General features: G+C 70.6%; 55 protein-coding genes and 2 tRNA genes (2 of these 57 running past the window's edge). 33 read left to right on the top strand and 24 right to left on the bottom strand.

Features of this window, described 5'->3' with window-relative positions; translation table 11 throughout:
- The 5 genes from rsgA to KXC43_RS10150 all read left to right on the top strand — a co-directional run.
- Positions 1 to 850: the 3' portion of a ribosome small subunit-dependent GTPase A gene (gene rsgA / locus KXC43_RS10170; RefSeq protein WP_221376007.1), read on the top strand. Its footprint begins 230 nt before the window's first position; only the last 850 of its 1,080 coding nucleotides appear in the window; its start codon lies beyond the left edge, outside the window; the stop codon is at positions 848 to 850.
- A 9-nt stretch (positions 851 to 859) separates the two neighbouring features.
- Positions 860 to 1,654, top strand: a complete 795-nt coding sequence (gene hisN / locus KXC43_RS10165; RefSeq protein WP_221375736.1) for a histidinol-phosphatase — start codon at positions 860 to 862, stop codon at positions 1,652 to 1,654.
- A 138-nt stretch (positions 1,655 to 1,792) separates the two neighbouring features.
- A complete protein-coding gene (locus tag KXC43_RS10160; RefSeq protein ID WP_221376006.1) occupies positions 1,793 to 2,695 on the top strand; it encodes a hypothetical protein in 903 nt (300 codons plus the stop codon).
- A 219-nt stretch (positions 2,696 to 2,914) separates the two neighbouring features.
- Positions 2,915 to 3,709: an ATP-binding protein gene (locus KXC43_RS10155; RefSeq protein ID WP_255643814.1), complete on the top strand. Its 795-nt coding sequence runs from the start codon at positions 2,915 to 2,917 to the stop codon at positions 3,707 to 3,709.
- 9 nt (positions 3,710 to 3,718) lie between these two features.
- Positions 3,719 to 4,276 (top strand): DUF5709 domain-containing protein, encoded by a 558-nt coding sequence (locus KXC43_RS10150; protein ID WP_221375735.1) that lies wholly within the window; start codon positions 3,719 to 3,721, stop codon positions 4,274 to 4,276.
- 4 nt (positions 4,277 to 4,280) lie between these two features.
- Here KXC43_RS10150 and KXC43_RS10145 read toward each other — a convergent pair whose 3' ends face one another.
- Positions 4,281 to 4,931, bottom strand: a complete 651-nt coding sequence (locus KXC43_RS10145) for a response regulator (RefSeq protein WP_221375734.1) — start codon at positions 4,929 to 4,931, stop codon at positions 4,281 to 4,283.
- Positions 4,932 to 4,936: 5 nt separating this feature from the next.
- The gene (gene macS, locus KXC43_RS10140) at positions 4,937 to 6,070 is read right to left on the bottom strand and encodes a MacS family sensor histidine kinase (protein WP_221375733.1); all 1,134 of its coding nucleotides are present in this window, start codon (positions 6,068 to 6,070) and stop codon (positions 4,937 to 4,939) included.
- Positions 6,071 to 6,112: 42 nt separating this feature from the next.
- Between macS and KXC43_RS10135 the strand changes: the two genes are divergently transcribed.
- Together KXC43_RS10135 and KXC43_RS52650 are read left to right on the top strand one after the other, a co-directional pair.
- On the top strand, positions 6,113 to 6,553 hold the full coding sequence (locus KXC43_RS10135; RefSeq protein ID WP_221376005.1) for an ATP-binding protein: 441 nt from the start codon (positions 6,113 to 6,115) through the stop codon (positions 6,551 to 6,553).
- A 53-nt stretch (positions 6,554 to 6,606) separates the two neighbouring features.
- Positions 6,607 to 7,542 (top strand): carbohydrate-binding protein, encoded by a 936-nt coding sequence (locus KXC43_RS52650; RefSeq protein ID WP_221375732.1) that lies wholly within the window; start codon positions 6,607 to 6,609, stop codon positions 7,540 to 7,542.
- Between the two features lie 9 nt (positions 7,543 to 7,551).
- Here the strand turns inward: KXC43_RS52650 and KXC43_RS52335 are convergent, their stop codons facing one another.
- Together KXC43_RS52335 and KXC43_RS10120 are read right to left on the bottom strand one after the other, a co-directional pair.
- Positions 7,552 to 8,793, bottom strand: a complete 1,242-nt coding sequence (locus KXC43_RS52335; RefSeq protein ID WP_221375731.1) for a chitosanase — start codon at positions 8,791 to 8,793, stop codon at positions 7,552 to 7,554.
- Between the two features lie 55 nt (positions 8,794 to 8,848).
- A complete protein-coding gene (locus KXC43_RS10120; RefSeq protein WP_221375730.1) occupies positions 8,849 to 9,121 on the bottom strand; it encodes a hypothetical protein in 273 nt (90 codons plus the stop codon).
- A gap of 94 nt (positions 9,122 to 9,215) precedes the next feature.
- Between KXC43_RS10120 and malQ the strand changes: the two genes are divergently transcribed.
- From malQ to KXC43_RS10105, 3 genes are all read left to right on the top strand, one after another.
- Positions 9,216 to 11,171 (top strand): 4-alpha-glucanotransferase, encoded by a 1,956-nt coding sequence (gene malQ, locus KXC43_RS10115; protein ID WP_221375729.1) that lies wholly within the window; start codon positions 9,216 to 9,218, stop codon positions 11,169 to 11,171.
- Entirely contained in the window at positions 11,168 to 11,350 is a 183-nt protein-coding gene (locus KXC43_RS10110; RefSeq protein WP_221375728.1) for an antitoxin, read from the top strand. Before malQ ends, KXC43_RS10110 begins: the two co-directional genes overlap by 4 nt.
- A gap of 63 nt (positions 11,351 to 11,413) precedes the next feature.
- Positions 11,414 to 11,596, top strand: coding sequence for an antitoxin (locus tag KXC43_RS10105; RefSeq protein WP_221375727.1), 183 nt, complete (start codon positions 11,414 to 11,416; stop codon positions 11,594 to 11,596).
- 21 nt (positions 11,597 to 11,617) lie between these two features.
- On the opposite strand, the gene KXC43_RS10100 is transcribed toward KXC43_RS10105, so the two are convergent.
- From KXC43_RS10100 to KXC43_RS10090, 3 genes are read right to left on the bottom strand one after another with little or no spacing between them, the layout of a single operon-like run.
- Positions 11,618 to 11,995 (bottom strand): hypothetical protein, encoded by a 378-nt coding sequence (locus tag KXC43_RS10100; RefSeq protein ID WP_308129028.1) that lies wholly within the window; start codon positions 11,993 to 11,995, stop codon positions 11,618 to 11,620.
- Positions 11,996 to 12,037: 42 nt separating this feature from the next.
- Positions 12,038 to 13,243 carry a DUF1501 domain-containing protein gene (locus KXC43_RS10095; RefSeq protein WP_221375726.1) on the bottom strand — a complete coding sequence of 402 codons (1,206 nt, stop codon included), beginning with the start codon at positions 13,241 to 13,243 and terminating at the stop codon, positions 12,038 to 12,040.
- Positions 13,244 to 13,245: 2 nt separating this feature from the next.
- Positions 13,246 to 14,688, bottom strand: a complete 1,443-nt coding sequence (locus KXC43_RS10090) for a DUF1800 domain-containing protein (protein ID WP_308129027.1) — start codon at positions 14,686 to 14,688, stop codon at positions 13,246 to 13,248.
- A gap of 139 nt (positions 14,689 to 14,827) precedes the next feature.
- On the opposite strand from KXC43_RS10090, the gene KXC43_RS10085 reads away from it, so the two are divergent.
- Both KXC43_RS10085 and KXC43_RS50675 read left to right on the top strand, forming a co-directional pair.
- Positions 14,828 to 15,679 (top strand): spermidine synthase, encoded by an 852-nt coding sequence (locus KXC43_RS10085; RefSeq protein WP_221375724.1) that lies wholly within the window; start codon positions 14,828 to 14,830, stop codon positions 15,677 to 15,679.
- A gap of 162 nt (positions 15,680 to 15,841) precedes the next feature.
- Positions 15,842 to 17,485: a hypothetical protein gene (locus KXC43_RS50675; protein WP_255643813.1), complete on the top strand. Its 1,644-nt coding sequence runs from the start codon at positions 15,842 to 15,844 to the stop codon at positions 17,483 to 17,485.
- 201 nt (positions 17,486 to 17,686) lie between these two features.
- On the opposite strand, the gene KXC43_RS10075 is transcribed toward KXC43_RS50675, so the two are convergent.
- Together KXC43_RS10075 and KXC43_RS10070 are read right to left on the bottom strand one after the other, a co-directional pair.
- Positions 17,687 to 18,937 (bottom strand): TerC family protein, encoded by a 1,251-nt coding sequence (locus KXC43_RS10075; RefSeq protein WP_221375723.1) that lies wholly within the window; start codon positions 18,935 to 18,937, stop codon positions 17,687 to 17,689.
- Positions 18,938 to 18,963: 26 nt separating this feature from the next.
- On the bottom strand, positions 18,964 to 19,722 hold the full coding sequence (locus KXC43_RS10070; RefSeq protein WP_221375722.1) for a pentapeptide repeat-containing protein: 759 nt from the start codon (positions 19,720 to 19,722) through the stop codon (positions 18,964 to 18,966).
- Between the two features lie 177 nt (positions 19,723 to 19,899).
- On the opposite strand from KXC43_RS10070, the gene KXC43_RS10065 reads away from it, so the two are divergent.
- The 3 genes from KXC43_RS10065 to KXC43_RS10055 all read left to right on the top strand — a co-directional run bounded on the left by KXC43_RS10065 (position 19,900) and on the right by KXC43_RS10055 (position 23,215).
- Positions 19,900 to 20,316, top strand: coding sequence for a hypothetical protein (locus KXC43_RS10065; RefSeq protein WP_221375721.1), 417 nt, complete (start codon positions 19,900 to 19,902; stop codon positions 20,314 to 20,316).
- Positions 20,317 to 20,337: 21 nt separating this feature from the next.
- Positions 20,338 to 21,993: a signal peptidase I gene (locus KXC43_RS10060; RefSeq protein ID WP_308129026.1), complete on the top strand. Its 1,656-nt coding sequence runs from the start codon at positions 20,338 to 20,340 to the stop codon at positions 21,991 to 21,993.
- Between the two features lie 64 nt (positions 21,994 to 22,057).
- Entirely contained in the window at positions 22,058 to 23,215 is a 1,158-nt protein-coding gene (locus tag KXC43_RS10055) for a lamin tail domain-containing protein (RefSeq protein WP_221375720.1), read from the top strand.
- Positions 23,216 to 23,277: 62 nt separating this feature from the next.
- On the opposite strand, the gene KXC43_RS10050 is transcribed toward KXC43_RS10055, so the two are convergent.
- Complete coding sequence (locus KXC43_RS10050) at positions 23,278 to 23,856, bottom strand: TetR/AcrR family transcriptional regulator (protein ID WP_221375719.1); 579 nt, start codon at positions 23,854 to 23,856, stop codon at positions 23,278 to 23,280.
- Positions 23,857 to 23,989: 133 nt separating this feature from the next.
- On the opposite strand from KXC43_RS10050, the gene KXC43_RS10045 reads away from it, so the two are divergent.
- From KXC43_RS10045 to KXC43_RS10000, 10 genes are all read left to right on the top strand, one after another.
- Positions 23,990 to 24,691: an SDR family oxidoreductase gene (locus KXC43_RS10045; RefSeq protein WP_221375718.1), complete on the top strand. Its 702-nt coding sequence runs from the start codon at positions 23,990 to 23,992 to the stop codon at positions 24,689 to 24,691.
- A gap of 42 nt (positions 24,692 to 24,733) precedes the next feature.
- Positions 24,734 to 25,654 (top strand): STM4015 family protein, encoded by a 921-nt coding sequence (locus KXC43_RS10040; protein WP_221375717.1) that lies wholly within the window; start codon positions 24,734 to 24,736, stop codon positions 25,652 to 25,654.
- Positions 25,651 to 26,697 (top strand): STM4014 family protein, encoded by a 1,047-nt coding sequence (locus tag KXC43_RS10035; protein WP_221375716.1) that lies wholly within the window; start codon positions 25,651 to 25,653, stop codon positions 26,695 to 26,697. The genes KXC43_RS10040 and KXC43_RS10035 overlap by 4 nt, the downstream gene beginning before the upstream one ends.
- Positions 26,685 to 27,482 carry an STM4013/SEN3800 family hydrolase gene (locus KXC43_RS10030; RefSeq protein ID WP_221375715.1) on the top strand — a complete coding sequence of 266 codons (798 nt, stop codon included), beginning with the start codon at positions 26,685 to 26,687 and terminating at the stop codon, positions 27,480 to 27,482. The genes KXC43_RS10035 and KXC43_RS10030 overlap by 13 nt, the downstream gene beginning before the upstream one ends.
- Positions 27,479 to 28,783, top strand: coding sequence for an STM4012 family radical SAM protein (locus tag KXC43_RS10025; protein WP_221375714.1), 1,305 nt, complete (start codon positions 27,479 to 27,481; stop codon positions 28,781 to 28,783). Before KXC43_RS10030 ends, KXC43_RS10025 begins: the two co-directional genes overlap by 4 nt.
- Complete coding sequence (locus KXC43_RS10020) at positions 28,773 to 29,633, top strand: STM4011 family radical SAM protein (protein ID WP_221375713.1); 861 nt, start codon at positions 28,773 to 28,775, stop codon at positions 29,631 to 29,633. Before KXC43_RS10025 ends, KXC43_RS10020 begins: the two co-directional genes overlap by 11 nt.
- Positions 29,634 to 29,764: 131 nt before the next feature.
- Positions 29,765 to 30,082 (top strand): DUF8820 family protein, encoded by a 318-nt coding sequence (locus KXC43_RS10015; protein ID WP_221375712.1) that lies wholly within the window; start codon positions 29,765 to 29,767, stop codon positions 30,080 to 30,082.
- A gap of 7 nt (positions 30,083 to 30,089) precedes the next feature.
- Positions 30,090 to 31,238, top strand: a complete 1,149-nt coding sequence (locus tag KXC43_RS10010; protein WP_221375711.1) for a DUF6745 domain-containing protein — start codon at positions 30,090 to 30,092, stop codon at positions 31,236 to 31,238.
- A gap of 659 nt (positions 31,239 to 31,897) precedes the next feature.
- A tRNA-Met gene (locus tag KXC43_RS10005) sits at positions 31,898 to 31,971 on the top strand.
- A gap of 1,056 nt (positions 31,972 to 33,027) precedes the next feature.
- Positions 33,028 to 33,600 carry a hypothetical protein gene (locus KXC43_RS10000; protein ID WP_221375710.1) on the top strand — a complete coding sequence of 191 codons (573 nt, stop codon included), beginning with the start codon at positions 33,028 to 33,030 and terminating at the stop codon, positions 33,598 to 33,600.
- A 630-nt stretch (positions 33,601 to 34,230) separates the two neighbouring features.
- Here KXC43_RS10000 and KXC43_RS09995 read toward each other — a convergent pair.
- The 3 genes from KXC43_RS09995 to KXC43_RS09985 all read right to left on the bottom strand — a co-directional run bounded on the left by KXC43_RS09995 (position 34,231) and on the right by KXC43_RS09985 (position 38,486).
- Positions 34,231 to 34,304 (bottom strand) — tRNA-Met (locus KXC43_RS09995).
- 89 nt (positions 34,305 to 34,393) lie between these two features.
- Positions 34,394 to 37,381: a UPF0182 family membrane protein gene (locus KXC43_RS09990; RefSeq protein WP_221375709.1), complete on the bottom strand. Its 2,988-nt coding sequence runs from the start codon at positions 37,379 to 37,381 to the stop codon at positions 34,394 to 34,396.
- A 79-nt stretch (positions 37,382 to 37,460) separates the two neighbouring features.
- On the bottom strand, positions 37,461 to 38,486 hold the full coding sequence (locus KXC43_RS09985) for a YlbL family protein (RefSeq protein WP_221375708.1): 1,026 nt from the start codon (positions 38,484 to 38,486) through the stop codon (positions 37,461 to 37,463).
- 90 nt (positions 38,487 to 38,576) lie between these two features.
- On the opposite strand from KXC43_RS09985, the gene KXC43_RS09980 reads away from it, so the two are divergent.
- Positions 38,577 to 39,890: a zinc-dependent metalloprotease gene (locus KXC43_RS09980; RefSeq protein ID WP_221375707.1), complete on the top strand. Its 1,314-nt coding sequence runs from the start codon at positions 38,577 to 38,579 to the stop codon at positions 39,888 to 39,890.
- Between the two features lie 21 nt (positions 39,891 to 39,911).
- Here KXC43_RS09980 and KXC43_RS09975 read toward each other — a convergent pair whose 3' ends face one another.
- A complete protein-coding gene (locus tag KXC43_RS09975) occupies positions 39,912 to 40,508 on the bottom strand; it encodes a hypothetical protein (RefSeq protein WP_221375706.1) in 597 nt (198 codons plus the stop codon).
- A 9-nt stretch (positions 40,509 to 40,517) separates the two neighbouring features.
- Positions 40,518 to 41,051, bottom strand: a complete 534-nt coding sequence (locus KXC43_RS09970) for a M48 metallopeptidase family protein (protein ID WP_221375705.1) — start codon at positions 41,049 to 41,051, stop codon at positions 40,518 to 40,520.
- Positions 41,052 to 41,521: 470 nt separating this feature from the next.
- Between KXC43_RS09970 and KXC43_RS09965 the strand changes: the two genes are divergently transcribed.
- The 4 genes from KXC43_RS09965 (at position 41,522) to KXC43_RS09950 (ending at position 45,749) form a co-directional block, all read left to right on the top strand.
- Positions 41,522 to 41,683: a DUF5679 domain-containing protein gene (locus KXC43_RS09965; RefSeq protein ID WP_015625326.1), complete on the top strand. Its 162-nt coding sequence runs from the start codon at positions 41,522 to 41,524 to the stop codon at positions 41,681 to 41,683.
- A 274-nt stretch (positions 41,684 to 41,957) separates the two neighbouring features.
- Positions 41,958 to 42,998, top strand: coding sequence for a ThiF family adenylyltransferase (locus tag KXC43_RS09960; protein WP_221375704.1), 1,041 nt, complete (start codon positions 41,958 to 41,960; stop codon positions 42,996 to 42,998).
- 92 nt (positions 42,999 to 43,090) lie between these two features.
- A complete protein-coding gene (locus KXC43_RS09955; protein WP_221375703.1) occupies positions 43,091 to 44,437 on the top strand; it encodes an ABC1 kinase family protein in 1,347 nt (448 codons plus the stop codon).
- A gap of 34 nt (positions 44,438 to 44,471) precedes the next feature.
- A complete protein-coding gene (locus KXC43_RS09950; RefSeq protein WP_221375702.1) occupies positions 44,472 to 45,749 on the top strand; it encodes a M18 family aminopeptidase in 1,278 nt (425 codons plus the stop codon).
- A gap of 326 nt (positions 45,750 to 46,075) precedes the next feature.
- Here the strand turns inward: KXC43_RS09950 and KXC43_RS09945 are convergent, their stop codons facing one another.
- The 3 genes from KXC43_RS09945 to KXC43_RS09935 form a co-directional block, all read right to left on the bottom strand.
- On the bottom strand, positions 46,076 to 46,438 hold the full coding sequence (locus tag KXC43_RS09945) for a WhiB family transcriptional regulator (RefSeq protein WP_221375701.1): 363 nt from the start codon (positions 46,436 to 46,438) through the stop codon (positions 46,076 to 46,078).
- 142 nt (positions 46,439 to 46,580) lie between these two features.
- Positions 46,581 to 46,871, bottom strand: a complete 291-nt coding sequence (locus tag KXC43_RS09940; RefSeq protein ID WP_221375700.1) for a hypothetical protein — start codon at positions 46,869 to 46,871, stop codon at positions 46,581 to 46,583.
- Between the two features lie 120 nt (positions 46,872 to 46,991).
- Entirely contained in the window at positions 46,992 to 49,127 is a 2,136-nt protein-coding gene (locus tag KXC43_RS09935; RefSeq protein ID WP_221375699.1) for an ATP-dependent DNA helicase UvrD2, read from the bottom strand.
- An 82-nt stretch (positions 49,128 to 49,209) separates the two neighbouring features.
- On the opposite strand from KXC43_RS09935, the gene KXC43_RS09930 reads away from it, so the two are divergent.
- Complete coding sequence (locus KXC43_RS09930; protein ID WP_221375698.1) at positions 49,210 to 49,455, top strand: mycoredoxin; 246 nt, start codon at positions 49,210 to 49,212, stop codon at positions 49,453 to 49,455.
- Here KXC43_RS09930 and KXC43_RS09925 read toward each other — a convergent pair.
- From KXC43_RS09925 to KXC43_RS09900, 6 genes are all read right to left on the bottom strand, one after another.
- Positions 49,421 to 49,861 (bottom strand): hypothetical protein, encoded by a 441-nt coding sequence (locus KXC43_RS09925; protein ID WP_221375697.1) that lies wholly within the window; start codon positions 49,859 to 49,861, stop codon positions 49,421 to 49,423. The two genes, KXC43_RS09930 and KXC43_RS09925, sit on opposite strands and share 35 nt — an antisense overlap.
- Complete coding sequence (locus KXC43_RS09920) at positions 49,858 to 50,295, bottom strand: hypothetical protein (RefSeq protein ID WP_221375696.1); 438 nt, start codon at positions 50,293 to 50,295, stop codon at positions 49,858 to 49,860. The genes KXC43_RS09925 and KXC43_RS09920 overlap by 4 nt, the downstream gene beginning before the upstream one ends.
- A 27-nt stretch (positions 50,296 to 50,322) precedes the next feature.
- A complete protein-coding gene (locus KXC43_RS09915) occupies positions 50,323 to 51,216 on the bottom strand; it encodes a phytanoyl-CoA dioxygenase family protein (protein WP_221375695.1) in 894 nt (297 codons plus the stop codon).
- A gap of 102 nt (positions 51,217 to 51,318) precedes the next feature.
- Positions 51,319 to 52,290: an NAD(+) diphosphatase gene (gene nudC, locus KXC43_RS09910; protein WP_221375694.1), complete on the bottom strand. Its 972-nt coding sequence runs from the start codon at positions 52,288 to 52,290 to the stop codon at positions 51,319 to 51,321.
- Positions 52,287 to 53,606: a M16 family metallopeptidase gene (locus tag KXC43_RS09905; RefSeq protein ID WP_221375693.1), complete on the bottom strand. Its 1,320-nt coding sequence runs from the start codon at positions 53,604 to 53,606 to the stop codon at positions 52,287 to 52,289. The genes nudC and KXC43_RS09905 overlap by 4 nt, the downstream gene beginning before the upstream one ends.
- Positions 53,603 to 54,916, bottom strand: coding sequence for a M16 family metallopeptidase (locus tag KXC43_RS09900; RefSeq protein ID WP_221375692.1), 1,314 nt, complete (start codon positions 54,914 to 54,916; stop codon positions 53,603 to 53,605). Before KXC43_RS09900 ends, KXC43_RS09905 begins: the two co-directional genes overlap by 4 nt.
- 167 nt (positions 54,917 to 55,083) lie before the next feature.
- Here KXC43_RS09900 and KXC43_RS09895 point away from each other — a divergent pair, with 167 nt between their 5' ends.
- Both KXC43_RS09895 and KXC43_RS09890 read left to right on the top strand, forming a co-directional pair.
- Positions 55,084 to 55,494, top strand: coding sequence for an RrF2 family transcriptional regulator (locus KXC43_RS09895; protein WP_215796138.1), 411 nt, complete (start codon positions 55,084 to 55,086; stop codon positions 55,492 to 55,494).
- Positions 55,491 to 55,656 carry the 5' end (the start) of an ABC transporter substrate-binding protein gene (locus KXC43_RS09890; protein ID WP_221375691.1) on the top strand. Its footprint extends 902 nt past the window's final position, so 166 of the gene's 1,068 nt are visible here — the first part of the coding sequence; its start codon is at positions 55,491 to 55,493; its stop codon lies beyond the right edge, outside the window. The genes KXC43_RS09895 and KXC43_RS09890 overlap by 4 nt, the downstream gene beginning before the upstream one ends.

Below are 55,656 nucleotides of genomic sequence, written 5' to 3'. Positions count from 1 at the left end.
CGACCGCGTGGCGCTGGTCGGCGACGTCACCGGCGCGGCGGGAGCGCTGGCCCGCATCGTGCGGATCAGCGAACGCACGTCGGTGTTGCGCCGCACGGCCGACGACGACGACACGACGCCCGAGGGCCGCCTCGAGCGGGTCGTGGTGGCCAACGCCGACCAGCTGGTGATCGTGAGCGCGTTGTTCGATCCGCCCCCGCGCACCGGATTCATCGACCGCTGCCTGGTCGCCGCGTACGACGCCGGCATCGAGCCGCTGCTGTGCCTGACCAAGGCCGACCTGGCCGGGCCGGAGGCGGTGCTCGACTACTACGCCGAGCTCGACCTGCCGTACGTGCTGGTCCGCCCGGACAGCGACCTCAGCGAGCTGCGGAAGCGGCTGGCCGGCAACATCTCGGTCATGGTCGGGCACTCCGGCGTGGGCAAATCCACGCTGGTCAACCGGCTGGTGCCCGAGGCGCTGCGGGCGGTCGGGGTGGTCAGCGCGATCGGCAAGGGCCGGCACACGTCGACCAGTGCCGTCGCGTTGCGGCTGCCGCCGGTGGGGCGGTCGCGCACCGACCCGGGCTGGATCATCGACACACCCGGCATCAGAAGCTTCGGCCTGGCCCACGTGAGCGCCGAGAGCCTGCTGCACGGCTTCCCCGACCTGGTCGAGGGCACGTTGGAAGATCCACCCAACTGCGGCCACACGGCGAACGACATCGACTGCCACCTGGACGCATGGGTCGCGGAGGGCAAAGCTGACGCCCGGCGCCTGGCGTCCTACCGGCGGCTGCTGGCCTCCCGAGCCGGCGAAACCGACCAACGCGACACGCCCGCGGATGACGAGCCCACCGGCCTCGGCTAGCGTGCGGGCATGGCCGGTTATGCCGATGACCTCTCGCTCGCCCACCTGCTCGCCGACACCGCCGACTCGATCTCGATGGGCCGGTTCCGGGCGCTCGATCTCAAGGTCGAGTCCAAGCCCGACCTGACGCCCGTCTCGGACGCCGACACCGCGGTCGAGCAGGCCATCCGCTCGACCCTGGCCCGGGCCCGGCCGCGCGACGGGGTGCTGGGTGAGGAGTTCGGACTGACGCACGCGGCGGCCGGGCCGGGCAGCCGGCGGTGGGTGATCGACCCGATCGACGGCACCAAGAACTTCGTACGCGGGGTGCCGATCTGGGGCACGCTGATCGCGCTGCTCGAGGGTGAGACTCCGGTAGCGGGGCTGGTCAGCGCGCCCGCTCTGGGCCGGCGGTGGTGGGGGGCGCGCGGCCATGGCGCGTACGCGGGAAAGCATCAGCACGCCGCCACCCGGATCCAGGTCTCGGGGGTCGGGCGGCTGTCCGACGCCAGCCTGAGCTACGCCAGCCTCGACGGGTGGCAGCAGATCGGGCGCCTGCACAAGATCGTCGACCTCAGCCTGGCGATGTGGCGCAGCCGGGCCTACGGGGATTTCTACGGATACATGCTGCTGGCCGAGGGCGCGCTCGACGCGATGGTCGAACCCGAGCTGTCGCTGTGGGACGTGGCCGCCCTCATCCCGATCGTGCAGGAGGCCGGCGGCAGCATCACCGACCTGTCGGGCCGGCCGCCGGTCGACAAGTCGTCGGTGATCGCCACGAACGGGCTGCTGCACGAGACGGTGCTGACCGCCCTCAGCCGCTGAACGCCGGTTGCCGCACCGGCCCGTTGATCGGACAAAAAGCCCGAAACCGGTAGCACTGCGTAATCCTCTGCGTACCGCGCGCCGAGAGTGTCCCCCGAACCGCTGATGCCCGGCCGAGCCTGGTCTATCGTGCGTCAGGTGGTGTCCTCGGGCTGGGTCTTCCTCGCCGCCATGATTCTGGCGTACGGGGTGGCGAACCTCTTGCAGTCAGCGGCTGCGGCGCGCACCACCGTGCACCACACCTTCGACCCCGGGCTGCTCGTGCGGCTCGCCGGGCAGCGGACCTACCTGCTCGGCCTTGGGTGCCAGGTTCTCGGCTTCGTGCTCGCGTTCCTCGCCCGCGAGGAGTTGCCGCTCTTCCTCGTGCAGGCCAGCGTGGCCGCCGGGCTGGGCGTAACCGCCGTGCTCGGCGTCGTGCTGCTCAAGTGGTCGCTGCCGACCGCCGAGATAGTGCTGCTGGGGCTGCTCATGGTCGGCATCGCAGCCCTGGTCAAATCGGCCCAGCCGGCCCATGCCCGGCCGCTGGGGGCGGCCGCGATCGCCGGGCTCGCGGTGGCTCTGCTGGTCATCGCGGGTCTGGGTTTCTTCGCCGTACGGCTCCAGGGCGCGCTCGGCTCGGTCGTGCTCGGCTCCCTGGCCGGCGTGGGGTTCAGCGCCGCCGCCATCGCGGCCCGCCCGCTGGCCAACGAGCATTCGGCCGGCGGCTTCTTCGGCAACCCGCTGCTCTACCTGCTCGTCGTGCACTCGCTGGTCGGCCAGTTGCTGCTGGGACTGGCCATGCAACGCGGCTCGACCACGGCCGCGGTGGCCGCCATGGACGCCGCCGGCGCTGTTCCGGCCGCGATCGTCGGCCTGCTGCTGCTCGGCGACCGCATCGAGCCCGGCAAGGAATGGCTGGCCGGGCTCGGTTTCGTGGTGACCCTGGCGTCGGTCATCGCCCTGACCCGGTACGCCGAGCCGCAGCACCATTGCACGCCCGCCCCGCCGCCGGCCCGCCGCCCCGAGCCGGCCCCGCTGCGCACCGCGCCGACCACGCGCTGACGCCCATTACCGGAACGGCACAGTTCCCGAAAGCGGACCCGCGCAATTTCACCGCCGCACGGCATGAGTCATCCCCGGCCGGGTACATGCTGACCATGCCTGTCCGGAGGTTATGTCCCGATTAGCGCGTTGAGCCCGCCGTAGACGCCAGGGCGTTCCCGGCTTACCGGACGCGCGGGAAATGCGAAATGGGGACACGTTATGCACAATGGAGCGATCATGGCGAGCGAGGTGCGACAGCCGGTGGACCACGGGTCGGACTACCCCCTGGTCCGGCTGACCGGGGTGCTCGATCCCGCCACCGCCCGCACGGTGCGGTCCGCGCTGCTCGGCGTGCTCGCCGAACAGCCCGAAGCCCTGTTGGTCGATGTCAGCGGGGTCCCGACCCCGGCCCCCGAGGCGGTAGCCATGCTGCGCGAACTGCGCCGCGACACCGCTGACTGGCCCGCCGCGCACCTCGCCCTGTGCGACCCGCGCGGGGCGAGCGCCTGGCCCGGCGCCGGCTGGCCGGTCTGGCCGGACACCGGCGCCGCCACGGCCGAGCTCGGGCGGCCCGACCCCGATCGGCGGCACAGTCTGGCCCTCGATCCCGTCGTGGGCGCCGCCCGGCGCTCCCGCGAGCTGATCACCGAGGTCTGCGCCCGGTGGGACCGGCACGACCTGGCCGGGCCCGCGTGCATCGTCGTCACCGAACTCGTGAACAACGTGGTCGTCCACGCCCGTACGGCCATGAACGTTCTGGTCGCCACCCACGGCGCGGGCATCAGCGTGGCGGTGCGCGACCATTCGACGCACACGCCGACCTACACCGGGGCTCCGGTGCCGTCCACCGCGTACGGGGGACGGGGGATGCTGCTGATCGATTCGGTGTCGGAGCGGTGGGGCAGTCTGCCGCTCGACGACGGCAAGGTGGTCTGGGCGCTACTGTTCGCCGACGGCGCGGAGACCGGCCTCTACCGGTCCGGCGAACAGACCGGGGCCGCGGCGGGCATGACTGGCCCCGCACACGGGTAGATTGCGGTAATGCGAGACAACGACTATCCCGCCGAGGTGTCCGACCCGGAGGCTTCCGGTCTGCCCGACACCGCGGATGACGATTCGACCGCGTACGACCAGGTGGAAAGCCCCCGTTGGGCGGACGGTCCCGACCCGGCGGCGCTCGCGGGTGTCGGCCCCGGCGGTTCCAACCGCTTCGGCGACACCGCCGAGGAACAGCGCGAGGGCGAGTCCCTCGACCGTCGGCTCCGCCAGGAGGAGCCCGACTTCGGCGCGGAAGACGCCATCCCGGCGCGCCGCGACCCGATCGACGAGACCGTCGACAGCTCCGAGCAGCGCAACTTCGACGCCGACGTGTGGGGCCAGAGCCCGACCTCCGATCCGAAGTCGCAGATCTCGCTCTACGACGACGGCCAGCTCGACGACGACAACCCCGAGACGGTGGGCCGTCTGGTCGCGCCCGACGAGGGCTACGGCTTCGACAACGAGGCCGACAGCGTGGCCTACGACGCCGGTGCGGCCGGCGGCGGCGCCAGCGCCGAGGAGCTGGCCATCCACGAGACCAACGCCCCCAGGTACGAGTAGGGGGCTAGTCGAGCCCCTGCTCAATGGCGTATCTGGTCAGTTCTACGCGGTTGTGGAGCTGGAGCTTGCCGAGCGTGTTCTGGACGTGGTTCTGCACCGTGCGGTGGCTGAGCACGAGTCGTTCGGCGATCTGCCGGTACGACAGGCCCTTCGCCACCAGGCGCAGCACCTCGGTCTCGCGCTCGGTGAGCTTCGGCGCGTCCACCCGCGGGCCGGCCGGCTCGGTGACCGCGAGCCGGCGGAACTCGCCCAGCACCAGCCCGGCCAGGCCGGGCGTGAAGACCGTGTCGCCGGCGGCCGTGCGGCTCACCGCGTCGAGGAACTCGGCCGGCCCGGCCGACTTGAGCAGGTAGCCGGTCGCTCCGGCCTTCATCGCGTCCAGCACGTCCTGCTGTTCGCCGCTGGCCGAGAGCATGAGAATCCGTACGCCGGGGACCTCGGTCAGCAAGCCGTTGATCACCTCGACGCCGGAGATGTCCGGCAGCTGCAGGTCGAGGATCACGACGTCGGGACGGGCTGCAGCCGCGATGCGAACCGCCTGCCGACCCTCACCACTGGTGGCGACCACGTCGTAGCCGGCCGCCGTCAGGTCGCGGCTGACGCCTTCGCGCCACATCGGGTGGTCGTCGACCACCATCACCCGGATCGCGCTCATGGCAGTCACGATATCGGTGCTCGCGGCACGGTCATCTCGACCTCGGTGCCCTCGCCCGGCGCCGAGATGATCTGCACCCGGCCGCCGAGGTCGGCCACCCGCCCGCGGATCGACTGCACGACCCCCAGCCGGCCCTGCGCCTGGGCCTGGGCCAGCCGGTCGGGTTCGATGCCGCAGCCGTCGTCGCGGACGGTCACTACGACCTCGGCCGGTTCGTCCTCGACGAACAGGTAGACCTTGGTGCCGGGCTCGCAGTGCCGGGTCACGTTGTCGAGAGCGGCCGCGACCGCGGCGGTCAGTTCCCGGGCCGTACGGGCCGGAAGGCGCACGGCGCCGGCCGGGCCCGAGACGGTGACGGCCGGGGACGCGTACGGCTGCAGCAGCGCCATCAGGTCGAGGTCGTCGCCGCCCGGACCGCTCGCCCGCCGCCCGGCCACCAGGGTGCGCAGCGCCGCCTCCTGCTCGCCGGCCAGCCGGGCCAGCTCGCCGGCCTCGCCGTCCAGCCCCGCCCCGCGCCGCTTGACCAGCGCCAGCACCTGGAGCACGGAGTCGTGGATGTCGCGGGCGAGCCGCTCCCGTTCGCGGGTGGTCGCCTCGAGCTCGATCGCGCGCTCGAGCCGCTGCTGCGCGACCTCGGCGATCCGCACCAGGTTGCCCACCGCGATCGCGGCCAGCAGCATGAGCACGGCGCCGGTGAACGCGGCCTGGTCGTAGTGGGCCCGGACGGCCAGATCGGTGGCCCCCATGGCCAGGGCGGCCGCGATGCCGCCGCGCCGCCCGCCGGCCACGGCCCAGCAGATCACCGGCGCGACGTGCCAGGCGACGGCCAGGGTGGGCAGGCCCGACTCGAGGCCGGAACGGCCGACGACCCAGACGCTGGCGGTCAGCGCGCCGATGGTGATCAGCTGGTCGGTCACCAGAAGGGGGAACCGGCGGCGGGCCGGATCGGCGTACGCATAGGTGGTGAGGACCGTCCAGGCGGCCATCGCGGCCAGCACGGGCCAGGCCAGCACCGGCCGCGCGTAGGCGCTGACATTGCTCACGACCAGGAAAGCGGCGTAGGCGAGGGCGGCCAGCCGGTAGATCGCGATCGCCCGCCACAGCGGCGCCTGGAGACCGCTGTCGCGTGCGTCCGCCATGGGGCGACCATCCCACACGACCGGATCCACCGGTGGCCCGCCCTGCGGGAAGATCAGGCGTGGCCTACCGTCGGTGTCATCGGCACCAGGATTCTGCTCTCCGAGGCCTTCGACCGGAACGCCATCACGGCGTTGCGGCACTCGGTCGCGTCCTGCGCCGCGGCCGGCGGCCTGACCGGTGACCGCCTCGACGACTTCGTGGTCGCGGTCAACGAGTTGCTGACCAACGCCGTGCGGCACGGCGGCGGGACGGGCCGGGTCGCCGTGTGGGCCGAGGACGGCGGCGTGGTGTGCGAGGTGAGCGATTCCGGCCGCGGGCTTCCGGCCGAGCGCGCCGAGCCGGTTGTGCGGCCGGCGGTCAACACCCCGGGCGGCTGGGGGCTATGGCTGGCCGAGGAACTGACCGACACCTTCGACATCGTCACGGGCGGCGACGGGACCACGGTCCGAGTCTCCAGCCGAACTTCCTTAAGTCAGCCTTAAGTCTGTTCGCCGATCTTGCGAGATGGTCTCACTTTCGATGAAGGTCTCCACCTGTGGAAGCACGTCACCGTTCGGGAACCTCGGGTTGGCTGATCCGTCCGCGCGCGCTGCTCGCGCTCGCGGTGGCGAGCGCCGGCCTGGTGGGCGCCATCGCCGTCACCGGGCAGGGTGACGTCGCCGTCGCGTCGGAACACCGGCCGGTCTTCGACGACGACTTCGGCGCCGGGCGCGGGACGGGACTCGACCCGTCCAAGTGGCTGCTCGACGGCGACGCCCGCAACGGCGTCCAGGACGGCCAGGGCCGCCTGGTGGTCGACCGGCTGGCCAGCACGCGCAAGGCGTTCGCCGAGCCGTACGGGCACGCCGAGGCCCGGATCAAGGTGCGCCGCGCGGGCGGGCCGTGGCGGGCGTTCGGCGTCGTGGACAAGTACGGACGGGTGCTGCGCGGCGACGTCGAGACGCTCGACGAGGACGCCGACCCGACCTCGGGCCGCGAGTTCCACACGTACGCGATCGACTGGTCCCCCACCGCGGTGGTGTGGTCGGTCGACGGGAAGGCCGCTCTCAAGCTGACGCCCGCGGAGCCCGGCCTGCCCATCGCGCTGGTGCTCAACCTGGCCACCGACGGCCGCCGCCCGGCGCGCATGGTCGTCGACTTCGTCAAGGTCACCGCGGGCCGCAAGCCGATGCCACTGCCCACGACGCCGGCGCCGTCAGAGCCCGCGCCGCCCTCGAGCGAGCCCACGACCGCGCCGCCCACCACCGCGCCGCCCACTACGGCGCCGTCCACCACCGCGCCGCCCACGAGCAAGCCACCCGCCGGCAAGCCGCCCACGAAGAAGCCCGCGGCGGCCTGGAAGGCGTACACCGACTACAAGGCCGGCGACCTGGTGACCTACAAGGGCGTGACCTACAAGGTCAAGGAGGCGCACACCGCGCTGCCGGGCTGGGAGCCCTCCGCGCTGCCCAACCTCTTCGCGAAGGTGTGACGCACCCGGTCAGCCCGCCAGCCGGTACGAGTCTCCGTAGACCTGCCAGGTCAGTGGCGTGGTCAAGTCGAGGTTGCTGCGGCGCAGGAAGAGGCGCTGGGCGGTCTCGACCCGGCTGACGTCGTTGTGGGCCGTCTCGGTGCGCATCTCGGCCACCCGGGCGTTGAGGAAGGCGTTCAGGTACGCGAGCTCGTCCCCGCCCTGGGCCGGGGTCTTCGCCGTACGCAGGGCCGCCGTTCGTATGGTCCGGAGCCCCGAGACGCCGTGCATCACCGCCGCGTCGAAGTAGGCGAACTGACCCAGCGCCCGCAGGCCGTCGTCGCGCGCGATCCGCATGGACGGGTTGAAGTAGTACTCGTCCCGCGCGTCCTCCTGCACCTTCTGGAAGACCGGGTCCGTGGCCGCCGCGCGCCAGGCCGCCGGGAAGCCCGGGTCGAGCCCGGCATGCGAGTCGGAACCGTTCACCGCGCGCAGCGCCGGCAGGTACTTCTGCAGCACATTGCCGGGCTTGCGTTTCGCGTACGCGGTGACGACGGCCAGCATGTCGGCCGTGCCCGAGGTGAAACCGACGATGCCGCCGGTGTACCCGCGGCCGTCCCCGATGTCCTCGATGTAGCCGAACTGGCCCCGCCAGCCCAGCGTCGAGTTCTCGGCACTGGAGATCAGCGCCAGCGCGCGCTCCTTCTTGCCGCGGTCCTCCAAGCCGGAGGCCAGCGAGCCGGTGGCGGGCACGGCGGCCGGCAGCGCCTGCGACGCCGGGCCGAACGCCCGCACGTCGGCCAGCGCGTAACCACCCGTCGTCCGGGCCCGCTGGGTGGCCAGCACCCGCAGGTAGCGGCCTGTGCCGCCCAGCTGCTTGAGGTCGTCCGCGCCGCCGTTGCCGGCGCTGGTCGCGTACAGGCTGACCCAGTTCGAGCCGTCGACCGAGGCCTGCACCCGGTACGTCCGGGCGTAGGTGCCCGACCACTGCAGGCGGACCCGATCGATGCGCTTGACCCCGCCGAGGTCGATCCGCACCCACTGGGTGCCGGGCCCGGCAACGCTGACCCACCGGGTGACCGTGCTGGCGTCGTTGGCGCGGGCGGCGACCTCGCCGCCGGTGGCCGACGACGCGACGGCGGGGCGGCCCCGGCTGATCATCACGGTGTTGTTGCCGGCGGCGGCCACCGAGATGGCGAGCGGGACGCAGAGCGTCACGCCCACGCCACCGGCCAGCGCGACCGCCCGGACGTTGTTGGCGCGGATCCGCATGCTTCAACGCTAGGTCGCGCCCGGCCATGATCGCCGGGCTTCGGCCGAACGAGCGCTATCGGGGGTCTCGGGGGTCCCTCGGCTTCTTGCGGTTGCGGGACACCAAAACGAACGTCAGCACGATCGCGGCCACCACGAACAGGCAGCACAGGGCGCCGAACAGCCCGAAGACCCCGAAACCGCCACGCCGCCGGGACCGCGCCGCCTCGACCACCACAGTGTCGAGACCGTTGCTCGCGGCCCAGGCATGCGCCGGCACGACCAGCGTGAGCACCGCTCCGGTCACCACGGCGGCGATCCGGGACCACACCTTGCTTACGGAAGACATGCATTCCATCCTGACCGACTCTCGCAACAGGTTCTCCCACGACTACCCCTTATCAGGCAGGGTATGAGCAGCGGCACCGACGAGAGGGGAACGGATGGACGCCGACCTGGCGGCACTGGCGACGGCACACGGGGTGGCCACCTGGTACGAGGACTGGCATCGCGAGCGCAGGGACGTCGCCGAGGAGTCGGTGGTGGGGGTCCTGGGCCTGCTCGGGGTCGACGCGACCACTCCGGAAGCCGTCGCCGACGGGCTCGCGGCGGTTCGCGAACGCGAGCGGCTGGGCCGGATGCCGGGCACGGTGGTGGTGCGTTCCGGGGAGTCACGGGAACTGCCGGGACCGGCCAGGATCGTTCTCGAGGACGGCACCGAGCGCGAGGGCGACGAGGTGCCCGGCGACCTGCCGCTCGGCTGGCACACGCTGCACCTCGACGACCAGCGGGTAACCCTCGTCGTGGTGCCCGGTGAGCTGCCCGAGCCGCCGCAGACCTGGGGCTGGATGCTTCAGCTGTACGCGCTGCACTCACAGCGCTCGTGGGGCATGGGCGATCTCGGCGACCTGCGCGAGTTTCTCGGCAACTCGGGTGGCCCGGGCCTGGTGCTGCTCAACCCCCTGCACGCGATCACACCGACACTGCCGGTGCCGGCTTCGCCCTACTCGCCGTCCAGCCGCCGGTTCGCCAACCCGCTCTATCTGCGGATCGCCGACACCGACGAGTACCGCCGGGCCGATCCGCCGCTGCGCGCGATGGTGGACGCTCTCAAGCCGGCGCCGACGGCCGACGGGCTGATCGACTACTCCGCGGTGTGGCAGGCCAAGCGGGCCGCGCTCGAGTTGCTGTGGCCGCTCGCGGGCGAGGTCGACCTCGAAAGCGACCCCGGCCTCACCGACTACGCCCGGTTCTGCGCGCTGGCCGAGCGGCACGGCGCCAACTGGCAGGAGTGGCCGGCGGAGCTGCGCCGGCCCGACTCGCCCGCCGTCCGCGCGTTCTCCAGCGACCGCGTCGCCTTCCACGCCTGGCTCCAGCGGTTGATGAACGCCCAGCTGGAGGAGGCGAACGACGCCGCCCGGGCGAGCGGGATGCCGGTCGGCGTGGTGCACGACCTGGCGGTGGGCATCGACCCGGCCGGCGCCGACGGCTGGCTGCTGCAGGACGTGCTGGCCGCCGGTGTCCACGCGGGCGCTCCACCGGACGCGTTCAACCAGCTCGGCCAGGACTGGGGGCTGGCCGCCTGGCGGCCGGACAGGCTGATCGAGACGGGGTACGCGGCCTACCGCGACATGCTCCAGCGGATCTTCCGGCACGCCGGCGGCCTGCGCGTCGACCACGTGGCCGGGCTGTGGCGGCTGTGGTGGGTGCCGCCGGGCATGGGACCGGCCGAGGGTACGTACGTGCACTACGACCCCGAGGCGATGCTCGGCATCCTGGCCCTCGAGGCACAGCGAGCCGGGGCCGTTGTGATCGGCGAAGACCTGGGCACCGTGCTGCCCGAGATGACCGAAGGGCTGGAACAGCGCAACATGCTGGGCTCGGCGGTGCTCTGGTTCACCCGCGACTGGGACGACCCGGACGACGTCTTCTATCCGCCGGCGCAGTACAAGCGGAACGCGCTGGCCTCGATCTCGACGCACGACCTGCCTACGGCGCAAGGCTTCCTCACCGGCGAGCAGGTGCGGGTGCGGGCCGAGCTGGGTCAGCTGGCCGGGCCGGTCGAACAGGAGCAGCGCAACGCCGAGCGCGACCGCGACCAGTTGCTGACCGCGCTGCGTGCCGAGGGGCTGATCAGCCCGGACAGCACGGACGAGGAAGTCATCCTGGCCATGCACGAGTTTCTCGCCCGTACGCCGTGCCGTTTCGTGACAGCCTCGCTGTATGACGTGTTGGGGGAGCTCGCGCAGCCCAACCTTCCCGGCACTATGAACGAGTACCCGAACTGGCGGATGCCGTTGACCGCCGGTCTCGAGGAGATAGCGAAGGATCCGCGCGTCCACGCGGTCGCCGCGATTCTCAGCCGACGAGGACGAACCCAGCGAAAGGCACACCGATGAGCTTGTTCGACAAGGCCAAGGACTTCCTGGACAAGCACGACGACAAGGTCGACCAGGCGCTCGACAAGATCGGCGACGAGGTCGACAAGCGCACCGGACACAAGCACACCGCGCACATCGACAAGGCGGTCGACGAGGCGCAGAAGCGCACCGGCCAGGGGGACACCACGCACCGCTGACGTTTCCGACGGCCTCGACCGGGCACCCCTACCTCGTACCCCTGGACAGCGAAGGAGCATGAGATGGGTTTCATGGACAAGGCCAAGGACTTCGCCGACAAGCACGACGAGCAGGTCGACCAGGGCATCGAGAAGGCGGGCGACCAGGTCGACCAGCGCACCGGCGACAAGTACGACTCGCAGGTCGACAAGGCGCAGGACGCCGCTCAGCAGCGCACCGGCACCGGCGACACGCAGCAGCAGTAAGCGCGGAGGACGACCCGCCGCTCAGCTCGCGAGGGGCGGGGGCGGCGGGTCGTCGTCGACCGCGAACAGCATCGGGTGCAGCGGCATATAGGCGTCGCGCTGCTTGCACAGCATCGGCGGCAGGAGCGAGGAACGGTGCTCCGGGTGCTCGGCACAGTGCCGGGTGGCCCGGTTGATCGCGTCGGAGTGGTGCCGGCCGCCGCCGTACTCACCGCAGTTCGCGCAGTCCCACCGCCAGAAGGCCGGGCCGTCCTCGGACGGGAACCGCCGGATCTTCAGCGGCGGGCCGGCCTCCTCCTGAGCCGCGGCCAGGATCGCGGGCATTTCGCCTGCGGCCGGGGGAACAGGTGGTCGCTTCTGGTCGCCGATGATGTGCGCCAATACGTTGCTCGTAGACACCCGATCAGTGTCGAGCGATAACCGCCGTCAAATGTGACGTTTTTACCGAAATAGCCCCAACGAGGCCGGTCGGACGCCCGGGAAGACCGCCGCCGTGTCGGTCATCCCGCATCGCGTACGCAAGGCATCGGCGATCACCGAGCGGTAGTCCGTGGTGACCGCGAGGTCGCCGCCAACCAGCTTGACCGGCGCCAGCCCCGGCCAGCGGCCGTGCACCTTCCCGCCATTGACGTGCCCGCCGAGCAGGAACATCGCGTTGCCGTAGCCGTGATCGAGCCCGGCCGAGCCGTTCTCGGCCACCCGGCGCCCGAACTCGCTGATCGTGACCAGGGTGACCCGGTTCAGGCCGTCCGGCCCGAGGTCGGTGGCGAACGCGGCCAGTGCCGCCGCGAGGTCGGCCAGCTGCCCAGGCATCCGGCGGTTCAAGTTCTCGTGCATGTCCCAGTCGCCGACGTCGACCGTGGCCGTGGTCAGCCCGACCTCAGCCTTGATCAACCGGGCCACATCGCGCAGCGCCCGGCCCAGCTCGGTGTCCGGGTAGGACGCGCCGTGGGCCGGCGTGTAGCCGTTCGCCTGCACGGTCCGGGCCGTGCCGAGCGCGGCGAGCAGTTGCGTCGCGGCGCCGCCCAGGGCCGCCGGCGCGTCCGCCCACAGCGCCGCCATCGTGGCCGCAATCGGCTTGGTGTCGGCCTCGCCGTTCAGCACGAACGCGTCCACCGAGCTCAGACCGACGTTCGGGGCCGGGCCGTCCAGCACCCGGGCCGGGCGCGCCGAGCCGACCGAGACCGCGCCGAACGGGTCGGTGACGCCCAGCCCGCCGGCCATCCGGTCGAGCCAGCCCGTACGCGTCGACGTGCCGGGCGCAGCCCGCTCCAGCTCCTCCATCGCCGCGAAGTGCGAGCGATTGGGCGCCGGCTGACCGACTGCCTGCACGGCGCCGAGCCGGCCCGACTTCCAGAACGGCAGCAGCGGGGCGAGCGCGGGATGCAGCCCCCAGAACCGGTCGCCGCCGATCAGCTTCGACCGGGGCACGGCGATGCCGGGCCGGGCCCGGTAGTACGCGGGGTCACCGGCCGGCACCACGGCGGACAGCCCATCGAAGCCGCCGCGCAGCGAGAGCAGCACGAAGACGTCGCCGCGGGGGCTGTTGCCGGCGGCGAAGGCGAGCTTGGTCGAGAGCATGGCGCCGGTCAGCCCAGCCAGTGCGCCGCCGACCAGCGTCCGTCGCTTGCATTCGCAGTTCAGCATCGTCACCTCAGCGCAAACGAGGGCGAGTTCAAGAGCATCGCCATCAGGTAGGGAAACTTCCAGCCGACGGCCGGGTCGGAGGCCCTCAGCGGCGACGCCGCCGTCTTGTCGAAGAACCGGGCCAGCGCCTCCACCGACGAGCGCGGCAGGGTGCCGCCGATCAGCCGGATCGACACCGCGTCGATCAGCGCGCCGTGCGTGGCCGGCAGCGGGCCGCCCACGAACTCCCGCAACGGCGATTCCGGCCGGACGAGAGAGGTCGGCCACCAGCCCGCGGCCAGGCTCAGATGCAGGTTCCACCGCACCAGCAGCCCGGACGACGACGCCCAGGCGCTCGCCACGTCCGGATAGCCGTTGGGCGGAGCCCAGCCCAGCGGCGCCTGCCCGGCGTTGCGGCACATCGAATAGAGGCTCTCGATCGCCTTCGTGCCGCTCGGCTCGGGCCGCAGGTTCAGGGTGCGCACGGTCGCCACGACGTCCTCGAACGGCGTCCGCGTCTTGGCCCCGATCGACGCCGCGAACTCGGGCGAGGTGAACAGGGCCCGCAGCACCGGCACGATCGCCGACCGGTTGTCCAGATAGACCTTGACCAGCCGGGTGACCAGGCTCGCGGGCGGCTGGTCGGCGACGAACCGGACGCAGAGCTTGGTCACGACGCGGCGCGCGGTCGCGGTGTGCAGGGCCAGGTAGTCGAGCAGCGCGAGGGCGGCCTTCTCGCCACCGGCGGCGGTCGCGTTGGCGTGGCGGAAGCCGAGCACCCGCACGGCGCCCACCGAGTGCTTCCGGGCGTCGTACACGTAGAAGTTGGTCTCGTTGCTGACCGTCATCCCGGTCAGCAGGCGAGCGGCGTTCCGCACGTCGGCCTCGGTGTAGGTGAGGCCGACCGTGTGCAGTTCAAGCAGCTCACGGCCGTAGTTCTCGTTGGGCGCGGCCTTGGTCGACCAGCGGTTGTCCAGGTAGGTCAGCATCGCCGGGTGCTTCGCCGAGGCCTTGAGCAGGTCGGCGAAGCGGCCCAGGGCGTGCCGCCGGATCACGTTGTGGTCGTAGTCGGTGCGGGTCGGCCAGACGTCGCCGGTCGGGCAGGTGACGTTGAGGTGGTTCGACCAGAAGTCGGCCATCACCTCGAACAGCTGCCGCTCGCTCCAGACGGCCCGGGCCATCGCGGCCTGGCTGAGCTGCCACATCGGCCGCCAGTCGTACTTCTTCAGCCGGCCGGCAGCCACCTGCTGCCGCAGACCGGAGATTGAGAGCCGGGCGAACGGGAACCGGCGCATCAGGTCGTCGCCGACCGGGTCGGGGATCGAGGCGGGCCTGAGCTGGCGGTCGAGCCAGGCGGTCGCGCCCAGCCGCCGGATCTCGGCCACCGAGGCCGGCGAGGGCCCGAAGGTCGCCCGGCGCAGCAGGTGCAGCAGCGGGTCGGCGGGCAAAAGGTCAGACGCGGTCACACCGTAGGACCTCGGCCGGGACGCGCGCCTCCGTCGCGGATCGGCGGCGATGCTCCCCGATCGCACCCGGGGACACTTCTCGCCGCCGGGACACATCTCGCCACCGGGGACACTTCTCGCCGCCGGGGATACTGGGAGCGTGGCGCAGCGTAAAAGATCGGAACGACAGGTCGAGACTGTGGCCTCCGGGGTGGCCGAACTGCTGCCCGACCCCGACCGCGACACCGCGTACACCCTGCTGCTCGACGGCGCCCCGCAGTCCCACGTCGACCTGGCCGACCCCACCCACCTGCAGTTCGAGTACGTACGCCGGATGGCGGCCGCGATCGACCTGCTGGCCCCGCCCGGGCAGCCCCTGCGCGCGCTGCACCTGGGCGGCGGCGCGCTGACCATCCCCCGCTACCTCGCCACCACCCGGCCCGGTTCGGCCCAGCGCGTGGTCGAGATCGACGGCCCGCTGGTCGAGTTCGTGCGGCGGGCCCTGCCGCTTCCGGCCAAGGCCAACATCCGCGTACGGGTGGGGGACGCGCGAGCTGCGGTCGAGGGCATGCGCGACGCCGGGTACGACCTGATCGTGCTGGATGTCTTCGCCGGCGCCCGCACCCCGGCCCACCTCACCTCGGTCGAGTTCGCCCGCGAGCTGGCCCGGGTACTCGACCCGGGCGGTCACCTGGTCGTCAACATCACCGACGGTCCCCCGCTGCGGCACGCCCGGGCCCAGGTCGCCACGATCCGGGCCGCGCTGCCCGAGGCCTGCCTGATCGCCGACGCGTCCGTGCTGCGCGGCCGCCGCTTCGGCAACCTCGTGGTCATCGCCGGTCACACCCCGCCCCCGGTGGCCGGGCTGGCCCGCCGGGCGGCCGGCGACTGGTTCCCGGGCCGGCTCGAGACCGACCTCGACCGCTTCGCCGGCGGGGCCGCACCCGTCACCGACAGTGTTGCGGTGGCCTCACCACCTCCACCTGCGGCGCTGTTCGGTAACCGTACGTAATACTTCTTCCCCCAAAGGGGCAAGGATTTCCGGCCTGTCGTGTTGCCGTCAGGAAATCTCGTGTGATTCGCGCTTGCCGACTTGTTTGGGATCCCTCCCACGGTTGTAATCGGTAGGCCGCGTGTGCCCTGGGGCGCGGCGCGTACTGGGGGAGAGACGCGCATGTCCGAGCATTACTACGTGGGCGACGCGGCCTCAGCCGCGCCGCAGATCGTGCTGGGCGCCGACGAGCGGGTGCTTTGGAGCGGCCGCTGTGCCGTGGCCGAGTACGCCTTCGACGAGCCCGCCTCGCTCCCCCGGTGGACTCTGCCCGAAGAGACCGAGGTCGTCATCAGCGACCAGCGCGTCCTCTACCTCGGCCCGGGCGCCGCCGACTCCGGTGAGTTGCGCTGGCCGTGGCCGCAGCACCTGCGTGTGCAGCCCGGCAGCCGCGACACCGGCCGGCAGGCCACCGTCACCCAGATCCAACTCGTCTGCGCCGGCCCCAACGGCACCTTCCCGGCGCTGGTGTTCGCCGGGGGCGACCTCGCCACCGTCCGCGACGCCGACCGGGTGGCCAACCTGCTGCGCCAGGCGATCGCGCGCCACCGGGTCGAGCACGCGAACGAGCTCGGCATCGCTCCCCCACAGGTCCGCATGCTGTCCCGGCTCGTGATCGGCCCCGAGTTCAACAACTTCCAGGGCGGCGAGGGCCAGACGGTCTCCCTGATCGGCGCCGTCTCGGTCGACACGCACGCGACACCGGCCCACGCCGTACCCTCGCACTCGTCGCCCGTGCCCACCGCGTCCGCCCACCCGGCACCCGAGTCCGCCTCAGCCGCGTACACGTCGCCCGGGTCTGATGCACCGGCTTATGTGTCACCCGGGTCGGTTCCGCCGGCCTACGTGTCACCCGAGTCGGTTCCGCCGGCCTACGTGTCACCCGAGCCCGCTTCGCCGGCCTACGTGTCACCCGAGCCCGCTTCGCCGGCCTACGTGTCGGCCGTGCACGCGGAGCCCGGTCCCTCGTCGCCCGTGCACGTCGAGGCTGCCCCGGGCTACGCGCCGATCGCACCGGTCGTCGCCCCGCAGTCGCCCGTCGCCAACCCGGCAGCGTCGTCCGCCGTCTCCACAGCTTGGGGAAGTTCCTCACCGGCTCGCGACAGCGCGCCGCAGGCCGCCATCCCTTCGGCTTGGCGAAGTTCCTTGCCGGCTGCGGCCACTCCCTCCGCGCGCGAGATCCCGTCGCCGCCCACCGCTTCCGCCTGGCCCAGTTCGTCGCCGGCCGCCCCTTCGGCCAACACCGCGCCGGCCGCCGGCGCTGTTGTTCCGGGGCGCGACAGCCCCGCGCCCGCGAACGTCGCTGCGTCGGCGTGGGGCGCTCCCTCGTCCGAGGGTGCCGAGCCCGAAGGCCGGTCCTACGAGCGCACAGCCCGCCTTCCGATGACGCCCCAGCGCGAGGCGTGGTCGGCCCGCCCGGCCGAGTCCACCGCCCTGCACGGCCATCCCGACCTCGACGCGCGGGCGGCCGATCTGGCGGCCCGCGTGGCCAGCCTCGTCGCCGGCGGCGACGTCCCGCTCGGCGGCGTCCCGCGGACCGAGCCGGAAAACCAGACCAATCTCTCCGCCTACCTCGACGTCCCGCCGCCCGCCGCTCCCCGGCCGCGCGAGGCCGCCGACGACAGCGACGAGACCAGCGGCCGGGCCGAATCGGTCCGCCGCACCGCCGCCCGGTTCGCCGGCAACGCGGCCCGCGGGCGCGGCAACGCCCCGCGGCTCGACGGCGAAGTGGGCAGCAGCGGGCGGGGCAGCCACCGCCAGGGCTGAGATAGACCGGGCCGTCTCGGGGCGGCCCGGTCTTCCGCTGTTCCCCACCCGGCGCTCAACCAGGCGTCCCAGCCGGCGCGGCCTTCACGCTTCTGGCTCGGCTCAGCGCCCCCTTCACGCTGGCTGCTGGGCCCGCCGGCCCGGCGCCGCTTGCCCGTCCACGGCTCGGCGTTTCCGTGAGCCACCGCGGAGCGGGCCGGCCTACTGTTCGGCGCTCTTCAGGGGACTCTTGGTTGCCAGCGGGCCACCGGCGGGAACGAAGCAGCTGCCGTTGGCGACCCGCTCGTCGTGCAGACGGTGCGCGCGGCCCAGCAGCTCCATGAGCTCGTCCTCGGCCCGGATCCGCGCCCGGTACTTCTCGGGCAGGCTCTTCAGGCGCGCCTCCTCGTCCAGGAGGCGGTGGAAGATCTCGTCGCAGTAGGCCGGGTCGGTCTCGATGTCGAGGAACTCGTTCGCGTGCCGGCGGGCCGCCGCGACGTAGGTCTGGGCCCGGCCCTTGGGGCTGAGCAGCGACGCCACCACGGTCACGATCAGGATGCCGATGATCAGCGAGAGCGACAGCGCGGTGGAGATCTCGACGACGTGGATCGACTCGCCGTTGTTGATGAACGGCACGTTGTTCTCGTGCATGGCGTGCAGGATCAGCTTCACGCCGATCAGCGCCAGGATCGCGGCCAGGCCGTACGAGAGATAGACCAGCCGGTCGAGCAGGCCGTCGATCAGGAAGTAGAGCTGGCGCAGGCCGAGCAGCGAGAACGCGGTCGCGGTGAAGACCAGGTAGACGTTCTGGGTGAGGCCGAAGATGGCCGGGATCGAGTCGAGCGCGAACAGGATGTCGGTGCCGCCGATCGCCACCATGACCAGCAGCATCGGGGTGAGCACGCGGCGCCCGTCGACGTAGGTGACCAACTTGTCGCCGTCGTAGTGCTCGGACGTGCGCAACACCCGGCGGGCCAGCCGGATCACGATGTTGTCGGGCGGCGTGTCGTCGCCGCGCTGCTCGCGCAGCAGGTTGCCCGCCGTGATCAGCAGGATCAGGCCGAACAGGTAGAACACCCAGGCGAACGAGTTGATCAGCGCCGAGCCCAGGAAGATGAAGCCCGTACGGGCGAGCAGTGAGACGACGATGCCGACGAGCAGCACCTTCTGCTGGTCGGCCCGCGGCACCTTGAAGCTCGAGAAGAGCAGCAGGAAGACGAAGAGGTTGTCGACCGAGAGCGCCTTCTCAGTGACGTAGCCCGCGAAGTACTCCGCGCCCATGTCGCTGCCGCCGAAGATCCACACGCCCACGCCGAAGAGCACGGCGATCGACACGTAGACCACCGTCCAGCGGGTGGCCTCACGGAGCGACGGGATATGCGCCTTGCGTACGTGGAAGAAGAAGTCGTACAGCAACAGACCGATGATGCCGAGAACAGTCAGCAGCCACACCACACCCGACACATCCTGCATCAGGCCATCCTAGGGCTCACGTGTTTCTATCCGCTCGACGTGACCGCCGCGCGCCGTTGCGATTGGGTGAGGAAGAGCACTCCGGTCAGGTCCGCCCCGCGCAGATCGGCGCCCCGCAGGTCGGCTCCGGTGAAGTCGGCCCGGCGCAGATCGGCGTCACGCAAGTCCGCTCCGATCAGCAGCGCGCCCCGGAAGCTCGCCCCGCGCAGATCGGCACCGCGCATCCTGCGCCCGATCAACTGGGCGCCGCGATGGTCCTGGCGCCCTTTGATCGAGGCTCGGGCCAGTTCGCTCGCCCGCTGCAGCAACGGATTGACCCGCCGGCGCTGAGCCTCGACGTCCAGGGCGCGAAGGTCGGCCGGCGACCCGGCGGCGAGGTGGTCGATCCGGGCGAGAGCGTCCCGCAGCTTCCCGTGTACGGGCTGAGCCTCGGGCAACGTCAGGGCCTCACGCACGAGCCACATCAGTTCGTGCAGCTGCCGCACGACCGGCAGGCTCGCGAACATGTCGCCGGCGATCCGCGGATCCTCCCGCCACGTACGGCCGCCGAAAGTCTCCTGGGTGAGCCGCTGCCCCGCCCCGAAGCAATCGAAGACGACGCACCCGTGAAAGCCGCTCCGATCGAGCCGCTCATGGATCGTGCAGCCGAAGTCCCCGCCGAGGTTGCGGCACGGCGTGCCGGCCGGCTTGTTGATCGCGAAGTCTGAGCTCTTGGCAAAGGCCGGGGCGACGCAGCAGAGGGCGGCGCAGCGCGAGCAGTCGGCGTGGAGTTCCCGTTCAGGCATTTCCCCCACTGTCCCAGACCGGGCTGGGCGGGCCTGGTGAGGCCCCCGGAACCGCCGAGCCGGTCGAGCGCAGAGTGACGGCGTTCGCACCCTTTCTGCACTTCACTGCGCCCGCTCCAGGGCCGATTCAACAAGTGTCCAGGAGTGCTAACGGGGGGAACGAACTTAATGCGCAACATGATCCAGATCGTCGGAGGCATCGCCGCGGCCGGCGCCGTCGCGGCAGGGGCGACCGCCTTCACCGCCTCAGGTGTCCTCAAGGATGCGAGTGTCGCCTCCGGCGTCGCTGTCGGCGGCAGTGTGAGCATCACCGCCAACGAGGGCGCGAAGGTCATGTCGATGAAGGTGAAGCAGACCGCCGCCGACCCCGATCAGCTCACGGGCGTGGAGGCAGTCGTGGTCGCCGCGGACGGTTCGACCTCCCTCCCCAACTCTGCCGTCGTCAAGGCGAAGATCAGCGGCACGGGCGGTACCGCAGGCGCCGTCGCCTGGAGCTCTTGCACCAAGGCCACCGACACCTACACCTGCAACCTCAGTGGGTACTACACCGCGATCACTGCCGTCGAGATCGCGATGATCCCCTACACGCCGTAAGCAGGCAGGTTTGAATGGAGCGTGCGACTCGACCTGGTCGAGTCGCACGCTTCTTTCGTAACAACGGCAACGAGGGGTCTCATCCAGCGTTCTGTCCGGCATCTTGCCCTGGCCGTCATCCTCGGGGTGGCGGCCGTCAGCGCGTGGGCGGCCCTCAGCGGTCAGGTGTCTTACGTCGTGACCTATGGCGTGAGCATGAACCCGGTGTACTTCAAGGGCGATCTGGTCTTCATCGCCCGGGACGGCTCTTACCGGGTCGGCGACATCGCAGCTTACGTCGACAGAGCGTCCGGTCAGCGTGTGCTCCATCGGATCATCGGCGGGTCGGGGTCGGCCGGCTTCGTCCTCAAGGGCGACAACAACGAATCCGTCGACCTGGCGAGCCCGACCGCCCAGCAGATACTGGGGAAAGCCGTCCTTCACGTACCGAACGGCGGCATTTGGCTGAAACCGGTGCTCAGTCCCACCGGGTTAGGGATGATCGGGTTCTTGATCGTCAGCGGTGGGGCGACGGCGACGGCGAACCGCAGGCAGATTCCGAGGGGCCGGCGGAAGAAGAAAGTGAAGGCCATGTCGCGCCAAGGCGGCTCGTGGGCTCAGGCAGCCGAGGTCGTACGGACCTTCGAACGCATGCCTGCCCCCGCGCGCACCCTGGCCGCCGTGGTCGCCGCCCTCACCGGCCTGGCTCTGGGCCTCGCGCTCGTCGGCTGGATGAAGCCGGTCACCGAGACGGTCACCGCGGCCGCCGGCGCGAGCCAGTCGACGACCTTCTCCTACTCGACCACGGTGCCGAGGTCGGCCGCCTACGACGGCACCACGGTGAACTCGCCCGACCCGGTCTTCCGGCGGCTCGTGAACACGGTCGACCTGAAAGCCGCGTACACGGGACCCGGTGGCACCTTCGATCTCACGGCGGAGCTCACCAACGGCACGGGCTGGCATTCGACCGTCACCCTGATCCCGCCGCGGAGTTTCCCGGGCCCCACGCACGAGGCCACGGCGAAGCTGAATCTGCGGTCGCTGAGCAACCGCGCCGACGCGGCCTCACGGGCGATCGGCGTCCAGGCCGGCAGCCCGGTCACGATCGCCCTGCGGGCCCGCGTCACGTCCGAGGGCATCGCCCCGTTCACGTCGACGGCCCAGCTACAGCTCAACGAGGTGCAACTGAGCCTGGCCCAGGGCAGTTCGCTCAGCGGATCGTCGGACGCCACTCCGGTCACAACAGTAAAGCCTCGCGAAGTCGCCGTCTTCGGACACAAAGTCATGAATGCGGGCACCGCACGCTCGTACGCGATTCTGGTGTTTCTCGTCGCCGCCTTCGGTGCGGTCGGTATCACATTTTTTGCTCGCCGAAGCGCGCCATTACGGACACGAGCGGAGATTGAGCGCCGCCATCCGCAACTGCTGGTGCACGTCGAGCCGATGTCAAGCCCCCCGGGCAAGCCCGTGGTCAACGTCGACAACTTCCCCGCGCTGGTCAAGCTGGCTGAGCGATATGGCCAGATGATCCTCACCTGGCGCCGCCCGGACGCCGATGATTTCATTGTCCGTGACGAGGGAATCACATACCGCTACCGCATTTCTCTTGATCAACCAGTGCTCGAAAATATCGACGGCATAAATCGGCCGAACAGCGCCGGCAGTCACCGCCGTAGGGCGTCGTCGCCGGTGCCCTGACGGTTGTCCGGAATTGTCCAACCGGGCCATCCTCAGGTAGTCCATGGTCACTACACTGCTGCGAATGATCTCCAGGCTCGTGACCAAGGCCGTCGTCATCGGGGTCGCGGCGACCTTCGCCATCGCTGCCCCCGCTTCGGCTGCCGCTACACCTAAGCTTTCCGGACCGGCGCAGGTCGTCGGCTTCGACGAAATCACCATGACCGGCACCGCCGACCCGAACTCGACCGTTCAGCTGTGGGAAACCGCGATCGGCTGGAACGACATGCAGCCGGCGAAGGACTTCACGTCCGAGAATGAGGCCGGCCCGGTCCTGGCCACCGCGGACGGATCCGGCAAGTTCGAACTCAAGCGCTTCGTGGACTCAGGCTTCCTCTTCCAGGTTCGCCAGGGCAGCCTGGTGTCCAACACGATCACCGTGAAGGCGAAGCTCGCCGTCAAGTTCTGGATGCCGGAAGGTCAGGCGCCCGTTTCCGGCCGGCTGATCGTCAACGGCGACGCCCTCCCCGCTCAGCCCGACCTGCCGGTGCAGATTCAGCGGAAGACGGGCGACACCTGGACCACGGTGAAGACCACCAAGACCGCCGGCAACACCGCCACGTTCAGCGAGACCCTCACCGGTCAGCCGGGTGGCAACCAGACCTACCGGGCGGTCTTCAGCGGCGACGACTCGCAGGGCGTGATCGGCACCACCTCGGGCGAGGTCACCTACTGGACGCCGACGAGCGGCACCACCACACCGCCGACGACCACCCCGCCGGCGACCAAGCCGCCGACCACGACGCCGCCGGTCACCAAGCCGCCGACAACGCCGCCGACGACGACCAAGCCGCCGACAACGGCCACGCCGCCGATCCAGTTCACCCGGATCCAGGCCGACCCGCCGGGCACCGACTCGGGCAGCAACGGCAGCCTGCTCAACGAGTACTTCAAGATCACGAACATGACGAAGAAGGCCATCAACATCAACGGCTGGACCGTCCGGGACGGCAAGGGCATCGTCTACCGGTTCCCGAACATCAACATCAACGTCGGCCAGTCCTACCTGGTGCGCACGGGCAAGGGCAAGGACAGCGGCTCGTTCCGGCACTGGGGCCGCGCCGGCAAGGCGGGCTACGTCTGGGACAACCTGGGCGACATCGCCTACCTGCGCAACCCGGCCGGCGGCAACGTCGACATCTGCAAGTGGACCAAGCTGGGCCCCGGCTACACCAACTGCTGACCGGTTCCCGAGCACGCTCCGACCTGAGGCCCGGTCTCCCCTTTCGGGGAGGCCGGGCCTTCTTACGACCCCGCCTCAGGCTCCTGGTGCTGGGTGACGCCGGCCGCGTCGAGCAACAGTTCGGCCATGCGTACGGCCTGACCGTTGACCCCGTCGCCGTGCATCACACCCCAGGCGCTCGCACCGTCGAACGTCATCACCAGTTGCTGAGCCAGCTGCCCGGGATCGGCGGCGCCACCGGCGGCTGCCTCGCCGCGAAAGAACTCGGTCAGACCGTCCTTGAAGCGGCGCGCCACTGCCCGCGCCGGATGGTCGGCCGCCTTGATCTCCACCGACGTGGCCAGGAACGGGCAGCCGTAGAAGCCGGGCTGCGGGGCGACCTCTTCCACTACTCGGAAGACATGCAGGATCCGCTCCCGCGGTGTTCCGGCGGAGCCCTCGGGCAGCAACGTGGCGCTGTAGCCGGGGGCCACTCGCTCCAGGCTGGCCGCGAGCACATCGTCCTTGCTGCCGAAGAGCTGGTACATCGAACGCTTGGAGACGCCCGCCGCCTTGGTCAGCGCCTCGACGCCGACGTTGACGCCCTCGCGGTAGAACAGGTCGGCCGCCGCGTCGAGCAGGCGGTCACGCGTGTCAGTCACGCCCATCAGACTACCCCGCTTGAAAACTGATCGGTTTCCCCCGTCACATCGCCTTGCCCGGTGGAAACCGATCGGTTTACGGTCGACCGCAGAAACCGATCGGTTTCCGGCACCGAAGCGAAGAGGGAATGCCATGACAGCGATCAAAGACTCCGTCGTCCTCGTCACCGGCGGCAGCCGCGGCATCGGGAAGGCGCTGGTCGACGAGCTGTTCCGGCGTGGGGCGGCCAAGGTCTACGCCACCGCGCGCGACCCGCGGACCGTGACGCACCCCGACGCCGTGCCGCTGAAGCTGGAAGTCACCGACGAGGCGTCCGTGGCCGACGTGGCCGCCCGGGCCACCGACGTCACCATCCTGATCAACAACGCGGGCGCCGCGGCCGGCGCCTCGTACCTGGGCTCGCCGCTCGACGAGGTGCGGCGCGACCTCGAGACCAACTTCTACGGCCCGCTGCTCGTGACCCGGGCCTTCGTTCCGGTGATCGAGCGCAACGGCGGCGGTCACCTGCTCAACGTGCATTCGGCCCTGTCGTGGCTGGCGGACGGCGGCCCGTACAGCGCCTCGAAGGCCGCGCTCTGGTCGCAGACCAACTCGCTGCGCGTCCAGCTGCGCCCGCGCGGCATCGTGGTCACCGGCCTCCACGTCGCGTATGTCGACACCGACATGACCGCGAAGATCGACGCCCCCAAGTCGGCCGCGGTGGACGTGGCCGCGGCCGCGCTGGACGGCGTCGAGACCGACGCGTTCGAGGTGTTGGCCGACGACGTGTCGCGGGGTGTGAAGTCGGCCCTGTCGGGCGATATCACACTGCTCTACCCCCAGCTGGCGGCCTGACCGTCCCGGGAACTGTCGGGGGGCGTTGTTAGGGTCACGCCCGTGACGATCAACGCGAAGCTGAGCACGTTCGCCGGCCTGCCGATCGTGGCCTGGGACTCGGACGAGACCCCGGCCGACCCGGCCTCCGTGGCGTGGCGCCTCGAGCTGGAAGAGTTCGACGCCGACGCCGCCGAGTTCGAGCGCGCCTTCGAAGAGCTGCTGAAACGTACCGGCGAGGGCGGGCCGGTGGCACTGGTCGTCGGCGAGTGGGGCGAGGCGTACGAGCGCAGCTTCCCCGTCGACCTGCTCGTGCGCAACGCCGCGCGGCTCGGCCGGTTGCGCTCCCTGTTCGCCGCCGAGCTCACCTACGAGCAGTGCGAGATCTCCTGGATCAAGCAGACCGATCTCACTCCCCTGCTCGAGGCGTTCCCGCAGCTCGAGGCGCTGTGGGTGCGCGGCGCCGAGGGTCTGGTGCTGGGCCCGTTGCGCCACGAGGGCCTGCGCGAGCTGGTTCTGCAGTCCGGCGGCCTGCCGGTCGAGGTCGTGCGGGCCGTCGGGGCGAGCGACTTCCCCCGTCTGAGCCGTCTCGAGCTGTGGCTGGGCGTCGACAACTACGGCGGCGACGCCCGCGCCGACGACCTGGCGCCGATCCTGGCCGGCCGGGCCCTGCCCGCGCTCACGTCGCTCGGCCTGCGCAACGCCGAGATCGCCGACGAGGTGGCCGCCGCCCTGGCTTCCGCGCCGGTCGTGGCCCGGCTGGCCGAGCTCGACCTCTCGATGGGCGCGCTCTCCGACGCGGGCGGCGAGGCTCTGCTGGCGGGTCAGCCGCTCACCCATCTCAAGTCGCTCGACCTCAGCCACCACTTCCTCTCCGAAGAGCTGGCCCAGCGCCTGGTCGAGGAACTGCCCGGTGTCCGGGTCGACGTCTCCGACCGGCAGCAGGAAGAGGAGTGGGGCCGCTACACCGCGGTCGCGGAATGATGCGGCTCGCCGTGGTCGGCAACCCGGGCAACCGCCGGGTCGCGCTCTTCGCGGCGGCCGTCGCTCGGGCCGGGCTGCCCGCGCCGGCGGTCTACCCGTGGCATTCGGTGCTGAGCGGCGGCCCGGTGCCCGGCGTGGGCGAGACAGTGCGCATCGACTCGCCGGGCGAGGACGCCGAGGTCGACCGGCTGCTGCGCGGGGCGGCCACAGCGGCGGCGCCGGGCGAGATCGTCGGGGGCTCGGCGGCGTACGCGGGTCTGAGTGTCGCCCTCGACCGCATCGCGTCGGGCGGCGGGCGGCTGCTCAACCCGCCCGGTGACATCCTGACCATGAGCGACAAGCGCCGCTGCCATGCGCTCCTGCACGAGGCCGGAATTCCGGTGCCACCCGCGCTGCCCCCGATCGACGGCTACGCCTCCCTGCGCGCCGCCATGCGGGCGAGCGGGTGGGCGCGGGTTTTCGTCAAGCCGGCGCACGGGTCGTCGGCCTCCGGGGTGCTGGCGATGGCCGTCGCGGGTTCGCGCATCCAGGCCACCACCTCGGTCGAGACCGGCGATGACGGCCGGCTCTACAACAACCTGCGCGTACGCCGCTACGAAGACGAGGCCACGATCGCGCGGATCGTCGACCGGCTCGCCCCCGACGGCCTGCACGTCGAACGCTGGTATCCCAAGGCGAGCCTGGGCGACCGCGTGTTCGACCTGCGGGTGCTGGCGATCGCCGGCTCGCCGTCGCACGTGGTGGCGCGAGCCGGCCGCACGCCGCTGACCAACCTGCATCTGGGCAACTCACGCGGCGACGTGGCAGCGGTGCGGGCCGCGGCCGGTCCGAAGGCGTGGGCGGAAGCCATGGCGACCTGCGCGGCGGTGGCCGAGTGCTTCCCGGGCAGCCTGCATGTGGGTGTCGACCTGATGTTCCGTTCGGGCTGGCGCGGGCACGCGGTGGCCGAGGTCAACGCGTTCGGCGACCTGCTCGTGGGCCTCGACACCTACGACGCCGAGGTGGCCGCGCTCGACCGGTGGGCGGGCGCATGCGTGAGCTGATCGGCAGTCACGACCTGCTCTTCGTCACGCTCGACACGCTGCGCTACGACGTCGCGGTGGCAGCGCTGGCGGCAGGACGCACGCCCACACTGGCCCGCGTGCTCCCCGGCGGCCGGTGGCAGCGGCGGCACACCCCGGCCAGCTTCACCTACGCGGCGCACCACGCATTCTTCGCCGGTTTCCTGCCCACGCCGGTGACGCCGGGGCCGCACGAACGGCTCTTCGCCGCGCGGTTCGCCGGCAGCGAGACGAGCGGTCCGGCGACGTACGTCTTCGACGCCGCCGACCTGCCGTCGGCGCTCGCGAAAGAGGGCTACCACACGGTCTGCCTGGGCGGTGTCGGCTTCTTCAATCCGGGGGCGCCGCTCGGCCGCGTCCTGCCCGGCCTGTTCACCGAATCGCACTGGGAGCCGTCGTTCGGCGTGACCGCGCCCGGTTGTCTCGGCGCCCAGATCGACCGGCTGCAGGCGATCGTCGCCGGCCTGCCCGCCGACCGGCCGCTGTTCTCGTTCGTCAACGTGGCCGCCCTGCACCAACCGAACAAGCACTACCTGCCCGGCGCGGTGGCCGACAGCCTCGAGAGTCACGCCGCTGCACTGAGCTATGTGGACGCTGAGCTGGGCCGGCTGTTCGATCTGGTGGCCGGCCGCGGCCGCCCCTGCCAGGTGATCCTCTGCTCCGACCACGGCACGCTCTACGGCGAGGACGGCCACGTCGGCCATCGCGTCGCCCACGAGGCGGTCTGGACAGTGCCGTACGCCGAGTTTGTGGTGAGGCCACGATGACCCTCGACCAGTCCCCCTACCAGGGCTATCTCTACGCCTATCCGCACAAGACCGCCTATCGGCAGCTGGCGCCGCGGCGTCCGCTGAGCGAGGTGTGGGCCCCGGAACGGCAGGACGCGCTCTTCGGGTACGTGCATCTGCCGTTCTGTGAGATGCGGTGTGGCTTCTGCAACCTCTTCACCCGCGCCAATCCCCCGGCGGCCCAGGTGACGGCCTACCTGGCGCAGTTGAGACGCCAGGCCGTGGCGGTCCGGCAGTCGCTGGCCGGCGAGGCGTCGTTCGCGCAGCTGGCGATCGGCGGCGGCACGCCCACCTACCTCACCGCGGCCGAACTCGAGTCGTTGTTCGAGATCGTCGAGGTCACCTTCGGCAGTGAACACCGGCCGCTGTCGATCGAGACGTCACCGGCCACCGCGACCGCCGACCGGCTCGCCGTGCTGGCGGCCCACGGAACGACCAGAGTCAGCATGGGCGTTCAGAGCTTCCTCGACGCCGAGGCGCACGCGGCCGGCCGGCCCCAGCGGCTGGCGGACGTGCTCGCCGCGCTCGAGGTCATTCGTACGGCCGGGATTCCGGTCCTCAACGTCGACCTGATCTACGGCATCGACGGGCAGACCCCGCAGACGTGGCAGCATTCGCTCGACGAGGCACTGCGCTGGCAGCCCGAAGAGCTCTACCTCTATCCCCTGTACGTTCGCCCGCTGACCGGTCTGGGCCGGCGTGCCGGCGGCCGCGAGGGCTGGGACACCCAGCGGCAAGAGCTGTACCACCAGGCGGTCGAGGTGCTGACCGCCGCCGGGTACGAGCAGCAGTCGATGCGCCAGTTCCGGCGAGCCGGGGCGCCGGCGGTCGAGGGCCCCGACTACTGCTGCCAGGACGACGGCATGGTCGGCCTCGGCTGCGGCGCGCGGTCCTACACGACTTCGCTGCACTACTCGTTCGACTACGCGGTCGGCGTCTCCGAGGTTCGGGCGGTGATCGACGACTACCTGTCCCGGCCCGCCGACGACTTCCGCTACGCCGAGATCGGCTTCGACCTCGACCGGACGGAACAGCGGCGGCGCTGGCTGCTGAAATCACTGCTCCGGCGTACGGGGGTGGACGCCGGCGCCTACAACGAGCGTTTCGGCACGGCCCACACCGACGACTTCCCCCAGCTGAAAGAGCTGGCCGACCGCGGGTGGCTGCACGACGACCACCGCACGCTGACCGCAGCCGGGCTGGCTCACTCCGACGCCATCGGGCCGTGGCTGGTCTCGGGCCCGGTGCGCGAGGCGATGGGCGCGTACGTTGTCCGATGATCTCTACGTCCTCTATCGCGGCCCGTTGGCGAGCTGCAACTACGACTGTCCGTACTGCCCCTTCGCCAAGCGGGTCGACCCGCCCGAGCTGTTGCGGGCCGACCGGGCCGACCTCGAACGGTTCGCCGGCTGGGTCGAGGCGACGGCCGATCGGCGGCTGTCGGTGCTGTTCACGCCCTGGGGCGAGGGCCTGACCCGCAGCTGGTACCGCGACACGATCGTCCGCCTCTCCCACCTGCCGCACGTCGCCCGGGTGGCGATCCAGACCAACCTGGCCGCCCGGGTCTCGTTCCTGTCCACAGCGGACGCCCGGGTGGCCGCGTTGTGGGCCACTTACCACCCGGGCCAGGTGACCCGGGCCCGCTTCCTGGAACGCTGCCGTGAACTGGACGAGTTGGGCGTCCGCTATTCGGTGGGCGTGGTCGGCCTGCCCGCCCACTACGACGAGGCGCTCGCACTACGCGCTTCGCTGCCTCCCACGGTGTACCTCTGGGTCAACGCCGCCGACGGCCACGTCTACACCGCGGACGAAGAGAAACGCTGGACGGCACTCGACCCCCACTTCGGCGACAGCGTCCGCCCGCACCCGTCGCTGGGCCTGCCGTGCCACGCCGGCGAGACAGCCATCTCCGTGCTGGGCGACGGCACGGTGCGGCGCTGCCACTTCATCCAGACGCCGCTGGGCAACCTCTACGACGACAGCTGGCGCGCGGCCCTGCGCCCCCGCCCCTGCACCAACAACCTCTGCGACTGCCACATCGGGTACGTCCATCTGAAGCCGCTGGCCCTGCGCGACGTCTACACCGACGGCCTCCTGGAACGCATCCCCGCCGCCTGGCCCACCACCTGAAGGCTGCCGATCTCAGTTGTCCCCATGACGGTGATCCGTTGTTCGCCGGGTTCGACGACGGCCTGTCCCGACCCGGAAAAGTGTCGTACGCGCGCGATACGTTTCGTGCGTTGCTGGAGCTGGGAGGGCTTATGTATCGGCAGGGTGACGTCTTGATCGTGCCCGTGGCACAGGGCGACGTGCCGGAGTGCTCGGCCGTCCCGCGCGACCGCCGCGGCCGCATGGTGCTGGCCCGCGGCGAGGCCACCGGCCACGCCCACGTGATCGGCGGCCCCGGCCTGCGCCTGCTGGCCGACCTCGACGATCCCGAGCGCATGTTCATCGACGCGCCGCAGTACGGCCGAGTCACCCACGAGGAACACGGCCCGATCTCACTCCCGGCCGGCCACTACCGAGTGGTCCGCCAGCGCGAGTACGTCCCCGGTTCCTTCCGCCCGGTCGCCGACTGAGGCCCTCATGCGACTGACCAGCACCCAGGAAGCCACAGCCGCCGCCGTCGAAGACCAATGGCTGGCCGCCGCCCTCGAGACAGCCCCCGCCAACCGCCCCGCCGCCGAGGCCGGTTTACGAGAGGCCTACCGCCGAGCAGGCCTGGCTGAACCGCAACACATCTTCTGGCTGTCATCCCCTCGAGCCGGCGCGGTGGCAGCCGCCCTCCTAACCGGCGCGCCTCCCGAGGGCCCGCCCTGGGTGGCCGAGGTGCAGGCAGCACTGCAGCTTGAGGGCCGGCCTCCGACCGCAACGGGCAACACGTCCGTACGACGGCAGATCCGCACAGAGCCCTGGGCGGCCGCCCGCGAACGAGCATCACGCGTGCTCGGCGTCGAAGGCTGGGCCCAGCTCACCGCCGCAGCGGGCCGGCGTTCCTGGTCCTTGGTGATGGACAGAGTCGCCGCACGTCTACGCCAACGCCTCGGCGAAGACCTGACCGCGGATCTACCGACTGCCCTGGGCCGAGCGGCCCGCTCCCGCCTGCTCGACGCCATCTACGGCCAGCACGACGGCGTGTGGCTCGCCACCTTCGAGGCAGCCGACCGCCTGCACCCCGACGCCGCCCTGCTGCACGACCTGACCGGCCTGGCTGCCGTGGCCCGCAACAGCGGCTGGTGGTGGGCCGGTTCCCACTACGCCATCCTGACTGACCGCCCCACCCGCGTAGCCCGGGACAACGTAGGCCGCCTGCACCGCGGCGAGGGCCCAGCCATGGAATTCCCCGACGGCTACGCCCTGTGGGCCTGGCGCGGAATGCCGATCCCCACCAGCTTGGCCGCCCAACTACCCACCCTGACCGCCGACCGCATAGGCGCCGAGACCAACGCCGAACTACGCCGAGTCATGCTGGAACACTTCGGCTACGACCGCTACCTACGCGAAGCCGGCGCCCGCGCCCTGCACAAAGACGAGATCGGCACCCTCTGGTTCCTCTCCCTACCCGGCGACGAGCCCCTGGCAATGGTCGAGGTCGTAAACGCCACCCCCGAGCCAGACGGCACCAGCCGCATCTACTGGCTTCGAGTCCCACCCACAGTCCGCACCGCCCGAGAGGGCGTCGCCTGGACCTTCGGCCTGGAAGCCCACGAGTACCACCCGCAGGTCCAGACGTAGCCGCCACAACCCACCCCACCCAGGCTGGCGGATCAGCAGCGCCGCAACCCAGCAGCGTTGCGGACCACCGCCATCGCAAACCAGCAGCGCCGCGGGCCAGCAACGCCGCGGGCCAGCGGTGTCGCGGACCAGCGCCGTCGGCAAACTGACGGCGTCGCGGACCAGCAGCGTCGCGGGCAACGCTGCAAACCAGCGCCGTTGCGCACGAGCAGCGTCGCGGGTTGCAGGTCGCGGTACAGGAGGTCCAAACAACCGTGGGTGTCGCAGCCGACTGTGGGGTCGTCCACCGTCAACGATCATTGAATGCCGGTGTGCCCAGTCACCGATGGTGCCCGTTGGTGACATGGCGGTCTGAGATACGGGCGGCACGGCAATCCACATGAGGCGCCGATGATCGGAGTCCTTGTCGCTGGGCATATTGGCCGCCTCGACAACTTGGCTGTTGACGATGGCCATGCGGCCCGCGATGGCGGTGGTTGTCCAAGGCCGTGGGGGCAGTGCCGGTGTCAGATGGCTATCGTCGCTGGTGGCAGTGGGGCGGCCTGCGATAACGGTGCGACGGTCCGGGCCGATGTCGGCCCGCGCCGGCGGCGGTTTCGGGGGACATTCGACCCCGTTTTGGTCGATGCGGAGGGCACGGGGTAGGGTTTAACTACCGACGCGGGGTGGAGCAGCTCGGTAGCTCGCTGGGCTCATAACCCAGAGGTCGCAGGTTCAAATCCTGTCCCCGCTACAAGAGAAGTGCATGCCAGAAGCCCTTCACCCATCCGGGTGAGGGGCTTCTGGCATTCCATACCTCCCGGCGCCGGCGCACCACCGCGCATCGCGAGGGCCGCCGCACCACCCAGCGGCCGCCACCGGCCATCAACGCTCGCAACACCGGCACCAGCCGCACCAGCGCACCCGGCACCAGCCAGCGCGATGCTGGCGACCACCGCGGGCGGGGCGCTGGTCTCGATTGCCGGCCGCCGCACACGAGCGGTGGTAGGTCGCCACAAGGCCGCGCGCAGCGGCAGCGGCAGCGGCAGCGGCAGCGGCAGCGGCAGCGGCAGCGGCAGCGGCAGCGGCAGCGGCAGCGGCAGCAATGATCGTCATTGTCATTAGTGGATCTATCGCCTGATCGTGATGGCGTAGCTACTGCGGGAGGTGAGGCCGCGGGCTGCCGTGAGGGTGCCTAATCAGTGCGAGCCGCTGAGTTCGGGGCTGCGCTGTGGGCTACCTGCGTCCACGCGCACGTAGGGTTCACTCGTACCCGGGCGCCCGTTTCGCTTCGGCTGTATCGGGCGGCGCGGGACGGCCGCCTCATCTGACACGCGCCGCGGTCTTTCGCAGTGCTCAGTTTGCCGGCGGATCGGGTGCGGGGGCGCGGCCGGGCGCTTCAGAGGATCGATCATCATGGGCCGCTGGTTGTGGTGGTTGTCGAGTTCCTTGCCTTCGTCTTGGTGGCGCTCGCGATTGCGGCTCTTCGCCGGGGAACCGGCCGACGCCGACCTGGTACGCCTTCACCGTCCTTGGGTTTGTCTTTCTGCCGTAGTGCTCGCTGATCAGGTGGTCGGGCCACTCGCACGGCCTGGCGTGGGTTTTGGCCGCTGATCCGGGGCAGTCCCACGCCTGGGGCAGGTAGCCGCATAGACACTGTCGTTCGAGGGACGGACGATGCGGCTCGGTCACCACGAAGGCAATGAAGGAGCCGCCGCCCCGCTCACTGCGGTCAGCGAACGGCACGGCGCTGGCTGGGTCCGGCGCCACATTGCCTGTCCGCGCGACGGCATCACCACGTCCGGGATGGGTGGCCGTCTGGGCCGATGGGCTCGGCATCGGCGAGAACCAGGAGAAGCGTGCGCGTTCCATAGCAGCTGCCCGTCCCTGGCAGCGGGTCGTCGACACCGGCTCGTTCTTCTTTCTGTGGCTCGCGGCGCTCGCCGTGGTGCTGCTGGGCTCGGCGTCCATCGTGGCCAGTTATGAGCCAGGCGCCTGCGCCGGGGAGCGTGCGGGTCGTTCCACGACATTCGCCACGGCACTGCAGTGGCTGATGTGGCAGGAACCACCGGACCTGACCGCGGCGGCCTTCCACGCCCGCGCCACAGGCCCGGGGCTCGAGATCTTGTGGCTCCTCACGCCTGTGATCGCAGCGTTCTACCTCGTGCGCTACCTCCGGTACAGCCGGCAGCTGCGTGAGGAATGTCAGCGACCCATGCACAACCTGTTCGAGCGGCCCCCGGTACTCCTGATAGCGGCCACTCCCGTCCAGCGCGAAGCATGCTTGCCCAGACCAGCACCCATCGCCAGACCGGCACCCATCGCAACGCCGAGCCGGTGTCCGACGTCAAAACTGGCCCACCCGTCTACCGCCTGTGCGTGATCGGCGGCGCGGACGTAGACAGGGAGCTAACCAGCCCGTCTGAGCCGCCTACAGCGTGCCGGAACTCCTGGCGGAGTGGCGCACCCACCACGCCGATCATGCCCGGCATCTGTTACGGCCTGCACGGGGAGCACCGACTAACCAACCCACCAGGACCGACAGCCGAACCACCCCAGCCCAGCCCCCGACCCTCAAGCCCAGCACAAGACTCGCAAACAGAATCCGACCCTCAACCAAGTCCGAATCGTCACCGCCAAGCCCAAGCCGCCCAAGCCGCCAAGCCCAAGCCGCCCAAGCCAAAGCCGCCAAGCCGGAACCGCCGAGCCCAAGCCGGAACCGCCAAGCCCGAGCCGGAGCCGCCAAGCCCGAGCCGGAGCCGCCAAGCCCGAGCCGGAGCCGCCAAGCCCGAGCCGCCGAGCCCGTCTCCCCAACCCGACACCTCATCACCCAGGCCAGTCCCCCGGGTCGCGACGAAGTCGCCAACCCCCACCGCGACGAAGTCGCAGGACCCCCCCCCGCACCCGCCCCACCCGAGCAACCACCGCACCGTGGGGTCTGGGGGCTCGGCCCCCAGGAATAAGCGAAGAGGCCCCGGTCCGCGCATTCCGCGGACAAGGGCCCCTCGACTCGTAGCGGGGACAGGATTTGAACCTGCGACCTCTGGGTTATGAGCCCAGCGAGCTACCGAGCTGCTCCACCCCGCGTCGGCTTGTTAAGACTAGCGCAACCCTGTCGTTGGCTGCAAAACGGGGGCTGGTGACCCACCACACGGGTGGGTCACCAGTCCCGGATGTCAGCCGCTGGGTGTTGGTGACGGGTTTCCGGACGGGTTGGCCGGCGCCGACGGGTTCGTCGAGTTGCCGGGGGCCGGGGTCCCGCCCGCGGCGTCGCGGGCGTTCTCGAAGTTGTTCATCGCGGTTTCGAGCGCCTGCAGCGCCTGGCCGTACCGGGCGAAGTCGCCGGACTGCTGGGCGGAGCGGACGTCGGCGATGGCCTTGTCGACCGCGTCCGCGGCTGTGGCCAGTTCGCCGGTCAGGGCCGGCGGCGGCGCATTGGTGCCACTGTTGTTGTTGCCGCTGTTGTTGTTGCCACTGTTGTTGTTGCCGCCGGTGTTGGCGTTCCCGGTCTGGGCGCGTTTACCCTGCGTGACCAGCTGGTCGAGGCCGTCCTTCAGGTTGTCGGCGAGCACCACGTACGTACCGCCGTCGCCGTACGACATCAGGACCTTCTGGAGCAGCGGAGCGGCGTTCTCCTGGTTGCCGGTCTTCACGTAGACCGGCTCGACGTACAGGACGCCGCCCTCGACCGGCAGGGAGATCAGGTTGCCGTACAGCACCTGGCTCTGCGCGTTGTTGGACAACAGGTTGAGCTGTTGTCGCACCGAGGCGTTGTTGGTCATCTTCTGATGGACCTGGACCGGGCCGGGGATGACCGTCTGATCCGGTAGTTCGAGGACTTCGAGCACCGGTTTGTTGTCCACGTACGAGCCGGAGATGAAGGCGGCCAGGTTCTCGCGGTTGGCCGGTGTCACGCCGGCTGTCAGCTGGAACCTCGTCTCACCCTGCTCGGGCAGCTCGACGTTCAGGTAGAACGGCGGCTGCTTCTGGTTGCTCGACGGCGCGTCGGGCGCGTTCGGCACCTGCCAGAAGTCCTGGCCGGAGAAGAACGCCTGCGGGTCGGTCACGTGGAACCGGGTGAGCAGGTTCCGCTGCACCTTGAACATGTCCTGCGGGTAGCGGAAGTGCGCCTCGAGCGAGGCCGGAGTGTCCGCCTTCGGGATGATCAGGTCACCGCCGAAGGCCTTGTTCCAGGCCTTGAGCACCGGGTCGTTCTCGTCGAACTCGTACAGCTTGACCGTGCCGTCGTACGCGTCGACCGTCGCCTTCACCGAGTTGCGCATGTAGTTGACGTCGTCGCGGGCCAGCGCGAACGTTCCCTGACCGGTGAGCTCGTCCTGCGTCTCGGTGGCCAGGTTGACCTTCTGCGAGTACGGGTAGCTGGCCGAGGTGGTGTAGCCGTCGAGGATCCACGTGATCCGCCCGTCGACCACCGCCGGGTACGGGTCGCCGTCGATCGTCAGGAACGGCGCGACCTTCTCGACCCGGTCACGCGGCTCGCGGATGTACATGAGCCGGGAGTCGGAGTTGACCGCGTCGGAGAGCAGGAAGTTGCTCTCGGTGTTCTTGATCGCGAAGACCAGCCGCCGGAAGAACGAGCCGATCTCGACGCCGCCCTGACCCGTGTAGGTGTAGAGCTCCTCGGCGTCGTTGTTCTCTTCCTGCGGGCGGTCGAACTCGACCTTGCGGTTGTCGTCCTCCTGGCCGACGATCGCGTACTCGCTGGACTGCTCGCCGAAGTAGATGCGCGGCTGGTCGACCTTGATCTCTTCGGTGGCCGAGGAACAGCCGGGCGGCCGGTCGTCGCCCAGGAAGCCGGAGACGAAGTACGGCAGACCACCGCAGACGACCTGGTTGGCCGGCGCCGCCACCAGGCCGTAGCCGTGGGTGTAGACGGTGTGCCGGTTGAGCCAGTTGCGCTGCTGGGGCGTCAGCTTGTCGTCGTTGATCTCACGGGCGCCGACCACGTAGTCGGCGGTGTCGTTGCCGATCTTGTAGCGGTCGACGTCGAGCTTCTTGCCGAAATCGTAGAAGCCGCGGGACTGCTGCGACTGGGTGAACCCTTGAGAGACAAGCTGCGGGTCGACCAAGCGCGCATTCTGCGCGCTGCTGTCGCCGGCCAACCCACCGGGTGGGACGACGTTGTTGGCCCGGTAGGGCGCCATCTCGGTCTTGTCGATCCCGAAGGCCGCTCTGGTCGCGTCGATCGAGCGCTGGATGTACGGCGCTTCCTTCTCGCTCAGGCTGGGCTTGACCGAGAAGTTCTGGACGGCGAGCGGGTAGATGCCGCCGATCGCCACCGCCGAGATGGCGAGCAGGGCCAGCGAGACGCCCGGCCATACCAGATTGCGCATCCACGCGTTGGAGAACACGATGATCGCGATCGCGACCACGATGGAGATGTACGCGAGGATCTCTTTGGCTGGTAAGAGCGCGTTGACGTCGGTGTAGCCGGCGCCGTAGAGCCCGGGCGAGACGTGCTGCTCGAGCAGCAGCGCGCGCCGGTCGAGCACGTACGCCACCGCCTTGAGCAGGACGAACAGCGCGACCAGGGACGTCAGGTGAGCCCGCGCGGCGGTGGTCATACGGTCGCCGACGCCCTGCAGGCGTACGCCGCCGAAGATGTAGTGGACGGCAAGCGCGCCGAGCACCGAGAGCACCACGGCGGTGAACGCCACCCCGAGCGCATAGCGCAGCATCGGGTAGTCGAAGACGTACCACCCGACGTCCACCTTGTGTTCCGGATCCTGGATGCCGAAGCTCCCGCCGTTGCGGAAGAGCATCCAGTCCTTCCACCGGCCTTGCGCGGACAGGCCCGCGAAGAAGCCGATGATCAGCGTGAGCACGGTGATCCAGGTGCCGAGGCGCGGCGCGATGATCATGCGGTAGCGCTCGAGTGTCGCTTGTTCGGCGGAGTGCGGCCGCAACATCGGGCGCAGGCGGTAGGCGAGGTAGAGGTTCCCGGCGATGACGAGCGCGACGACCGCGCCGACGACCAGGAAGAGAAGGAGGCGGGTGAGGAGGACACCGGAGAAGACGTTGACGAAATCGACCTCGTTGAACCAGAGGTAATCGGTGTACGCGTCGATGCCCCACCCGAGCAGCGTGAAAAGAAGGAAGACCCCGACCAGGACGCCGACGGTGACGCGACCGCGTCGGCTCATCCTTGGCAGAGGGCTGTTACGCATAACCAACGGAGGCTCCACATATCAGTCGGGCCGGTGTCTCACAGTACGTCATCAGTCACTCAGCCGAGCACGGCTTGGGGGTGCCACCCCCGGTGAAGGTCTTGAGGGCGGTGAGCGCGTCGTCCACCGTGGCCACCTCGGCCATCGGCAGTCCGTCCACAGCGTTGCGCGCTGCCTCGGCGCAGTTGCCCTTGGGCACCAGGAAGATCTGAGCGCCGGCCTTTTTGGCGCCGACCAGTTTCTGCGGGATCCCGCCGATCGGGCCGACATTGCCGTCGTTGTCGATCGTCCCCGTCCCCGCGATTATCTTTCCGCCGGTCAGATCGGCCGGCTCGAGTTTGTCCATGATGCCGAGCGTGAACATCAGCCCCGCGCTCGGCCCGCCGATCTTGTCGAGGTCGATCGATACCTTGAACGGCGCGTTCTGCTTCGTGTCGATCTCGATGCCGAGCCGGGGCACCTTGTCCTCGGCCGCCTTGGTGGTGACCTTGGCGGTGGCGGGCTTGCCGCCCCGGGTGTAGGCGATGGTCAGCGCGGTGCCGGCCGGCTTGGCCCGGACCAGTTCGGTCAGCTTCCCGGGATCGGTGACCTTGGTCCCGTCGACCGCGGTGATCACGTCGCCGGCCTTGAGGATGCCGGTCGCGGCGCTGCCGTCGCCGACCTTGGCCACCACGGTCTGCACCGGGTAGCCGAGCTTGGTCAGGGCGACCGTGATCGCGCTGTCCTGCGAGGCCGTCCACTCCTCGGCGTTCTGCTGCTCGACCTGCTTTTCCGTACGGTCGGGCGGGTAGATCAGCTCGCGGGGCACCACCGCGTCGGACGACTTCAACCAGCTGCTGACCGCCCACACCAGTTCGACCTGCGACTGCACGTTCACCGTGGTCAGCCGCAACTGGCCGGCCGACGTCGTGGTCTTCGCCTCCGTCACCTGGATCACCTCGGCGCCGTTGTCCGAACCGAGCGTGTTCACCGTCGGGCCGGGCTTCAGCACGACGTAGGGCAGGGGTGCGGCCATCACACCGACGGCCAGCAGGGCGGTGATCAGGGCGCCGAGGACAACGGTGACACCACGACGTCTCATGCGCGAGAGACTATCGCCCCTGCCTGAGTTCTCTCTGAGCTGACACCGCCACGGGTCCCGAGCGGCCGTTTCGCGCGTACCGTTGGCTACGTGCCTGATATCCCGTTCGGCTTCTCCCTGCCGGGTGCCCAGCCACCCGACCCCTCCGACCCGCAGCAGATGCAGCAGTTCATGGCGCAGCTGCAGCAGATGTTCGCCGGGCCCGGCAGCGGCCCCGTGAACTGGGACCTGGCCCGGCAGGTCGCCGCCAGCCAGCTGTCCGCCGCCGGCGACCCCGCGGTGAACATGTTCGAGCGCCATCAGGTGGAAGAGGCGCTGCGTCTCGCCGACCTGTGGCTCGACCCGGCGTCCGCGCTGCCCAGCGGCATCCGTACGGCCACCGCCTGGAACCGCAACGAGTGGATCTACAACACGCTCGACGTGTGGAAGAAGCTGTGCGACCCGATCGCCGGCCGCATGGTGGGCGCCATGGGCGACCTCGTCCCCGACGAGGCGAAGGCGCAGCTCGGCCCCATGCAGTCGATGGTCGCGACGCTGGGCGGGGCGCTCTTCGGCGGCCAGCTCGGCCAGGCGCTGGGCCAGCTCGCGGCCGAGGTGCTCTCGGCCGGCGACATCGGCCTGCCGCTCGGCCCCACCGGCACCGCCGCGCTCGTGCCGGCCAACATCAAGGCGTACGGCGACGGGCTCGAGATCCCCGAAGACCAGGTACGCCTGTACGTGGCTCTGCGCGAGGCCGCCCACCAGCGCCTCTTCGGCCATGTGCCGTGGCTGCGGGCGCACGTGCTGAGCGCCGTCGAGACGTACGCGAACGGCATCACGGTCAACCGCGAGGCCATCGAGGACGCGATGAGCCGGGTCGACCCGGCCGACCCCGAGTCGATGCAGGCGATGGCGCTCGAGGGCATCTTCACTCCGGAAGACACCCCGCAGCAGAAGGCGAGCCTGGCCCGCCTCGAGACGGCGCTGGCGCTGATCGAGGGCTGGGTCGGCCACGTGGTCGACCGCGCCGCCGGCGACCGCCTGCCCTCCGTGGTCCAGCTCGGTGAGGCGTTCCGCCGCCGCCGGGCCGCCGGTGGGCCGGCCGAGCAGACGTTCGCCGCCCTGGTCGGCCTCGAGCTCCGCCCCCGCCGCCTGCGTGAGGCGGGCGTGCTGTGGGCCGCCGTCACCGACCACCGCGGCGTGCAGGGCCGCGATGCCCTCTGGGGCCACCCCGACCTGCTGCCGACGGATGAGGACTTCGCCGACCCGCAAGCCTTCGCCCAGGGCAGCGCCGACTGGGACATCAGCGAGCTCGACAACCTCGGGCCCGGCCAGGCCGAGGGCAACACCGGCCAGGCCGAGGGCAACACCGGCGAGGCCAAGGGCGATCCCGGCGAAGACGACAAGGGCGGCAAGACCGATTGACGCGTGCGGCGCTGCTCGGCCTCAGCCGCCGAGCAGCGCCCGCGTGTTCTCCCAGCCCTCCAGGGCGGGGTCCAGGCTCGCCAGCTCGGCGGCCCCGCGCAGCCGCCGCCACTCGGGTGTCGACGAGACGTCGCCGGGCCGGGGCGCATTGCGGCGCAGCACCTGGGCCGTGGCGTCGTCGAGCTCGTGATCAACCAGCCAATCGGGCGCCGGCAGGCTCGTGGCCAGCCCGAACAAGCCGTTCCCAGGGCCGCCGGGGGCCACCGCGACGGCCTTGTTCTCGAGCGGCCGCAGCAACTTACCCAGGATCATGCCCGGCACGTCGGGCGCGTCGGCCGCGATGACGGCCGCCTGGTCGAAGCCGTCCCGGGTGGCCGCGGCCAGCACCGGCAGGTAGGTCGCGGTCGGCACTTCGTAGATCCGCATGCCGGGCCAGGCGATCTCCTCGGCCAGCTTCAGGTCGTCGGCGGTGGCCGCGATGGCGCCCTCGGCCTGCGACAGCCGCGCCAGCAGATCCACGACGTCCTCGGCGAGCGCCGCCCGCCACGCGCTCAGATCAACGCCGGGCGGACTCCACCGCACCGGCACCAGCAGCGTTGCAACCACCCGTCGGACCACGGCCCCAGACTAGTCGTCGGCGAGGACCAGCCCGGTCGCCGCGGAGATGCCCTCGAGGTAGCCCCGGGCGCGCTCGGCCTTCGGGTAGCGGTTGACCAGCTCCCAGAAGCGGGCGCTGTGGCTGGGCACGACCAGGTGAGCGAGTTCGTGCAGCAACACGTAGTCGATCACCCAGTCGGGCATCTCCTGAATCCGGTGGGAGATGCGGATCGTGCCGTCGTCGGGCGTGCAGGAGCCCCAACGGCCGTTCTGGTTGGTCACCCACCGTACGCTCGCCGGTTGCACCCGGGCGGCGTGGTCGGACAGGTAGCGGCTGGTCAGGCGGCGGGCCCGGATGAGCAACTCGTCGTCGGTGCGCTGGATGCGTTCCTCGCGCGCGGCCAGGCGGGCCAGCATCCGCTCGACCCACTCGGTCTCCTCAGCGCGGGAGAACCGGTCGGGGATGAGCACGACCACGCGCTCACCATCGCGGTACGCGGACACTGTGCGACGACGGCGCTGGCTACGCCGCACTTCGACGACAGGCTTGCGCGTCCGGGCCATTACCGGCTCGCGCGGCCCAGATTCGGGTTCACGTTGAGACGCTAATCCGTGAGACCCATGTCACCGCAAGAGTACGCCGCACGACACTCGTGAGATTTGAGTACTTCGTCCGCGTATTACCGAAAAAATTTTCCACTGGCGCAACATCGGCGCTGATCCGCCAACCTAACTCACGATGGGATCCGTCGGCCAACGCGTTCGCCGTCCCATTTCTGCCCGTTTGATGGCACCGTACGGCGTGTTGCACCACAACATCCCAAAAAGGGCGTTTCGGACGGGCACACTCACGTCGTCGGTGACACCGCCGACGCCGCGCTGACATGGAACTGGCCTGACCTGGGTAGTGACCGCCCCGACGGGTGGCCACATCCACGTGGTCTCGGAGCGGTCCAGCGCCGAACACAGGTCGCGGCCTGCCACCGCGAGCAGGCATCGGGCCGACCCGGCCGACAACATGACGAGGAGGAACCGTGGCCGACAACACGTACAACGGCTACTGCGTGAAGTGCAAGGAGAAGCGCGACTTCCAGGGCACCGTAGAGGTCTCGAAGACGGGCATGAACATGGCCAAGGGCAAGTGCCCGGTCTGCGGCACGACCGTGAACCGCATTCTGGGCAAGGCCAAGGCCTGAGCAGTCGAACGGCTTCGCGAGCTTGGTCCCACTAGGCCATCATCGAGCTCGCGACAAGGCCGTTCACCCACCCGGGGAGGGCGTGTCGCCCTCCCCGGTACATCTCTCCGCACCGCCATATCCACACCCTCCGAGGCACGTTGAGTGAGGTTGTGGATAAACCCACAGGCCTGTGGATAACTTGCTGAAACCTGTGGACAGAGCGTGTCCGGCGCCATCGCTCCCTGTGGACAACTTATTCGCTCCGCATCCCTGCAGTGACATCCTGTGATGCGTGAACCGACCGACGCTCATCCCCGGCCTCCCCCGCGTCTGGCGTGCCGAAGGCGAGTTGCAGCTCGGCTCCGACCCGTCCCGGGCGTTCGTGCTGCGCCTGCCTCATCCCCGCGCCGCTCTGGTGCTCGACCTGCTCGACGGCACCCGGCCCGAGCGACTGGTGCTGCTCCACGCGGCGGCCAAGGGCGTCCCGTCGGAAGACGCCCAGGCGATCGTCGACTCTCTGCGCGCCGCCGGATTGGCCGTGCCGGCCGCCTCGCTGCTGCCGCAATCGATCCCGTCCGTCCACCGGCTCACCGGCGAGGCTGCCGTCCTCGCTCTGCGCGGCGGCACCACCCGCACTCCGGCGTCCCGCCTGCGCCGCCGCCATGCCGCCCAGGTGGTGCTCACCGGGCGGGGCCGGCTGGGCGCCCCGATCGCGGTGGCGCTGGCCGAGGCGGGCGTCGGCCACGTGCACCCCGATCTGCCGGGGCTGGTCCACCCGGGTGAGCTGGCCGGCGGCCCGCTCCGCGGCTCCGACGTCGGCCGGCCCCGCGTCAAGGCGGTCACCGCCGCTCTCGAACGCGTGGTGCCAGGCATGGAGACCGGCGCCGTCCGCGGCGGGCCCGCGACCCTGGTCGTGCAGCTCGACTCCGACATGCCGGTCACCCTGCTCGCGGCCGCCCACGCGCAACGCCGCCAGCCCCACCTGGCCGTGACGATCCGCGACGGCGCCGCGGTGATCGGCCCCCTGGTCCCACCGACCGGCGGCCCGTGCCTGGCCTGCCTCGATCTGCACCGCCGCGACCGGGATGCCGGCTGGCCGGGCCCGCCCACCCGCACCGGCCCCGAGCCGTGCACCGTGGCGACCCTGCTCGCCGCCGCCGCGTACGCGATCGAGGAGGTTCTGACCTTCATCGACGGGGGCACTCCGGAGACTCTGGGCGTCTCGACCGAACTGACCTCGCCGTCCCGCCTGCGCCGGCGCACGTGGCCGGCCCATCCGAGCTGCGACTGTTTACGTCCGGCACGCCGCCGCAACCGACCGGCACGCCAATGAAGCCAGGAATAGTGATGGACTTTCCCCCTCTCATCCGACAAATGGCATCGAGGCGGGCGGTTGAAGCTTCCGACTTCGGTCACAATGATCTGGTGAGCGACATTCCGCGGCGTGCGGCGGCCCGCACCGCCAAGCTGGCCGCGCTTCCGCTGGGCTTCGCGGGGCGCACCGCACTGGGCTTCGGCAAGCGCGCCGTCGGAATAGCCACCGACGTGATCTCCGAGGACATCCAGCGCCGCACGGCCGAGCAGCTCTTCAGCGTGCTGGGCCAGCTCAAGGGCGGCGCGATGAAGTTCGGGCAGGCGCTCTCGGTGTTCGAGGCCGCCCTGCCGGAAGAGATGGCGGGCCCCTACCGCCAGGCGCTGACCAAGCTGCAAGAGGCCGCACCCCCGATGCCGGTGGCCAGCCTGCACAAGGCGCTCGCCGAGCAGCTCGGCCCCGACTGGCGCGACAAGTTCGCCGAGTTCGACGACAGCCCGGCCGCCGCGGCCAGCATCGGCCAGGTTCACCGCGCGGTCTGGAAGCTGCCGCCGGCGCGCAGGAATGCCAAGCCCAAGACCGTTCAGGTCGCGGTCAAGGTGCAATACCCGGGAGCGGGCGACGCGTTGATCGCCGACCTCAAGCAGCTCTCCCGCCTGGCCGGCATGTTCAAGATCATTCAGCCCGGCATGGACATCAAGCCGCTGCTGGCCGAGCTCCGCGAGCGCATCACCGAAGAGCTCGACTACGCGATGGAGGCCGAGACCCAGACGGCTTTCGCCGAGGCGTTCGCCGACGACGCCGAGATCTACGTGCCCCGGGTGATCGCCGCCGCGCCCAAGGTGCTGGTCACCGAATGGGTCGACGGCACCCCGCTGTCCAAGATCATTTCGGACGGCACGGTCGAGGAGCGCGACGAGGCCGGCCGCCTGATGGCGACGCTGCACTTCTCGGCGCCCGCCCGGGCCGGCCTGCTGCACGCCGACCCGCACCCGGGCAACTTCCGCATGCTGGCCGACGGCCGCCTCGGCGTGATCGACTTCGGCGCGGTGGCCCGGCTTCCCGGCGGCCACCCCGAGCCGATCGGCCGGCTGGTCCGCCTGGCCCTCGACGGCGATGCCGCCGGGGTCGCCGCCGGGCTCCGCGAAGAGGGCTTCGTCAAGCAGGACGACGAGATCGACGCTCAGGGCCTGCTCGACTTCCTGCGCCCGATGATCGAGCCGGTCGCGGTCGAAAGGTTCCGTTTCACGCGCAGTTGGCTGCGGGGCGAGGCGACCCGGTTGAGCAGCCCGCGCTCACCGGCCTACCAGCTCAGCCGCAAGCTCAACCTGCCGCCGTCCTACCTGTTGATCCACCGGGTGACATTGGGCTCGATCGGCGTCCTCAGCCAGCTCGAGGCCGAGGCACCCTACCGCGAGATCCTCAAGAAGTGGCTGCCCGGCTTCGCGCCGGTCGGGTGACCCACCGGCAGCCACCCATGATCTGATGGGCGGCATGGACGCGTCTGCCCACATAGATGACCTGGCCGCCTTCGTCTCGGCGTCCCCCAGCTCGTACCACGCGGCCGCCGAGGTGGCCCGCCGGCTGAGCGCGGCCGGTTACGAGCCGCTCGACGAGACGGCCGATTGGAGCGGGTCCGTACGCCCGGGAGCCCGGCTCACGATCGTCCGGGACGGCTCGGTCATCGCCTTGGCGCTGCCCGCCGGCGCCGGTCGCGGCACCCCGTTCCGCATCCTCGGCGCCCACACCGACTCCCCCGGTTTCAAGCTCAAGCCCAAGCCGTCGACGGTCACGTCCGGCTGGTGGCAGGCCGGTGTCGAGGTGTACGGCGGCCCGATCGTCCCCTCCTGGTTCGACCGCGAGCTCGAGTTCGCCGGCCGCGTCGTGCACCGAGACGGCACCCCCTACCTGGTGCGGACCGGACCGTTCGCGCGCATCCCGCACCTCGCCATCCACCTCGACCGCGCCGTGAACGACTCGTTCGCCCCCGACAAGCAGCGCGAACTCCAGCCGATCTGGGGCGTGGGCAAACCCGAGAACGCCGACATCGTCGCCCATCTGGCCGGCCTGGCCGGCATCGGCAGCACCGACGTGGCCGGCTACGACGTCATCACCGTCGACGCCAACGCCCCGGCCCGCTTCGGCGCCGACGGCAAGCTGTTCGCCTCGGGCCGCCTCGACAATCTGTCGTCGGTGCACGCCGGCGTGGCCGCGCTGCTCGAAGCCGAGCCCACCGATGCGATCGCCGTGCTGGCCGCCTTCGACCACGAGGAGGTCGGCTCGGAGACCCGCTCCGGCGCGGCCGGTCCGTTCCTGGCCGACGTGCTGGAGCGGATCTCGGCGGCCCTGGGCGGCGACCGCTCCGACCTGGCCCGGGCGATCGCCGGCTCGTGGTGTCTCTCGTCGGACGCCGGGCACGCCGTGCACCCCAACCGGCCCGACCGCCACGACCCGGTCAACCGCCCGCTGCCCGGCGCCGGCCCGCTACTGAAGATCAACGCGAACCAGCGCTACACCACCGACGGCACCGGCGCCGCGCTGTGGGCCCGCACCTGCGCTGCCGCCGGCGTCCCGTACCAGGAATTCGTCTCCAACAACTCGGTTCCCTGCGGCTCGACGATCGGCCCGATCACCGCGGCCCGCATCGGCATCCCCACGCTTGACGTCGGTGTGCCGCTGCTCTCGATGCACTCGGCCCGCGAGCTCTGCCACGTCGACGACCCGGCGTACCTCTCCGCCGCGGCGCGCGTGTTTCTCTCCGCACAAGCCTGACAACAGCCCACGCACGAAAACGCGCAAGCTCGACGACAGCGAGAGGCCCGCCCGCGGACAGCGGACGGGCCTCTCGTCATCTCGTTCGGCATTCAGTGAGCTTCGGGTATCAGAATCGCCGACCGCCGAGTTCGCGCGAGGCGGTGTGACGCGCCTCCATGGCTACCTGGCGAGCGGGACGGTGTGCCTCAGGTGTGTAGTCACTCTGAGGCCGACGCATTCGGGCCCTGCTCAACGCTTCTTGGAGAAGTCTCATCTTGGTCGCTCCACTCGCGTACATGTCAGTTGTCTCGTTTCGGTAGGAGGGGACGGGGACGATGGTCATTTCAGGCCGCCAGACCAACGGTCTTGCGGGACTCCAGTCCGTTCGCGGCGAGCCGCTCTTCGACCTCGTGGGCCAGTTCGGCGTCGCGCGCCACATCGGCCTTACGGGGACGGCCACGCGGCCGCTTGCGCGGAACCACGGCACCGCGCTCGAAGATCTCGCCGCCCCAGACACCCCAGGGCTCGTTCCGCTCGACCGCGCCGGCCAGGCACTCGACGCGCAGCGGGCAGTCCCCGCAGAGCGACTTGGCCAGTTCCAGCTGGGCCGGGGAGTCGGAGAACCACAGGTCCGGGTCGAACTTCCGACAGGGCAGGTTTGCCTCGATCTCGACGCTCACGTCGAGTGGGGCCAGCGCCAGACTCATAAAGCCCGGTCACCTCTCTCTTCTCTTCGATCTTCTGGATCGCCTTCAGGTCGTGCATCCGGCCGGTGAGCCGGCAAAAAAGTAAGGCCGCGGATCCCAGTTACGGGTTCCGCGGCCTCGAGGTGAGCCGGAGGTCTGTTTGTCAGACCGGCCTTCCTCGAGGCGGGACACCGCTGCCACCATCCGTGTAGCGCTTGGCGACGGAGACATTGATGCCCTTGAACCCAGTGGTGCCATTGGTGCCATCGATCAGCGGGAGCTTCGGTGCCACGCCCAGCTCGGCCTGGACGGAGACCTGGTGCACCCGCGAGACCGGAGCCCGCTCAGCAGCCAGAACCGGCACCATGACGGGTGCGGTCGGCAGCCATGCGGACGGAGCGCAGGCACGGGTCAGCGGCAGCGAGGGCTGCATCGTCATCGTGTAGATCTCCATCGTTGCCACCTCCTCCAGTTGCGTTGCACTCGTCTTTGCGGCCCGCCGAACATTGCTGCTCGGCGAGGTGTGAACTGAGGCTATGCCTGGCGTAGCAGCCGAGGCAAACGAATTAACGGACTAGTTTTCAAAGTTTTTTTGAGCGACCTCGTCCGGGCTCGCGCCACCCACCAGAGCGAACACCGCTTCCCCGTACTGACCGAGCTTGCGGGCCCCGATCCCGGCGATCGCCAGCAACTCGGCCGGCGACGACGGGCGACGCTCGGCCAGGGCCACCAGCGTGGCGTCGGTGAAGACGACGTAAGCAGGCACTTTGAGGTCGGCCGCGGTGGCCGCCCGCCACTTCTGCAGGCGCTCGAACAGCTCCTCGTCGAGGTCCGAGGGACAGGTCGGGCAGCGGCCGAGCTTGCGGTCGGCCCCGGCCATCAGGGTGGCCCCGCAGATGCGGCACGACGAGACCTGCGCGCGCCTTCGGTCGGGTTTCCGACTGCGGTCGCCCGCGCGCTCGGTGGCCGAGGTGCGTTCGAGCTGCGGCAGGAACCGGCACGGACGCCGGGCCCGGCCCCCCGGCGAGCGCGCCTGGCCGTACGAGAGCCAGAGCCACTGCCGGGCCCGGGTGACCCCCACGTAGAGCAGGCGTCGCTCCTCTTCGAGCTGGTCCGGCGTCTTGGCGTACGTCGTGGGAAGCGTGCCGTCGGCCAGGCCGGCCAGGAAGACCGCATCCCATTCGAGGCCCTTGGCCGAGTGCAGGGAGGCGAGCGTCACGCCGGCGACCGTGGGCGCGTGCTGCTGCTCGGCCCGCCGGCTCAGCTCCTCGTTGAACGCGGTCAGCGTGACGTCGCGCTGCACGGCCCCGGCCTGCCCGATCGGCTCCACCGTGGGGGCCTTCGCGTAGTCCTCGGCCAGGGCGACCAGCGCGGCCATCGCCTCCCACTGCTCGCGGGCGGCGCCGCCGGGCGGGGGCTGCTCGCGCTGCCAGCCGGTCGCCGCGAGGGCGTCGACCACGGCCGTCACCAGTGGCGTCTCGCCGGGAGTGGACCGGACGGCGGCGCGCATCGCGATCATCGCCTGGCGGATCTCCGGCCGTTCGAAGAAGCGCTCGGCCCCCCGTACGACATAGGGAACCTCGGCCTCGGCCAGTGCCTTCTCGTACGTCTCGGACTGCGCGTTCGTCCGGAAGAGCACCGCGATCTCGCTGGCCGGCGTGCCCGACGCGATGAGATCGCGGCACCGGCGGGCGATCGCGACCGCCTCGCCCGCCTCGTCCGGGAAGATTTTCAGCTCGGGTTCGGCGCCCGGTGGCCGCTGACCGACCAGTTCGAGCCGCAGCCGCGCCTCGCTGCCGCGGGCCTGCCGGATCACCGCGTTGGCCAGCCCGACCACCTGTGGCGTGGAGCGGTAGTCGCGCACCAGCCGGACGACCACGGCCTCGCGGCGCAGCCGGGGGAAGTCGATCAGGTACGACGAGGTGGCGCCGGTGAACGAGTAGATGGTCTGGCTGGCGTCGCCGACCACGGTGAGATCGTCGCGCCCGCCCAGCCAGGCGTCGAGCAGCCGCTGCTGGAGCGGGTTGACGTCCTGGTACTCGTCGACGACGAAGTGGCGGTATTGAGCCCGGATCTGCTCGGCCACGTCGGGGTGCTCCTCGATCCCCCAGACGGCGGCGCGCAGCATGTCCTCGAAGTCGATCACGCCTTGGCGGCGCTTGAGCGACTCGTACGCGGTGAAGACCTCGGCCACCTTGGCCGGTTCGAAGGGCGGCTCGCGCAACGCCTTCCTGGCCGCCACCGCGTATTCGCTCGGCTCGACCAGCGAGGACTTCGCCCACTCGATCTCACTGGCCAGGTCGCGCGCACCCGTGCGGTCGGCCCGCACCCCGGCCCGGGCCGCGGCCAGACCCACCATGCGCGCCTTGCTCTCGAGCAGTTCGGGCATCGCCCGGCCCTCGAGCAGCCGGGGCGCGAAGTAGCGCACCTGGCGCAGCGCCGCCGCGTGGAACGTGCGCGCCTGCACACCGGAGGCCCCGAGCTCGGTGAGCCGGGACCGCATCTCGGCCGCCGCCCGCGCCGTGAACGTCACCGCCAGGATGTGCCGCGGGCTCACCTCGCCGGTCAGCGTCCGATAGGCGATCCGGTGGGTGATCGCCCGGGTCTTACCGGTGCCGGCGCCGGCCAGGATGCAGACCGGGCCGGCGGGGGCGGTCACCGCCGTCCGTTGCTCGGGGTCGAGCCCGGCCAGCACCGCATCAGTCCGCACGATAGGGAATCATGGCACCCGGGTCCGACGTTGTGCCGGAAGGCGCTGTGCCATGTGACCCAGCCGAAGGAGTTCCCGACCGATGTTGACCATGTACTCGACGTCCTGGTGCGGTTATTGCCACCGCCTCAAGTCGCAGCTCGACCGCGAGGGAATCGCCTACGAGGTGGTGGACATCGAGCAGCAGCCCGAAGCGGCCGAGTTCGTGATGAGCGTCAACGGCGGCAACCAGACCGTCCCGACCCTGAAGTTCGACGACGGCTCGGCCCTCACCAACCCATCGATCGTCCAGGTCAAGGAGCATCTGTCAGCTCTGGCCGCCGGCTGAGCTCCGGTTCGGCGGCGAGCTCCTCGGCCCGGGCGACCAGGCCCTCGAGCTCGCCGTCGGTCAGGGCCATCTCCTCCACCAGGCGGGCGAAGAGCAGCAGGTGGGCGCCGGTCCGGACGCTTTCGTCGATCTCGTCCACCGGTACCTTCTCGCCCAGGGCGGCGCGCAGCAGCATCTCGGCCTCGAGGGTCGGCAGTCCGCCGGCCACGGTGCGCCTGATCTCGGCCAGGGAGCTCTCCGGTTCGAAGCGGCGCCGGGCCGCGAGTCCGAAAGCGATCTCCCACAGGTGGCGCGCGTCCTCGTCCGGCGCGTCGAATTCCTGGGGCGCCTCCTCGTGCGCCACCAATTGCAGGTAGCGCCCGGCTCCGGTGCGCACGCCGGGCGCCGGCGAGAAGACCGGGCTCACGACCGGGCCACCCGCGCCTCGGCCTGACGGACCAGCGCGAGAAGCTCGTCGGCGGGAACGCCGGGCGGCCGCGCCAGGTCGCCCACCACCAGACAGATGATCTCGGCCCGGCGCAGGGCCGGGATCGCGTACGCCAGTTCCGGCTCGCCCAGCGCCGAGCGGACCACCGCCTCGGACTGGCGGGCCAGCTGCCCGCCGACCGGCAGCGCCTGATACTCGAGCAGGTCGCGGATGTAGCCGGTGACGTCGCGGGCATCACGCCCGACGAAGCTGCGCCGCACCGCCACCGTGAACAGCTCGTGCAGGAGCCGGACGGCCTGCGGCGAGCTACCCAGGCGCGACAGCGACCGCGCCGGGCCCTCCTCTCCGAGCGCATCGAGGAGAAGGCGGCCCGCCGCGGTCGCCGCTCTGTCTAATGTCCCGCTTTGCCCCACATGCGTAGGGTATCGGGATGTGGGCGTTTACGGGATGAGAGCCGGGATGCTGGAGTCGAGCAGGCCCTTCTCTTTGAGCGCGCCGTAGAGCGGCGTCGTCTCGGGGTAGTGGCCCCAGGCGTGGTCGCCGCTGCCGTCACCCTGCGGGCAATGCCCGAGCAACTGCTTCTGCACGTCGTTGAAGCCGGCCCATTCCGGGGTGTTCGGCAGGTCGGCGACGTCGTCCCGGCCGGCGATCCAGCGGTACGTGTAGCCGAAGAAGGCGCCGACGCGAGTGACCTCGGAGTAGTTGTCGGAGCGTGCGTGCCACAGGCGACGGTCGAAGACAACCAGGTCGCCGGGGTTGGCGGTGATCTGGAGCGCGCCTTCGGGCTGCGGCCACGGGACCCCGCGGCTCGGCGGGCCGGGCAGCCAGTTGGTCTTGTGGCTGCCGGGCAGCACGGTGAAGTTGCCCCGGCCGGTCTCGCTCACGTCGGACAGCCAGTAGGCCAGCTTGACCGACATCGTCGGGCGGGGGTCGGTCTCGAGCTCCCGGTTCTGCCGGCCACCGTCCTGGTGCCAGTGCCACCAGTCCTTCTGCTTCTCGTGGATCTGCGGGTGCACGTCGATGTGGGAGTGGTAGACGTGCACGTTCCAGCCGAGCAGCGACCAGATGTAGCGGAACGCCACCGGGTGGTCGAGCAGGAACGCCAGCTCGGGCAGGGAGGTCACCGCCGAGAGCTGGTGCAGCGCACCCGTCGAGCCCAAGCCGTGCCCCCCGGGCTGCCCGGCCCGCTCGAAGGCGCCGAGAACAGCGCCACGCGCGAGCGCGATCTCGCTCTCGGACAGCACTCCGGGCACCACGAGAAAGCCGTCCCGGTCGAACCGGGCCCGCTCATCCGCGGTCATCGGGGCCCATGCGGGCGCTTCCACCTGCGTCATCGATCTTCCGCCTCTCGGTCTTTGTAAACCGAGACGCGGCTGAGCCCTCTTTTGGTTACTTGATAAGGAGAAAACTTCTCTGATTAGACGAACTTGATTCCGTTAGCGGGCCAAACCGCCCAACCAGCGCTCAATGAGATAGAAAGCGATGGAAGAGGGCATCGGCAGGCCCATCGGGACACCCGTTTCGGGATGGTGGAAATCACCGGCAATCATCTTGGCGATGTCGTCCCGGGTGAACCAGTGCGCCTCGTCGATCTCGGCCGGGTCGAGCCGGATCGGCTGTTCGGGGTCGGCTGTGGCGTGGAATCCCAGCATCAGCGAACCCGGGAACGGCCAGGACTGACTGCCCTCGTAGTGCAGCGACGTCAGGTCGAGACCGACCTCTTCGCCGACCTCACGGCCGACACTGGCCTCGGCCGACTCGCCCGGCTCGACGTAGCCGGCGAGACACGAGAACCGCAGGCCGCCGTCGGCCGCCCGGCCCCAGGCGGCGTTGTGCCCGAGCAGGCAGCGACCCTCGGGACCGGCGACCCCGTCGTGCACCAGCACGATCATGGCCGGATCGGTGCGGGGCCACATCGTGTTGCCCTCGGCGTCCTTGCGCGCCCAGCCGGCCTCCACCGCCGTGGTCGGCAACCCGGTGCGCGGCGAGAACTGGTGGCTGCGATGCCAGTTGCCCAGGGCCACGGCGGTCGTGAAGATTCCGGCGTCGCGGTCGTCGAGCAGGTGGCCGACGTCGCGCAGGGTGACTGCCGAGGCGCCCCCGGCTTCGGGCAGCGCCGCGTCGACCGTCCACAGCGGTGTGCCGTCGGCGTCGAGCCCGAGGAACCAGTGCTCCCCCCCGGGCGCCTCGGCCGAAGGCAGCAGCACCAGCCGGTCCTCGGTGGCCAGGGCCCGGCCGCCCTTCGCCAGGTCGACGACGATGACCTGGCCGCGAGCCCACGCCGCGGCCAGCCACTCGTCGTCGGTGCGGTGCGCTGCGGCCCGGTCGAGGGTGCTGCGGGCCAGCGGCGGCGCGTCGACCAGACCGCTGGGCTGCTCCCTGACGTCGGGCTCTTCGGGAGCGCTCACGCGGCGCTTCGTTCCACCGTGGTGAGGGCGGACAGCGGGCCTTCGACCTTTTCGGCGTCGCCCAGCACGACCGTGACCGCGTTGGCCGGCGCCAGGAAGCGGGCGGCCGCGGCGGCCACCTCCTCGCGGGAGGCGGAGGCCAGCGCGGCCGAGTATTGCCGCAGGTGGTCGAGGCGAAGGCCGAAACTGGAGTACATGCTGGCCAGGCCGGCCAGACCGGCCTGGGTCGACATGCCCAGGCGCAGGGTGCCCAACGCGTAGCGGCGGGCCTGTTCCAGCTCGTCCTCGCCCGGCGGCAGGCTGGCGATGCGGCCCAGCTCGTACAGGGTCTCGAGCAGAGACGGGCCGGTCACCTCGGTCGCGACCTCGGCCGAGAGCACCAGCGCGGAGCCGGCCAGATAGTGCTCGATGCCGGTGTGCGGACCGTAGGTGTAGCCCTTGTCCTCGCGCATGTTCTCGACCCAGCGGGACGAGAAGTAGCCGCCGAACACCAGGTTGGCAAGCTGGAGGGCGGCGTAGTCGGGATCGGTGCGCTCGAGGGCGGGCAGGGCCATGCGCAACGACGACTGCACCGCGCCGGGCCGGTCGACCAGCAACAGCGGGCCGGGTTCGAGGGCCGGGGTGGGCGGGACGACCACGGCCTTGGCCGGGCCGGTCCAGCTGCCCAGCGCCTTCTCGGCGGCGTCGATCGCCTTCTCCGGGTTGAGGTCGCCCACCAGCACCAGCACCGCGCCGTCGGGGCGGACCCGCTCGGCGTGCAGCGCGCGCAGCTGGGCCGGGCGCACAGCGCGCACCTGCTCGGGCTCGGGCGTCTGGATCGCGTACGGGTGACGGCCGAACATCCGCTTCAGCAGCGCTGTGCGGGCCAGGTGGGACGGCTGGGTCAGCGCCACCTGGATGTGGTCGACCAGGCGGTCGCGCTCGGTCGCCACCTCGTCGTTCGGGTAGGCCGGGTCGGTGAGCACGTCGGCCAGGATCTCGAGCATCCGGTCGAGGCCCGAGGCCAGCGAGTTGCCGGTCACCAGCAGCCGGTCGGGGTCGAGCCCGGCCGAGAGCCCGCCACCGACCGCCTGCAGTTCGGCCGCGATGTCGACGCTGGTCATGGTGCTGGTGCCGGTGAACAGCGCTTGGGAGAGCACAGTGGCGCGCGGCAGTGGCGTCTTGCCGAACGGCACCCGCAGCCGCAGTTCGACCAGCGGCACGGACGTACGCCGGATGGCGATCACCGTGAGGCCGCCGGCCAGCGTGCGCTCGGCCTCCTTGGGCAGCTTGAGCTTCGCGTCCGGGATCAGGTCGGGCAGGGACTTGCTTGTCATGCGGCGGCTCCGGCTCCAGGGACGACCTCGACGGTGGCGCGCCGCTCGGGGCGCAAAGTGGCGGCCGCGGCGGCGATCTGCGCCTCGGTGACCTCGCCGATCAGCTTGGGCAGTTCGTTCAGCATCTCGGGACGACCGCGCTGAAGCTCGAGCACCGCCATCGGCAGCGCCCGGCCGAGCACCGAGTCGGTGTCCCGCAGCAGGTGGGTGGCGATGCGGGCCTGCACCCGCTCGAGCTCGCCCGGCTTGAGGCCGTCGACGGCGAGGCGGTCCATCTCCTCGTCGACCGTGCGCAGCACCTTCTCGGCGTCGCCACCGGGCGGCATGTGGGCCTGGAGCAGCAACGCGGTCGGGTTGCGGACCTGGAACTCGTCGCCCATGAAGCCGATGTAGCCGCCGATGCTGGTCACCGTGCGGTCGCGCTGCACCAGGCGCTCGACCAGACGGGACGCGTCACCGTCGGTGAGCACCTCGGCCAGCACGACGTAGGGCACATAGGCCTCGAAGTCGCCGATCGGGTCGGGCACGCGCCACGCGCCGGCCACGCCGGGCAACGGGGCGAGCTTGTCGGTGTAGACGTCGCGCTTCTCGCCGGTGAGGTCGGGCTCGTCGAAGTCGGGCCGGGGCGGGGCCGGACGGGCCAGCACGTCGTCGAAGTGGCGGTGGATCATCTCGGTCGCCTTGGCCACGTCGAAGTCGCCGGCCACGGCCAGGGTGGCGTTGCCGCAGGCGTAGTAGCGATCGAAGAACGCCTGGGCGTCAGCCAACGTGGCGCTGTCGAGGTCGCCGAACGAGCCGTAGCCGTCGTGGGCGTTGGGGAAGGTCGAGAACAGCACCGGCGGCAGCCGCAACCAGGGGAACCCGCCGTAGGGCCGGTTCAGCACGTTGACCCGGATCTCTTCCTTGACCACGTCGATCTGGTTGAGCAGGTTCTCTTCGGTCAGCCGGGGCCCGCGCATGCGGTCGGCCTCGAGGAAGAGCGCCCGCTCGAGCGCGCCCGAGGGCAGCACCTCGAAGTAGTCGGTGTAGTCGAGGTGGGTCGACCCGTTGAAGGTGCCACCGGCGCCCTGCACGTGCCGGAAGTGGGCCAGCTTCTCGAGGTTCTCCGAGCCCTGGAACATCAGGTGCTCGAAGAGATGGGCGAAGCCGGTGCGGCCCTCGGGCTCGGAACGGATGCCCACGTCGTAGACCACCGCGACCCCGACGACCGGGGCGCTGCGGTCGGGGGTGAGCACCACCCGCAATCCGTTGGCCAGGGTGAAACGCTCCACCGGGTACTTCGTCGCGGGGATCTTGATTCTGCGCGCCACGAAATGACATTAGCGCCTTCTTCGACCTGCGTCGCGACCGCAGGTGACCACTTGACCACCGGCTGAATTTCCGGCAGGCGGACACGGACTTGACGCCATTCCCCACCTAGACCATCATTCCTATCTACTAGATAGGCTTACGCGGGTATGGCGGGACAGGGGGATCTGTGTACGTCTCAGCACGCACCGACTACGCCGTGAGGGCCATGCTCTCGGTGACGGCGGAACACCCCCGGCTGGTCAAGGCGGCGACCCTGGCCGCCGCCCAGGAAATACCGCTCAGCTTCCTGCAGGGCATCCTGCTCGACCTGCGCCGCGCCGGCCTGCTGCACAGCCACCGCGGCGTCGACGGCGGGTACGCCCTGGCCCGCCCGGCCGAAGAGATCACCGTGGGCGACGTCGTCCGCGCCGTCGGGGGCGCCCTCGCCACCGTCCGCGGGCTGCCCACCACCCATGCGACCTACCACGGCGCCGCCTTCGGGCTGCACGACGTGTGGGTCGCGGTCGAGGAAGCCATCGAGGGCGTCGTCGACCACAAAACCCTGGCTGAACTCTCCACCATCAAGGAGTCCGCATGAACTCCCGCACCATACGTGCGCTCGCCGTTGCCGCCACCGCCCTGCTGTCCGCATCGCTGCTGGCCGCGTGCGGTGGCGACGACGAGGGCGGGTCGAGCGGCGGCGCCGGCGCCGAGGCTCCGGCCCTCCGGCTCGGCTACTTCCCGAACATCACCCACACCC

Origin of the sequence: Paractinoplanes polyasparticus, assembly GCF_019710575.1 — a bacterium.
GTDB lineage: Bacteria > Actinomycetota > Actinomycetes > Mycobacteriales > Micromonosporaceae > Actinoplanes > Actinoplanes polyasparticus.
The sequence above is the reverse complement of the archived record's forward strand: the minus strand, read 5'-3'. Positions and strand labels throughout refer to the sequence as shown.

Excerpts from the sequence above, each read along its gene's own strand:
- KXC43_RS09905 (WP_221375693.1), bottom strand. The coding sequence starts at position 53,606 with ATGACAAGCAAGTCCCTGCCCGACCTGATCCCGGACGCGAAGCTCAAG.
- KXC43_RS09990 (WP_221375709.1), bottom strand. The coding sequence starts at position 37,381 with ATGAGCCGACGCGGTCGCGTCACCGTCGGCGTCCTGGTCGGGGTCTTC.
- KXC43_RS09950 (WP_221375702.1), top strand. The coding sequence starts at position 44,472 with ATGGACGCGTCTGCCCACATAGATGACCTGGCCGCCTTCGTCTCGGCG.
- KXC43_RS10025 (WP_221375714.1), top strand. The coding sequence starts at position 27,479 with ATGACCCTCGACCAGTCCCCCTACCAGGGCTATCTCTACGCCTATCCG.
- KXC43_RS10145 (WP_221375734.1), bottom strand. The coding sequence starts at position 4,931 with ATGAGCGCGATCCGGGTGATGGTGGTCGACGACCACCCGATGTGGCGC.
- KXC43_RS10015 (WP_221375712.1), top strand. The coding sequence starts at position 29,765 with ATGTATCGGCAGGGTGACGTCTTGATCGTGCCCGTGGCACAGGGCGAC.
- KXC43_RS09970 (WP_221375705.1), bottom strand. The coding sequence starts at position 41,051 with ATGGCCCGGACGCGCAAGCCTGTCGTCGAAGTGCGGCGTAGCCAGCGC.
- KXC43_RS09915 (WP_221375695.1), bottom strand. The coding sequence starts at position 51,216 with ATGACGCAGGTGGAAGCGCCCGCATGGGCCCCGATGACCGCGGATGAG.
- KXC43_RS10055 (WP_221375720.1), top strand. The coding sequence starts at position 22,058 with ATGATCTCCAGGCTCGTGACCAAGGCCGTCGTCATCGGGGTCGCGGCG.
- macS (WP_221375733.1), bottom strand. The coding sequence starts at position 6,070 with ATGGCGGACGCACGCGACAGCGGTCTCCAGGCGCCGCTGTGGCGGGCG.
- KXC43_RS09945 (WP_221375701.1), bottom strand. The coding sequence starts at position 46,438 with ATGAGTCTGGCGCTGGCCCCACTCGACGTGAGCGTCGAGATCGAGGCA.
- KXC43_RS10155 (WP_255643814.1), top strand. The coding sequence starts at position 2,915 with ATGGCGAGCGAGGTGCGACAGCCGGTGGACCACGGGTCGGACTACCCC.
- KXC43_RS50675 (WP_255643813.1), top strand. The coding sequence starts at position 15,842 with ATGTCCGAGCATTACTACGTGGGCGACGCGGCCTCAGCCGCGCCGCAG.
- KXC43_RS09940 (WP_221375700.1), bottom strand. The coding sequence starts at position 46,871 with ATGGAGATCTACACGATGACGATGCAGCCCTCGCTGCCGCTGACCCGT.
- KXC43_RS10045 (WP_221375718.1), top strand. The coding sequence starts at position 23,990 with ATGACAGCGATCAAAGACTCCGTCGTCCTCGTCACCGGCGGCAGCCGC.
- KXC43_RS10075 (WP_221375723.1), bottom strand. The coding sequence starts at position 18,937 with ATGCAGGATGTGTCGGGTGTGGTGTGGCTGCTGACTGTTCTCGGCATC.
- KXC43_RS10010 (WP_221375711.1), top strand. The coding sequence starts at position 30,090 with ATGCGACTGACCAGCACCCAGGAAGCCACAGCCGCCGCCGTCGAAGAC.
- KXC43_RS10030 (WP_221375715.1), top strand. The coding sequence starts at position 26,685 with ATGCGTGAGCTGATCGGCAGTCACGACCTGCTCTTCGTCACGCTCGAC.
- hisN (WP_221375736.1), top strand. The coding sequence starts at position 860 with ATGGCCGGTTATGCCGATGACCTCTCGCTCGCCCACCTGCTCGCCGAC.
- KXC43_RS52335 (WP_221375731.1), bottom strand. The coding sequence starts at position 8,793 with ATGCGGATCCGCGCCAACAACGTCCGGGCGGTCGCGCTGGCCGGTGGC.
- KXC43_RS10120 (WP_221375730.1), bottom strand. The coding sequence starts at position 9,121 with ATGTCTTCCGTAAGCAAGGTGTGGTCCCGGATCGCCGCCGTGGTGACC.
- KXC43_RS09930 (WP_221375698.1), top strand. The coding sequence starts at position 49,210 with ATGTTGACCATGTACTCGACGTCCTGGTGCGGTTATTGCCACCGCCTC.
- KXC43_RS10095 (WP_221375726.1), bottom strand. The coding sequence starts at position 13,243 with ATGCTGAACTGCGAATGCAAGCGACGGACGCTGGTCGGCGGCGCACTG.
- malQ (WP_221375729.1), top strand. The coding sequence starts at position 9,216 with ATGGACGCCGACCTGGCGGCACTGGCGACGGCACACGGGGTGGCCACC.
- KXC43_RS10065 (WP_221375721.1), top strand. The coding sequence starts at position 19,900 with ATGATCCAGATCGTCGGAGGCATCGCCGCGGCCGGCGCCGTCGCGGCA.
- KXC43_RS10110 (WP_221375728.1), top strand. The coding sequence starts at position 11,168 with ATGAGCTTGTTCGACAAGGCCAAGGACTTCCTGGACAAGCACGACGAC.
- KXC43_RS10105 (WP_221375727.1), top strand. The coding sequence starts at position 11,414 with ATGGGTTTCATGGACAAGGCCAAGGACTTCGCCGACAAGCACGACGAG.
- KXC43_RS10070 (WP_221375722.1), bottom strand. The coding sequence starts at position 19,722 with ATGCCTGAACGGGAACTCCACGCCGACTGCTCGCGCTGCGCCGCCCTC.
- KXC43_RS10035 (WP_221375716.1), top strand. The coding sequence starts at position 25,651 with ATGATGCGGCTCGCCGTGGTCGGCAACCCGGGCAACCGCCGGGTCGCG.
- KXC43_RS10150 (WP_221375735.1), top strand. The coding sequence starts at position 3,719 with ATGCGAGACAACGACTATCCCGCCGAGGTGTCCGACCCGGAGGCTTCC.
- KXC43_RS09985 (WP_221375708.1), bottom strand. The coding sequence starts at position 38,486 with ATGAGACGTCGTGGTGTCACCGTTGTCCTCGGCGCCCTGATCACCGCC.